The following is a 49373-nucleotide window of genomic DNA, read 5'->3' on the forward strand; positions in this document are numbered from 1 at the left end:
CTTTGAACCTGATCTGGATAATTCCAGCGTAGGAAAACGAAAAAACATGGTGACGCTCGTGCGGCCGTTTTCCTTTGCTGGAGAACGGCTTTTTTCATTTTCAACCGAGGTCAACATGACACAGTCGAGTTTAGCCCGAGAGGGAACGATTACCCCTGAAATGCGGGTAGTGGCGGAGAAGGAGAGTCTGGATCCTGAAATCATCCGTGAGGGCGTTGCGCAGGGGCGGATCGTCATTCCAAAAAACGTGGGGCGGACTTTTTCCGTCGAGGGGATTGGCGCGGGCCTGAAAACCAAGGTCAACGCCAACATCGGTACATCCGGAGTGCAGGGTGCGCTGGATATTGAGTTGGCCAAGCTAGACGTCGCGGTCAGGGCCGGAGCGCACAGCGTCATGGACCTGTCCACGGGCCGCGATCTGATGACCACCAGGCGTGCGATCCTGCATCATTCGCCGGTCATGGTCGGGGCCGTTCCCCTGTATGCGGTGGCCGCCGATCTGGTCGATGCCGGACAAGGAATAGAAGCCATGACCGCGTCCTTGCTGCTCGAATCCATCGAGGCGCAGTGCGCGGAGGGGCTTGATTACATTACCGTGCACTGCGGAGTGACCCGCCAGGCCGTGGCCAGGACGCATGGGCAGGATCGGGTGGCCGGGATCGTCAGCCGGGGCGGGGCGCTCCTGGCGGCCTGGATGGAACGCAACAACCGTGAAAATCCGTTGCTGGAGGAATTCGACAGACTCCTCGACATCGCGTTCCGCTTCGATGTCACCCTGAGCCTGGGTGACGGACTGCGCCCCGGAGCGGTCAGCGACGCCACGGACTCCGCGCAGATCCAGGAGCTGCTGGTCATCGGGGAACTGGGCAGGCGGGCCAGGGCCAGAGGTGTCCAGGTCATGATCGAGGGGCCGGGACACATGCCCCTGAATCAGATCGCGGGCAATGTCATGCTGCAAAAGCGCATCTGCGACGGCGCGCCCTTTTATGTGCTGGGCCCTTTGACCACGGACATAGCGCCCGGGTACGACCACATCACCGCCGCCATCGGAGGGGCTGTCGCGGCGGCCGCGGGTGCGGATTTTCTGTGCTATGTGACTCCCGCCGAGCATCTCTGCCTGCCTGACATGGACGATGTGCATCAGGGCGTGATCAGTACGCTCATCGCGGCGCATTCCGGTGATATCGCCAAGGGCGTTCAAGGCGCCATGGACAGGGACCGCGCTTTGTCCGTTTGCCGCAAGGAACTGGACTGGGAAGGCATGTTCGCGGCGGCCCTGGATCAGGATCTGCCCCGGCGCCGCTGGGAGGAAAACCGCGCCAGCGAAGGAAAGACCTGCACCATGTGCGGCAAGCTCTGCGCCATGGATGCCCACAATTCCCTGCGTCGGGGATGCCCTTCCTGAATGACGGACCGCAATATCCGGCCCGTCGCCGTATTTTGACGAGGCGGCAGGCACGGAGGTTCGCAATGCGCCCCGATCCCCCTTTAGGGTAACCAAGGATCGGGGCGCATTGCCTTGAGCGTTCTCCGGCGTTACCGTGAAGGGGATTTCACAAACAGCGCTCTTGCAACCGATCCCTCCTCAGCAGGCGTGCGGCGGCTGCGGAGGGTCCGACAGGAAAGAGAACATGACCGATTTCCCCGGCAATGAACACAGAACCTGGCACGCGCTTCCTGTCTCGGAAGTCCTGGTCGCCCTGGATTCAAGGGCCGAGGGCCTTGCGACCGCCCAGGCCCGCCATCGCCTGTCCGCCTGCGGGCCCAACGAGATCAGTGCCTCCGCGGGAGTCAGCCCGTGGCGGTTGCTTCTGGCCCAGTTCAGGAGCCTCATCGTCTGGATTCTCGTGGTTGCCGCCGTTGTTTCCGGGATGCTCGGGGAGGCCGTGGACGCGTTCGCCATCCTGGCCATTGTCGTGCTCAACGCGGCCATGGGCTTCTATCAGGAGTATAACGCCGAAAAGTCCATCGCGGCCCTGCGCAGGATGGCCGCGCCCCAGGCCAAGGTGCTGCGCGACGGGCGCGTGACCGCCGTCGCGGCGGCCAAAGTCGTTCCCGGGGATGTGCTCGCCCTGGAAGCCGGCGACCTGGTGGCCGCTGACGCCCGCCTTTTCGCATCAACGGCCTTCTCGTGCGTCGAGTCGGCCCTGACCGGGGAGTCCGACGCCGTGGACAAGGACGCCAGGGCGGCCTGCGCATGCGAGACACTGCTGGCGGACCGTTTGAACATGATTTTCATGGGCACGAGCGTGGCCACGGGCACGGCCAGGGCCGTGGTCACGGCCACGGGCATGGGCACGGAACTGGGCCGCATCGCGCAGCTCATCGAGACGGGGGAGGAGGACACGCCGCTGCAGAAGAAGCTCGACGCCTTCGGCCGCGTGCTGATCTGGGCGACTCTGGGCATCGTGGCGCTGCTGTTCCTGCTGGGGTACCTGCGCGGCAGCGCGCCTTTCGAGCTTTTTCTGGGCGCCGTCAGCCTGGCCGTCGCGGCCGTGCCCGAGGGCCTGCCCGCCGTGGTCACGGTGGCCCTGGCCCTGGGCGTCTCGCGCATGGCCCGCCGCCGCGCCCTGGTGCGCAGCCTGCCCGCCGTCGAGACGCTGGGTTCGACCACGGTCATCTGCACGGACAAGACCGGCACCCTGACGGCCGGGGAGATGACCGTGCGGGCCCTGTACGCCGCCGGGCAGGCTTTCGAGGTCACGGGCGAGGGCTACGCGCCGGATGGCGAGGTGCTGGCGGGCGGGGGAGCCCCGGATGACCGGCAGCGGGAAGTTTTGCTGGAACTGTCCTCGGTCCTGCTGGGCTGCAACAACGCCCGCCTGGCCGAGAAGGACGGGACGTGGAGCGCGGTGGGCGACCCCACCGAAGCCGCCATGCTGGCGGCCGGGGCCAAGGCCGGCGGCGATCCGGACGGTTTTGACGCCGCCATGCCGCGCGTGCACGAGATCCCCTTCGACTCCGACCGCAAGCTGAGCACCGTTGTCCGCCGCATGCCGGACGGAACGGCCCGCGCCCTGGTCAACGGCGCGCCCGACGTGCTCCTGGAGCGCTGCACGCGCATCCTTGCCCCCGAGGGAGTTCGCCCCATGACCGACGGGGACCGCCGCAACATCGCCGCACAAAACGCAGCCATGGCCGGCCAGGCCCTGCGTGTCCTGGGCTCCGCCCGCCGCGATCTGGATGAAGCCGACCTCTCCGGGGCTCTCGCCCGGGACTGCGCCGTCCCCGCCTCCCGCCCATCGCGGACGTCACCCCAAACGCCCAACCCCATCGAGCAGGACCTGACCTTCATCGGCCTCTGCGGCATGTACGACCCGCCGCGCCCGGAAGCCGGGGAAGCCGTGGCCAGATGCCGGGCGGCAGGCATCCGCGTGGTCATGATCACCGGCGACCATCCGCACACGGCGGCCGCCATCGCCCGTGAACTGGGCATTTCTGCCGAAGGTCAGGCTGTGTCCGGGGCAGAGCTGAATGCCATGAGCGACGGGGAACTTGCCCGGCGCGTCACGGGTATCGACGTCTACGCCCGTGTCACGGCCGAACACAAGCTGCGCGTCATTCGCGCCTGGAAGGAGGGCGGGGCCGTGGTGGCCATGACCGGGGACGGCGTCAACGACGCACCGGCCGTCAAGGGCGCGGACATCGGCATCGCCATGGGCCGCAGCGGCACCGAGGTCACGCGGCAGGCCTCGGACATGGTCATCACCGACGACAATTTCGCCACCATCGTGGACGCCGTGGAGGAGGGCCGGGGCATCTTCGACAACATCCGCAAGACCCTGCAGTACCTCCTGGCTGGCAACACCGGCGAGCTGCTGCTCATGGCGTTCTGCGTCATTATCGGCCTGCCCGTGCCGCTGCTGCCCATCCACCTGCTGTGGATCAACCTCGTCACCGACGGCCTGCCTGCCCTCTGCCTGGCCACGGACCCCATCGATCCCGAGGTCATGCAGCGCCGCCCCCGCTCCCGGACAGAGGGCATCACGGACGGCAGCTTCCTGGGCGGCATGTTCCTTACGGGAGTGCTGACCGCCTCGGCAGCCTTCGCGGCCTATCTCCTCGCTCTGCACGGGGGCAGCGTGGAAACGGCCCGCTCCTGGGCCTTCACGGTCCTTGTCGTGGCCGAACTCCTGCGCTCCTTCGGCGCCCGCAGCGCGACCAGGCCCGTCTGGCGCATGTCCCTGACGGCCAACATGCGCCTGGTGCTGGTGGTGGCCCTGACGCTGGGCGTGCAGGTGCTGAGCCAGCACAACGAGGTGCTGGGGCGTTTCCTCAAGACCGTGCACATCCCTGCTGCCGACGCGGTCCTGCTCTTCGCCCTGGGCGCGATTCCCCTGCTTGCCCTCGAAGGGCTGAAGGTCATGGGCCGGGTGTTTTCGGAAAGGGGTATGAAGTCGTGAGGGGGGCATGAGCACGGGACCGGCCGTTCGCCGGGACCAGGCGAGACCCGCATCGGGCGGGGGCCGCCAGGCTGGGCCCGGGCCGAAACGTCCGGCGTCGGGCGCGTCCGTCTAGTTCAGGTCGACGACCTGGCTTTGCCCGGAGATGCTGACGTCCTTTTGCGATACGAACCCGTCGCCCACGATCTTCACGGAATATTCGCCGCAGGGCAGGGGCGTGTTTTCAAGGTCATGGGGCGAGACGCTCTTCATGAGGACCAGCCTGCCGGACCTGCGGTTCCGAAGTGTCACACAGACGGGTCGCATGGATGAGAAGAGGACCCTTGAGACCTCGCCCGAGGTTTTCGTTTCGATGGGGAAGCATTGGGGCGGGCCACTTTCCGGCATGTCGGCGGGTGCTGGGGAAGAGGGCGTGGCCAGGCGTGCCATGGTTCTCGATTGCGCCGCCTGTCGCGCTATTTCGGCCGGGTCCGCCCCGACAACCTCGATCTGGATGATCTGCCACCACCGGGAGCGCTTCGGCGCCCTGAACCCGCCCTCGAACGTTTCGCCCTGGCCCGAGAACGTTTTTTTGCGAATTGTCACCCGGTGCGTTTTGCCTTCATCGTTCTGCACATGGATGACCGCCTGAAAGGGCGCCCTGACCGGCCCGCCGCTGACCCTCCCGCTGACCCGCACCTCCGTGCCCTTCTGCCACGCGTGGACGTTGGAAAACGCATGCCCCTTGACCCGCCAGACGCCTTCGGCGACGGCGGCGGAGCAGAGAAGAAGGAAAAAGAGGGTGAGGCAGGCCTGTTTCATCGGTTTCGGTCCCGTGGTTGGCGGTGTGCGGCGGCCGGAGCCCGGGGTGTTCCCGTTCGGCTCAAAGGGGGATAGGGTATTTCCGGGTTCGTGCATATCCGGAAAGATCGGATTTTCGCATTTTTATGGGCAAGATGATGCGCAGCGACACGTCATGCCGCCTACGCAGTGTTGCGAATCCGATCGCACCGCGCCGCAGGGTCGCGCTGCCTCCGGCCAGTCCGGACGGTGCGTTCCCTGAAACCGTCCCCTGTCGCAACCTTTTCGGAGGAACTCATGAATATGGCCGAGAGCCGCAGGGATCCCGCAGAGCAGGCCCCGCAGCGTCAGGCGTTCGAGCCGGCCTATCGTGCCCTCCACCGCACGGGCGAGCTGCGCCGGCGCGCCGGTGCCCTTTGGGCCATGATGGGGGGATGCCGCCTCTGCCCCCGGGAGTGCGGGGCCGAGCGGCTGCAGGGGGATCGCGGGTTCTGCCGCGCCCCGGGCACGCGGCTCGTCATCTCCTCCTACGGTGCCCATTTCGGGGAAGAGCGGCCCCTGGTGGGACTGAACGGGTCCGGGACGATCTTCTTTTCCCATTGCAGCCTGCGCTGCTCCTTCTGCCAGAACTGGGAGATCAGCATTTCGGGGGAGGGCATGGAGCAGAGCGTCGAGGAACTGGCCGGGCTGATGCTCTGCCTGCAGGACGCGGGTTGCCACAACATCAACCTGGTCACGCCCACGCACTACAGCGCCCATATCCTCGGCGCCCTCGACATCGCAGCCGCCCGCGGCCTGCGCCTGCCGCTGGTTTACAACACCTGCGGCTGGGAGAGGCTTGAAATCCTCGGGATGCTGGACGGGGTCGTGGACATCTACATGCCGGATTTCAAGTATTGGGATGCGGAGATGGCGTCGAAGTATTCGGCAGGGGCGGCGAGTTATCCGGAACTGACGGCCAAGGCCATCCTCGAGATGCATCGCCAGACAGGCCCGGCGCAATATGCCGGGGGCGGAATCATGCAGCGCGGGCTCATCATCCGGCATCTTGTCTTGCCGAACAATGTCGGCGGATCGGAAATTATCATGGAATGGATCGCTCAAAATCTTCCTGCGGATACATACGTAAACATCATGGCGCAGTACCATCCCGAATACAAGGCTCTGGAGTATCCGGAACTGTCCAGAACAATTACTTCAGCGGAATATGCGGCTGTTGTCGAAAAAGCGAAAAAGCTGGGCCTTGTGAATCTCGATATCCAGGACCGGTGGCTGCTTTGAGGCGGGAAATTGGTGCGGTGCGGCAATGCCGGAAAAGCGTTTCGAACCGGATGGTCGCGACCCGCACCGGATGCACTGAATTATTTCTTGACCGCAGTGCATTTGATGGGCGAACTTTCTTCTGTTTCACACCAGCACGCGAGGTATCCGCATCATGGCAAACACGAAAAAACGCCCGAAGATCGACAAGAAGAACCTCATCATCCGGCGTATGTCCACATATCTGCGCACATTGGACCACCTTCAGAACAAGGGCGTGAAGGTCATTTCGTCCGCGGACCTGGAAAAGATCGATGGCGTGACCCAGAGCTTGGTCCGCCGGGATTTCGCCGAGTTCGGGTCCTTCGGAGTCCGGGGCGTCGGCTACCATGTGCCGGAGCTGCGCGAGCAGATCGCCCGGATTCTCGGATCTGACCGGCACTGGAAGGTCGCCCTGATTGGAGCCGGAGGCTTGGGCAGCGTGCTCATGCATTCGGCGTCCTTCAAGAAACGCAACCTGGAGGTGGTCCAGATTTTCGACCACGCCGGCGCCAGCGTGGGCACGTCCATCGAAGGCATTCCTGTCCATGACATCGCCAACCTCGAACAGGAGCTGGACGCAAGCCGCATCGACCTGGCCATCATTGCCGTCCCGCCTCCGGAAGTCCAGGGCGTCATCGACCGCCTTTCGCAGCTGGGCGTCCGAGGAGCTCTCTATTTCGCTTCCCGTCCGGTGCGGGTCCCGGAAAACATGGTGGTGCTGAATATGGACATCACCGTGGAACTCGGAGTGCTGACCTACCAGCTGCTGGAGTCCTGAGCTCTTGATCCGCCACATTGTGATGACGGAGACGGAAGGATGCGGTCACGATGCTTGCGGGCATGTCGCGAGGCTTGATCACGATGGACCGCAGTATTGCAGGAAATGCGCTGTGCTTGCACGTTGTTCGAAGACACGCCGCCGGGCATCGTTCAGCCAAACATGCGGCCTGTTTTCTTCCGTTGCAACCGGCCCAGAATCAGGCCCAGGAGCAGACTCGCGCCTACGACGCCCGCGCCGGTGAGGAACCACCTGAACTGCGTGTCACCGCTCAGGTCCCTGTTCTTCATCTCCAGGACTTCTGCCCGCTGCGCCGTTTGGGCCTGCAGCGCGGTGAGTTCATCATGGGCTCTCTTCAAGTCCACATAGGCCTTCGATCCACGTTCCAGTTCTGCGTACCGCTGCTGCAACGAGGCCAGTTCCGTCTCGGCGCGGTTCAGGCGGTCCAGCAGCGCCTGGTTTTCCCCGGCCGTGGCGGAAGTCTTTTCGGTCATCTCGGCCATTCTGGCGCGCAGGGCTTCATTCTCCCTGGCGAACCGTTCCACCTGAAGGGCGGCCGGGGCCGTCCTGGTCAGATACCGGGCCAGCACCCACCCTTCCACGCCTTCGGCCCGCACGAGGGACCAGTCCTTGTCGTTTTTGACCACCTCCACCGGCGTGCTGGAGGGCAGCATCTTCAGGATCTTGTTGCTGTTGCTCGGCCCAGAGCGCAGTGTTATCTCGAAAACGTCAGTCACGTAGGCGGTCTGCGCGTGAGCCGCGCCCACGATCAAGAGTACCGCCATCATGGCCAGCATCACATATCTTTTCATGTCATCCCCTTGAAGTTCATGGCCGTACAAGACCACCTCATTCTTCCTTGCAAGAGGTGGTACCAGTCCCCATTCCTGCCAGATCAGGCATGACGAGTCAAAAGTCATGCGAGCGGTCATCCCGGCCTGGACATCGTGCATCTTGTCTTTCGTGGCGGAGACGATGCCAATGTCGTGTGGCGGGAAGATGCAGTCTTCGGTTGAACGTGCCGGCTTCGCACGAAGCTGTTTTCATTTTTTTCGAATTGCAATTTTTTGTTTGACAATGTTTGCCCCGCTGTCTAGTAAGCCCTTCTGTTTGCGCGGGCCAATAGCTCAATTGGTAGAGCATCTGACTCTTAATCAGCAGGTTCAAGGTTCGATTCCTTGTTGGCCCACCACCGAAAAATCAGGCTGCATCGTTCGCGATGCAGCCTTTTCGACTTTTTTCGCCCGCATTATTTCCTTTGCATTCCCCCTCAAAGGGGCTTATGGCTCACCTCTCTCGCGTGAGCAGACTTGAGCCTTGAAGCCTTGCGGACCCTGTCCGGCAACGGCCCGTCATCATCTCGTCTTGGAGATTTTCCATTCTTCCGGCAAGTCCGGCCTTCGATTGTTCATCACGCCAGTCGTTGATTTTCCTCCAACCACAGGACCATTTGTGGATTTTTCCTCTTTTTCTTTTGACCAGCGTTTGAACGTTGGCATCCGTGACTGCGGCTATGTTACTCCCACCCCCATTCAGATTCAGGCCATTCCGTCGGTGCTCGCCGGCAAGGATGTCCTTGGACTGGCCCAGACCGGCACCGGCAAGACCGCTGCTTTTGCCCTGCCTCTGTTGCAGCGCATGATCACTGACGGCATTTCCGTGCGCGGCCCGGTTCGGGTGCTTGTGCTGGCCCCTACCCGTGAGCTGGCGCTCCAGATTCACGAGACTTTCATTTCTCTCGGCAAACAGACCGGCATCCGCTCCGCGGCTGTTTTCGGCGGCGTTGGCGAAACTCCGCAGGTCAAGGCCGCCCGTTCGGCGAGTGTCCTGGTGGCGTGCCCCGGACGTCTGCTTGACCTTGTCAACCGTGGCCTGGTGGACTTGTCCCATGTAAACGCCCTGGTCCTCGACGAAGCGGACCGCATGTTCGACATGGGCTTTTTGCCCGACCTGCGTCGCATCATGGCCAAATTGCCGGCCAAGCGCCAGAACCTCCTCTTTTCCGCGACCATGCCGCCCGAAATCCGTAAGATCGCGGATCAGGTTCTGGTTCAGCCTGCCGTGGTGCAGGTTTCCAACACGGCTCCGTCGGAAAAGATCCAGCATGCCCTGTACCCGGTTTCCGCCGGACAGAAGATGGCTCTGCTCGAAGCTTTTCTGGGTAGGACTCCGCATGACTGCGTGCTCATCTTCACCCGCACCAAGCATCGGGCCAAGAGTCTTGCCCGCAAGCTGGAACAGAAAGGGATGCTCGCGACGTCCTTGCAGGGCAACCTGTCCCAGAATCGCAGACAGGAAGCCCTGGATGGCTTTCGCAGCGGCAAATACAGGATCATGGTCGCCACCGATATCGCGGCTCGCGGCATCGACTGCGTACGCATTTCCCATGTCGTCAATTTCGATCTGCCGGATACGGCCGAGAGCTACACGCACCGCATCGGACGCACCGGCCGCGCGGACAAGAGCGGCCAGGCCATAACCCTGGTCACCCCGGAAGACTCCGCCCAGATCAATGCCATCGAGCGCATCCTGGGCGGCCGACTGGAACGCATACGCCTTGAAGGGTTCGCCTATTCAAACGGCGGTGACGAGGCTTCCTTTGAAGAGCCCCGTCCAGCCCGTGCTCCCGGCAGAACCCCCGGTCGCAACGCCCCTGCCGGAAGATCCGGACGGCCCGCACCGCGAAATGCCTCTGATTCGCGCTCACCTGCTGGACGTTCCGGAAGTTCGCGTCGGTCATGCGCTCCGGGCCGGAGCGTGTTCGGAGTGGCTGCTGCCGCTTCCTGAAACTGGACCCTTGGCCTGAACGGCTGTTTTCCAGATAAAAAAATAACCCCCTGCGCGTATCTGCGAGCAGGGGGTTATTTGCGTCGTGGCAAGGACTCAGCGCAAGGACCGGGCTCAATGCCTGGAGGGCAGGGGCGGGGCGCCTTGTGGCACCGCAGGCACGGCGGTTCCATTCATGAGTGGATTGACCGACAGCTGACCATTTTGTCCTGATGTCGAATTCACGTCCACGGGGCTCCGCGTCGGGTCGTTGAAGAGGAGAATGCTGACCCTGCGGTTGCGGGGATCTTCAGGATTTTCGCGGATCAGTGGCTGCGTGGCGGCATATCCCGCAACCCTGACCATGCGTTTGGGGTCCACTCCGAATTCCTGGAGGATGACGCGCGCGGATGATGCGCGGTCCGTGGAAAGTTCCCAGTTGGTGTAGCGGGATTGCGGCCCCCCAAGGGGCACTGCGTCGGTATGGCCTTCGACGGCAACCTGATTGGGCAGGTCGCGTACGGTGTCCGCGATGACTTTGAGCACGTTTCGCGCATCTCCGGTCAATTGCGAGCTGGCCGAATCAAAAAACGGGTTGCCCTCTCCGTAAAGCATCTGGATGCGCACGCCGTTGTCAAAGGTGTCGATGATGAGCTCCTCCTTGTATTCCTTCAGGCGCTCCTCGATCATCTTGGCCATGGCTTCCTTGAGGATTTCCTCCTGGGATTTGCCTTCGGCGTACATGCCCGTCGTCCCTTCCATGATGAGCGGGGTGAACTGCGATTCGGAGGCTCCCTGACCGCCGGCCCCCATGCTCATGGAGGGAGGCAGCCCATCTATGACCGAAAATTCCTTGAAATAGATGGACAATTGCTCTTTCTTTTCTTCGCTTACGTTGTTCAGAAGCCACATCAGCAGGAAGAAGGCCATCATGGCCGTGACGAGGTCCGCGTAGGCGATTTTCCAGGCGCCTCCGTGATGTCCACCGTGTCCGCCTTTTTTGACCTTCTTGATGATGACAGCTTTTTTTTCGGCCACGGCTATTTCTTGCGCACTGCGCTTTCGAGTTCTTCAAAGGTGGGGCGGGCCGAGCTGGGCACGGCGCGACGGGCAGCCTCAAGGGCCAGGGCAGGAGCCCAACCAAGGGCGAAGGACATGATGGCGGTCTTGGCCACATTCAGGAGCGTGTGCTGGTCCCGGACCTGGTGTTCGACGTTGGTGGCGAACGGAGCGACGAAGCCGTAAGCCATCAGGATGCCGAAGAATGTTCCGACCAGGGCCGCGCCGATGTGCGCGCCCAGGACCTCCGGCGGCTCGTTGAGCGCGCCCATGGTGATGACGACGCCGAGCACGCAGGCCACGATGCCGAGGGCGGGCATGGAGTCGGCGAGTTTGTTGATGGAACCGGCGGCGATCATCTCCTCTTCGTGATGCGCTTCCATGTCGATGTCCATGATGGATTCGAATTCATGGGGTTCCATGCCGGCCATGGCGTAAGTCTTTACGTTGTCGCAGATGAAATCGAGCACATGGTGGTTTTTGATCACAAAGGGGTAGGGCGTGAAGATGCTGCTTTCCTTGGGCTTGTTGGCGTGGCTTTCGAGCGCGATGATGCCTTCATGTTTGGCCAGGGTCAGCAGGTCGTAGAGCGCGCGCAGCAATTGGAGATATTCGTCCTTGCCGGGAGCCTTGGCCTTGAAGGCGCTGGCGAAGCCGCCCATCGTCAGCTTGATGACCTTCATCGGCGAGGCGATGAGGAAGGTGCCGATGGCAGCGCCGAGAATGATCACGAATTCCGCGGGCTGCCACAGGACGCTGAAGTTTCCGTGGGCCATCATGTAGCCGCCCGCTACGCAGCCCATAACAACAATTAAGCCAATGATCGCAAACATCGCGCAGTAACCCGCCTCTCTCTTTTAATTGAAATTCGTCTTGAATCGTGTTGGCGGACTATCGCCGTGGCAACAAGCGTATTCATTTACCGAAAAACAGATGAAACGTCTAACCCCGAATTTCAGCCTTTTGTCCGAACGCATCCGAAAAAAGCCTTCGGGGTGAGCGTTTTTTCTGTATTCATGCTCAACGCGTCTGTCCGCGAATGGCCTTGACCCGTTCCAGGTAGGCGGCGGCTGAAGCGTCGTCGCCTGCGTCCTTCAGGGTGAAGGCCAGCGCCTCCAGAGTGTCGGCCACCGGGAGCGCCGATGTGCCAAGCAGTGTCTCGCGGATGGACAGGGCCCGCATGAGCAAGGTCCTGGCCTGCTGAGGATCCCCGAGCTTGCGGTTGACCACGCCCAGATTGTGCAGAAGCTGGGCCACATCGCCATGCTCTTGTCCGAGACCTGCTTCGTTGATGGCCAGCGCCCGTTCGTAAAGCGCTCTGGCTTCGGCAAATCGACCTTGGGCATAGTGAACAGAGGCCAGATTGCCAAGGGAAATTGCAATGTCGAGATGGTCTGTCGGCAATGTCTGCTCCTGCAGCCGCAGCGCCCGGGTGAGCAGTTCTTCGGCTTCGTCGAGCCGCCCCTGCCTTCGCATCAGGTTGCCAAGGGTCGTGAGCGGGAGGGCCAATCGCACGCTGTCCCGGCCGTATGCGGTCTCCCCGATGTTCACGGCCCTGCGCGCCAAAGGCTCGGCGTCGGCGATCATGTCCTGGGCCATGAGGACTTCCGCCAGGCTGGTCAGAGTGCTGATCAACCATGGGTGCAGAGGCCCCAGAGCCGCTTCCTTGATGATCAGCGAACGTTCAAGCAGTTCCCGCGCCTGGGGAAAGTTGTTGCGGGCCTGTTCTATCCCGGCCAGATTGTCGAGGGTGCGGGCGACCTGCGGGTGGTTTGCACCCAGTTTTTCTTCCCGTATGGCCAGCGCCCTCCGCAGCAGTTTGTCGGCCTGATCCAGGAGGCCTCTGCGCAGGTAGAGTTCGCCGAGGTTGTTCAGGGTCTCGGCAAGGTCGGCGTTATCGGTTCCAAACCCGGCCTCCCGGATTTCAAGCGCCCTGATGAACGTGTCTTCCGCTTCCGAGGGCCGGTTCATGTCCGCGTAAAGCTCTCCGAGATTGCTTAAGGTCGTGGCCACTTCGGCGTGATTGGGTCCCAGGACTTTTTCGCGCATGGCCAGGGCTCTTTCAAGCGCAGTCCTGGCTTCCTCGAATCTGCCCAAAGCCGCGTAGGTCACGCCCAGATTGTTCAGCGAAGTCGCCAGGTCGGCGTTTTCCCTGGGCATGAACCCCTGTGCCAGTGCGACCCCTTGCAATGCCGTGGTCAAGGCCTGGTCATGGGAACCCTTGGTGTGCAGCGCGATGAATTCCCTGTTCAGGATCAGCCATTTCTCCTGCCCCGCCGAGGAGGTAGCCTGGTGCCCGGCGCAGGCCGGGATCAAAAAAAACAGCAGCAGAAGCAACGGTTTCATGGAAAATCTCCAGATGGTGTTTAAAGTCCGATTTCTACCCAAGTCGCGCCGCAAGCACAATAATCCCTTGTCCCCATAAACCGGTGCGGGGGAGCTGGATTCAGGCTTGGCCCGGCATCACGGCGCTGACGATCCAGTCGATGGAGCGGCCGGTGCGCAGCCCGGTGTCGATGATCCAGTCCGGCGGGACGCGCTCGTTTTTGCGGGCGTTGGAGATGGCCGCGGCGGAGACATTGAGGAAAGAGGCCAGCTCGCGGTCGGTGCGTGTGCCCGAGGCCAGCTTGAGCCGTTCGATGACCATGGTCGCCTTGCGCAGGCCCACCTGTTCGGTGATGTCGCGCACCACCACATACATGCGCGGTTCGCCGTAGATGGCATCGTGAAAGAGCAGCCGGGCCAGGATGGTGGAGTAGTTCCCGGCCTGATTGCGGATGCGGCATTCCAGGTGCTGTTCGCGCCGTTCGCGCAGGACGAGGTGCATGGCCTGTCGCACGGCGGGCAGGTCGTCCGCGTGCAGGAGATCGAGCACCGGGCGCATGTCGAGGGTGTAGGCGTCAAAGGTTTGTGGTTGTCCATATATGGAAGGGTTCAGGGTTTGGGCGGAGCGACGCAGGATGCGGCCCTGGTCGTCGCTGACCACAACCACGTCCTCCTCCCGGACGCGCAGCTGCTCCATGAAGGCGTTTTCCTGCAGGACCTTGGCTGAGATATCCTGGGCAATTCCCAAAAGACCGATGACCTCCTGGCGGTCGTCGTCGAAGATGGGACGGCGGATGACCCTGTACCAGACCTGCGGGTCGGTCAGATGGGGAACGGCTGGATGGAGGAGTTCCTGCTTTTCCTCGAAGACCTTGAGCGCCGCCTCGATGGGAAAGCGGGCCTGCTCGGGTTCCAGAAAATCGTATTCGCTTTGCCCGATGACTTCGGTACGATCGCGCTTGTAGGCCCTCAGATAGGCCTGATTGGCGGCGACGATGCGCAGGTCCCGTCCGCTGACCCAGGCCAGGTCGGGCAGGGCGTCGACGATGCGCGTGAATTCACCTGCCAGCTTGGAGGAAAAGGTGAAGGGCCGCTGCTGAAAGAATCCGCTGTAGGCAAGAATCCGTCCGTCCGTTCCCCGGATGGATTCGGCGCTGTACCACAGTGTCAGCGGAGAGCCGTCCTTGCGGCGCAGGGTGACGGCTCCGTTTTCGACTTCGTTGCGTTCGTTGAGCTGGTTGACGATGCGCTTGCGCGAGGCGGCGGTGTAATAGAACTGTCTTGCGGGCCTGCCGACAAGTTCGTTCAGGGTATAGCCGCAGATGGCGCACAGAGCCGGACTGGCGGCCTGGATGATGCCGCTCGGCAGGACCGTGAATCCCATTTCCTGACCGGGGCCGGTGGCCCTGAAGGTGCCCCAGGCCAGCGTGATCGCGCCGTCCGTGGCCGGGATGCCGATGAATTTCCAGCTTACATGGCGAGTGCCCGCGCCGTCGGGGAGGATGACCCGCAACCTGGCCTCGCGTACGGGCGGAGTGTCCTTGGGCAGGCTTGAGAATTCCTTGCTCCGGACTTCTGCCTGCAATTGTTCGATGATGTCCTGGGGCGCATAGCTTCTGAACGGAGCGCTTTGGATATTGCGCACCGCCTCGTTGGCAAAAAGCACCTCGCCCGTCTGATCGAGGATCAGGGCCAGATCGTTCGTGCTCGCGAGTCGCGGGGAGTAGAAGTTCAGAAGGTCGCTTACGGTCATGGATTCACCGACGCTGTATGGCAAAAGGGATTATTCATAAAAAATGAATATAAAAGATATAATAGTTCATTGACGTTTTATTTCTGCCTGCTACAGTCTCCGGGCTCTGTCAACGTTGGCGGGGCAAATCACAAGCGGGAGAAGAGAAATGCGAAGATGGATTTTTGTGCTGTGCGTTGTTCTTTGGCCATTGCAGGGTTGGGCCGCAGGCTATGGCGTCTATGAATGGAGCGCCAGGGGCAACGCCTTGGGCGGGGCCATGGTGGCCCGGGATGGGGATCCTTCATCCGTGGCCTACAACCCGGCCTGCATCACCGACGTGCCGGGCGGCCAGATTCAGATCGGAGCCACGGCCATCGCCCCTTCGGCGACCATGGACGTCAAGTCCGGCACGGCGGACGACATGGATTTTGCGGATTCGGTCTGGGGACTGCCCACGATGTATTACACGCAGCAGCTCTCGGACAATTATTGGTTCGGACTGGGCATTTTTTCCCGGGTGGGCCTGGGCACCGAATACGAGGACGCCGATACTTGGGCCGGCCGCTACAACTGCTCCCGCGCCGCCATCCAGTCCGTGTCCATCAATCCCAATCTGGCCTTGAGGTTTTCCGACGCCTTTTCGCTGGCTGTGGGCGTTGAGGCCACGTATCTGAATTTCGAGTACGACATAAGCTTCGCGCCGGGTGCCGAGTATCTGCATGAAATCGCCGCCGATGGGTGGGGCTACGGCATGAATCTCGGTGCGCGTTACCGGCCTTTCGACTGGCTTGCGTTCGGTCTTGCCTGGCGCAGCGAAATCCAAATGACGGTTCACGGTGACGGAGATTTCACGCAGAAAGGTTCGACGGCGCTTCCCTTCAAGAGCACGGATGTGACCGGCACCGAGCCTGTCCCCGAATCCGTGACCATGGGCGTCATGGTAAAGCCCGTGGAGCGTTTGAGCCTGGAGTTCGATGCGGTCTGGACAAGGTGGAGTTCCTACAAGTCCCTGATCGTGAACTATGACGATAGGCAAGCCTTTGGCTACAAACTGGAAAGCGACAAGAACTGGAACAACACATGGAGATTTCAATTTGGAGCCGAATACGCCCTGACCGATAGCGTCGATCTGCGTGCCGGCTATGTCTATGACCAGTCTCCGGTCAATGACGACTACGAGGATTATGCCGTGCCCTGCACCGATCGGCAGATCGTGACCTTGGGCGCCGGCTGGAAGATAAACGACACTTGGGTCGTGGACGCGTCCTACGGTTATCTATGGATGAAAGACCGCAAATACGAGGCAAGAGAAGAGGCGAAAATCATTGAGCTGACCCGTGAAGACGCTCATGCTCACATGGCGGGCCTGAGCGTGACCTACAGGTTTTGAAGCCCGGTTGCTTTTTTCTGTGTGACAAAAAAGGCCGCCGCGTCCGAAAATGGCGCGGCGGCCCTGTTTTTTGGCGCCGTGGTGAATCAGCGAAACATCTTCAGGATCTTGTCCAACTGGTCCATGACGTCCGCCTTGATGTCATCTTCGTTGACTCCGGACAGGTCCAGAACGTTGCCTTGCAGCCAATACCCGGGAGGGGAATCGGGCAGCGCGGCGTATCCGTATTCCTGGGCCAGGTGGCGGGCAAGACGCAGCAGGGAATGCAAGGTGCGGCTGTCTGTATCCAGGCTCGGTTCGGGCACATGGTAGGATGAGATGATGTCGGGCACGAAATCCGGAAAGCCCCAGCGTTTGACCATTTCCGCGCCCAGTTCAAAGTGGTCGAAGCCGTCGAAGAGTTCTTTTTCACGCGCGAAAATGTCCGGCAGCGGCTGCGAGAGGTCTTCGGCGATGAATTTTGCGAACGCATCATAGTAGTTGATGGCGAGCACCGGAATGCCGATGACGTGCATGAGGCCCAGGGGATAGATCATGCCGACCATATCCATGGGCAGGGCCTTTACCTGCGGACAATCCTGAATGAGGCGCTGCATGGTCAGCGAGACGGCCAGATTCTGTTTCCAGATGGCGCGCAGGAGCTTGTTGATTTCGGCGTTGTCGGATCTGAAAGCCGATTCGAGGACCACATGGAAGATGATCCGACGGATTTCCTTCATGCCAAGCCGGTTGAGCGCGACTCTCAAATCCGAGATTTCCGTAATGCCGGCGAACAAGGGGGAGTTGGCGCAGGCCAGGATGGAGCCGAAGATGGCCGGATCCAGCTCGACGGTCCGGGCGAAGGCTTCCATATCGGGGCTCGGAGCGTTGATCAGTTTCATGAGTTCCATTCCGACGGCTTTCACGCCCGGAATGTTGAAGTCGATATGGGCAAGTCGTTTGACCGAGTGCATGGTTGTATCCGGTGTTGAGGGTTGTTGAATTGGTATTCAATACAATGTCGGGGGCCGCGCATCAAGCCTTGATAAAGTCAAAGGGGTTTGATTTCTTGAAAAGAGCCCCGGGGCAGCCTCAAGGCCGACCGTTCATTGCGCCGTGCGGGTCCGCGGCGTCCCGTTTTCATGCCGCTTTCACGTGACGCGGGGGGGGCGGAAGTGCGCAGGCCAAAGGATGAAGAAACCTTCTGGTTGTTGGTATTGTCCTTTTGGAGTACGTGCATTGGTATCAATTCCATTGCTGAAGAGGGATCATGACGCTAGCGCGACTTCCGATTTTCATACTGCTCTTCTTCATGGCCGCCTGTACGGAAAACGAGCCCGTCGTGAAGGTGGACATGTCAAAGGTCGAAAGCGTGGCTCCGCTCGGTTCGACCTCGGCCATCACCTATGCCTATCTGCCCCAGTATTCCCACTCCGTCTCCTTCGAACGTCATCGCCGCCTGCTCGAATACCTGCGGCACAAGACCGGGCTGTCCCTGCGACAGGTCTTTCCCAATACATTCGCCGAGCATGTCAAGATGGTGGAACGCGGCGAGATAGACATCTCCTTTACCAATCCTTTCGTTTACATATCCTTGGCCAGACTGGGCTCCGAAGCCTTCGCGCGCGTCGTGGAACCTGACGGGGGGGCCAATTTTCAGGGCCAGATCATCGTGCGCGCCGACAACCCCGCCATAAACAGCCTTGCGGACTGCCGGGGAAAAAGAATCATTGCCGTTGACCCCAATTCCGCCGGGGGTTTTCTGTATCCTTTCGGACTGTTTTTCGATCACGGCATCACGCAAAAGGATTTTCAGGAGGTCGCCTTTGCCACCGGCGCGGGGGGAAGGCAGGAAGCGGTGGTCCTGGCCGTGTACACGGGCGCCTATGATGTCGGCACCATCCGCAAGGGCACGCTTGATATCGTGCGCGACAAGATCGACCTGGACCAGATCCGCGTGCTCGCGGAAAGCCGTCCGTACCCGGGGTGGGTGTACTCCGTGCGCAAGGGTTTTGATCCGGCCATCAAGGACAAGATCGCCCGGGCCCTGCTGGACCTGAGCGCAAGCCGGCACGATGATGCTCCGGTTCTTGCCGCCGCCGGAATGATCGACATCATTTCCGCCCACGACGAGGACTATGAGCCAATCAGAACCTTGATACGACGCCTTGGCCTGAATGGGGATTTTCAATGAAGTCCCTTTTTTCCAGACTCAAATTCGAGACCAAGCTCAATCTGGGCATCATTGCCATCGTGCTCGGCATGGCGTCGGTCCTGTTGCCCGTCGTGGCCAAGATGACGTCTTCGGCCCTGGTGACGGAGAACAAGCTGCGCGGGGCCGCCTTGGTCGAGAGCCTGGCAGCCCGCGCCGTGAATCCGCTTTTGGCGCAGGATTATCTCGTGCTGAGAAACCTGGTCGGTGAAATCGGCGACGTGGTTTACGCCTTTGTCCAGAACGCGGACAACCGGGTCGTCACCCATTCCTTCGCCAAGGGCTATCCCGTCGAGCTGGTGGACGCCAACCGGGTCGGCAGCAATGAGCGGGTCAATGTCCAGCTCATCGATACGGGCCAGATCTTCGTCTACGATTTTGCGGCGCCCATAATGGTCGCGGGAGAGCGCATCGGGACGGTGCGCATCGGGTTGTCCAAGTCCCGCCTGAACGCAACCACCAAGCAGTTCGTCTCGGCCCTGGCGACCATGTTCGGCGGGGTGCTGCTCGCGGCCATGGCCCTGGGCAGCATTTTTGCCCGGACGGTGACCCGCCGTCTGGCCAAGCTTCGCGCTCATGCCGAGGATCTGGTGACGGGGAGCCTCGACAACCTGGCCGTGTTGCCGGGTGAGCATTTCTGCTGGGAGATCATGAACTGCAAGGAGACAAGCTGTCCTGCCCACCATGATCGCGTGCGCCGTTGCTGGCTGGTGCCGGACACGAAGTGCGCCTGTCATGCATGCATAATCGGGCCCAAGCCCTCAAGTTGCAGGGATTGTCCGGTTTTTCTGCAGAATGTGGGTGATGAAATTCAGGATCTGGCCGAATCCCTTGATTTCATGGCCTTTACCCTGCGCGACCACATTCGAGGCCTGCGTGATGCCGAGCAGACCCTGACCAACCAGCAGCGCCTTCTGTCCACGGTGCTGGACATGAATCCCGATCTCATCTCCCTGGTGGACACTCGCATGATCTACCAGACATCCAACCGGGCTTTTGCGCAGAGCGTGGGCAAGACCGTGGCTGAGATCAGGGGGCTCAACGATTTTCACCTGTTCTCGGAAGAAGAGGCGGAGCGCAGAAATCTCGAAGGCCGGGAGGTGCTCATCACCGGTGAGCGCGTGGACAGGCAGGAACGCGTCGACGGTCCTGACGGCCGCAAGTGGTTCCATGTCGTCCAGATCCCGGTGCATGATGAATCGGGCCGCATCGTGAGCCTGCTGCGCATGGACAGGGATGTCACGGACATCAAGGAATACGAGCAGCAACTCATCCAGGCGCAGAAGATGGAATCCATCGGCAAGCTGGCCGGAGGGGTGGCGCATGAGATCAACACCCCGCTCGGGATCATCCTCGGGTATTCCCAGCTTTTGAAGGAGGATGCGCCGCCAGACAGCCAGTTGAGCCAGGATCTGGCCGTTATCGAGAAGCAGACCAAGGTCTGCCGCAAGATTGTGGCCGACCTGCTGGGTTTCTCCCGGCAGGGGCAGACCGACAAGCGGGAGATGTGCTTCAACAACTCGGTCATGGAGTCCGTGAGTCTGGTCCGGCATTCATTCGAACTGGACCGGGTACAGATCGTGACCAGGCTTGATGACAGCTTTCCCATCATTTACGGCGACCCGGAGAAGCTCAAGCAGGTCTGGATAAACCTGCTCAACAACGCCAAGGATGCCATGCCCGAGAGCGGAGGCGTCATCGTGGTGGTCACCAAGCTCAAAACCCCGCTCGGGATCGTCACGCTCGATGTCGCCGACAGCGGCACCGGGATTGACGAAGTGTCCCTGAAAAAGATTTTCGATCCGTTCTACACCACCAAGTCGGTGGGCAAGGGGACGGGACTCGGGCTGTCCGTGTCCTTTGGCATCGTCAAGGATCACATGGGTGAGATTCGCGTGGACAGCCCGTTGCCATCGGATTTCGACCTTCCGCCCCTGCCTGAGGGGGCCGTGAAGGGTCCGGGGACGATATTTACTGTTGATATTCCCCTGGATCACGGATCCGAGTATTAGGACCAATATTGACGGCCTGTGTCGCGTGCCGGGCAAGTCTCCGGCAGGCCGGGAATCAGGCGGGCACATTTCGGACACACCCCGTGCGCACCGGCTTTGGGTGCAGGTGCACGGTCCGGGGCGTTCATGCCCCGCAGGTCAAGAATCTATCTTAAGGAGAGGTGCATGGCATCGATTATTGTTCTGGATGATGTTTCAGATGCGGGAGTCCTGGTGAAAAGGATCCTGGAGCGTCAGGGCCATCAGGTCACGGCATTCACCGAAGAGGAGGAGGCCATCCGCCACGCGGCCAAGGGCGCCACGGATCTTGCGATTCTGGACATCAAGCTGAAGAGGATGACCGGAGTCGAGGTGCTGGCGGAGATGAAGAAGTTCGCCCCCCGGATCAAGGTCATCATGCTGACGGGATATCCCACTCTGGAAACGGCACGGGAATCGCTCAAGCTGGGAGCCAGCGAGTACTGCGTCAAGCCCATCGACAAGGAAGAACTCGAATCCAAGGTCGCGGATGTATTGAGACAGGATGTCGCCGATCTGCAGGATGAGGTTCCATGACCGCTTCCCGTCTGCTACGGCACTGGTTCACCCGGCTGGTGGCTCCAAACAGGCTCATCCGTGAAAAATATGAGCACTTCAAGGAGCTGCTGGACAGCGACGCCAGGGCCCTGGATCTGATCGCGGATCTCGAAGCTCCCATATACGGCTACGATCCGGCGGACGTGGCCCGGGTCAGGGTTCTGACCGGGCAGCTTGTGGAGGCTGTCCGCGCCATGACGACCAGTCTCTACGACATGAACCCCCATGCATACGCCGATCTTCCGGGGGCGCTGGAGCGCATCGCCACGGAAATTTCGGTTCTGGTCACGCAGCCGCCGCTCGATTTCGGGCCTCCCTACGTGCTTTCCCTGGACGAAGCCGCGGATCATCCCGGCCAGGTCGGAGGAAAAGCGGCCAATCTGTCCATCGTGCGCCGCAATGGTGTTGCGACACCGCCGGGATTTGTCATCACGGCCTCGGCGTTTGCCCGCTATCTGCGGGACAATGACCTGGAAAAGGAAATCGAGAAGCGTTTCGAGGACGTTTCCCTGTCCAACAATGACGCCATTGTCCGCGTGACCGGAGAATTGCAGGAACTGATCCTTGCGGCCAAGGTTCCCGCCGACATCGCGGACGAAATTCTGCGCGCCGTGGAGGACCTGAATCTTGGGGACAGGCATCTGGCGGTGCGATCGAGTGCCCTGGCCGAGGACGGAGACATCACCTTTGCCGGTCAATACGCCAGCGAGCTCGATGTTCCGCCGTCCGAAGTGCTGCCCGCCTACAAGCGCGTCCTGGCCGGAAAATACTGTCCCCGGGCCTTGGCCTACAGGGTTCGCCACGGCCTCACAGACAACGACACCGCCATGGCCGCCCTTGTCCTGCCCATGGTGGAGGCCTCGGCCGCGGGGGTCGTCTACACCTTCGATCCCGCGTGTTCTGCGGTGGGAGGCAAGGCGGTGGGCGTCTATGTGGTCCGAGGGCTGGCGGCGGAGCTGGTGGACGGATCGGCGACCCCGGGCAAGCATTACCTGACCCGCGAGCCCGAGCCGTCCATTTTGATGGGCTGCGTCTGCGAAAGCTCGGCGGCAGTCTCCGATGAAGTCCTGTGCGAACTCGGCAAACGGGCCATGCATCTTGAAAATGTTTTCGGCCAGCCTCAGGATGTGGAGTGGGCCTACGGACCGGACGGGCTCACGATTCTGCAATCACGGCCTTTGCAGCAGGAGCAGGACAGGGAGGTTTTTTCTCCCGAGGAAATCAGCGTCGCGGTCGAGCTTGTCTCGGAACTGGACTGCGCGTCTCCGGGGGCGGCTTGCGGGCCCGTTCATCATGTTTCGTCCGGAGCGGATTTTCGGGGCATCCCCAAGGGCTCGGTCGTGGTCACGAGCACTCTGCGTCCCGCGCTTTCACAGTTCCTGGATCGCATCGCCGCCATAGTGGCCGGCAGCGGCAGCAGGGCCAGCCATCTGGCTTCGGTGGCCCGTGAGCGAGGCGTGCCCGTGGTCGTTGGGTGCGAATCCGGCGTTCTGAAGGATGGCGCGGTCGTGACGGTGGATGCGGCGGCGGGGAAAATCTTTGACCACTGTTTGCCGACCATCATGGCGCGCAATCTTGCGGCCGAGAAAACCCATGCTCAGGTTCGGGCCGAAAACCAGGCACTGGCCGCGTGTTCCGTGCGCCTCAGCCTCCTGGACCCGGAGGGCGAGAATTTCACTCCGCAGGGGTGCCGCTCTTTGCATGATCTGGTGCGTTTTTGCCACGAAAAGAGCGTGGCGGAGATGTTTTCCCTGGTCGACAGGGGGGGCAGGGGGCTTGGCAGGTCAAGGCTCCTGGAGACGACCCTGCCGCTGGTCATGTATGTGCTCGATCTGGGAGGCGGGCTGGCGCCCGAGGCCGGAGAAAAAGGTCCTGTGGGCGTGTCCGCCCTGGCCTGCATTCCCTTGCGCTCGCTCTGGGCCGGGTTGGCCGATGAACGCGTGGCCTGGGACGAGAGTCAGCTGCATGTCGACTGGGAGGCCTTTGACCGGGTCAGCGCCGGCATTTTCAGCAAGGATTCGAGAATTCTCGCCAGTTACTCGATCATTGCGTCGGAATACATGCACCTGAACATCCGCTTCGGGTATCATTTTTCCATCGTGGACTCCCTTTGCGGTGATTTGCCGGGCGCCAATTATGTCAAGTTCCGCTTCAAGGGCGGCGGCGCGGCGCTGTCGCAGCGCATGAACAGGCTGGTCTTTGTGCGTCAGGTCCTGGAACATTTCGGTTACGAAACGGTCATCAAAGGCGACATGCTCGATGCGTCGTACATGCGCATGCCCGCCGCCGAGACCGCTCATGCACTGAACGTCCTCGGACTGGTCCTGGCCGTGACGCGTCTGATGGATGTGAAGCTCGCGGATTCGGCCGAGGCGCGCAGCGAGGCGTCCCTTTTTCTCCAACGCTTTTTCCCGGAGGAGAACGCATGAGCCGCGGCGCCTATTCCGCGACCTGGGTCACGGATCAGTTGGCCGTGGGGGCGGCTCCCATGAGCTATGAGCAGCTCGATTGCCTGCGCGCCGAAGGCATCGGGGCGATCCTGAACCTGTGCGGCGAATTTTGCGATCTGCACGACATTGAGTGCGCCGCCGGATTCGAGGTGTATCACATGCCTCTTGCCGACGAGGAGGCCCCGGAGCTGGCCGAGCTTGAAAAGGCGCTGGCCTGGCTTGATGAAGCCATCTACCTGGGCAAGAAGGTGCTCATACATTGCCGTCACGGAATCGGGCGGACCGGAACGGTGCTCAACGCATATCTGCTGCGCCGAGGCCTGGGGCACCGCCTTGCCTGGGTCAGGCTGCGAACGCTCAGATCCAAACCCGCCAATTTTTCGCAGTGGTGGACAATCAGGAAATACGGAAAGCAAAGCCCGAAGCTCACCGTGCGCGAACCGTCCCTGGAAATGCACAAGGCCGTTGATTTGAGCCCGTTTTTTCGCGATTACGAAGCCCTTCAGGCCCGGGTCGACGATGAGACGCGCGATATCACCTCCAAATGCGGGCGCGATCACGACAAATGTTGCAGCACTCCGATCAAATTGTCGATGATCGAGGCCGTGTATCTCACCCAGAAGATGAATGTCGGGCTGACCAGCGAGAAACGCCTGGAGGTCATCGCCAGGGCGGTGGAGACGGCTCGCCGGGAGCGTCTTGCTGACAGCCAGGTTTCGGCAGACGACTATTGCCTGTCCGACGCCAGCGCGCGCTGCCCTCTGCTGGAGGATGGGAAATGCATTCTTTTTGCCGGGCGTCCGCTCAGGTGCCGTTTTTTCGGGTTGAATGAAGAAAGGGCAGGTGTTTTGTGGGAAACAGCCCTCGATCCGGCGCTGGGCAATCTGTCTCTTGAATTGTGGCTTGCCTTCGCGGGGGGCATCGCTCGCGGCTCCCTGCCGCTTTTTGCCCTGGCCGATGTTGTTTCGGGCAAGTATGTGCAGGCCCTGTTTCACTTGATGGTGCGTTCACAGTAACGTATGGCTCATTTTTCGATGGGCGTGAGCCGTGTGATTGTTTTCAAAAAAATCGAGCTTAACATGGTGGGATACTATGAATGATGCCATAAAGGGAATAATAGCGCAGTTTGTGGAGGCGACGACCTCCGTTCTGAAGACGACGGCGATGACCGATGCCAAGGTGGGCACTCCCTTTGTCAAACAACACGCAGGGGCTCAAGGCGATGTGACGGGTGTGATCGGATTTTCAAATCCGAAAGGCAAAAGCAGGGGGACCATGTCCCTGACATTCACCACCGCTTCGGCCCTGGGTATTGTCGGCGCGATGCTCTACGAGGAACAGTCCGAAATAAACGATGTCGTCACTGATGCCGTCGGCGAACTGACCAACATGATCTCCGGGCAGGCCCGCAAAGGCCTTGTCAGCATGGGCATGATTTTCGAGGGCGCGATTCCCTCCGTGATCACGGGAGCCGGACATACGATCAGGCATGTTTCGACAAGCGCCATTCTGGCCATCCCCTTTGAAACGCAGCATGGTGCGCTCATGGTTGAAGTCTGCTTTAGCTGAACGCCGCGATGCCGCTTTTTGGCGGTTGCGTGATCAATAATCTTTTACTATCCCCAAACCCCGCGAGGGGTTTTATTTTTTGATCCAGGAGACAAGTATGAAACGCAGAGTATATTTTATTGAAGGCGACGGGATTGGACGCGAAGTATGGGCGGCCGGTCGTCCTGTTCTCGACAGAGCTGTTGAACTGGCGTTCAAGGACGGCCGCGGATTTGAATGGGTCGAGTTGCTGGCGGGCAAGAAAGCCTTTGAAGAGACAGGCTCCTATCTTCCCCAGGAGACGCTGGACACTTTGAAGAAAGCGGATCTGGCCATGAAGGGCCCCCTTGAGACCCCGGTGGGCAAGGGTTTTCGCAGCCTGAACGTGACCATGCGCCAGACGCTTGATTTGTTCGCGTGCATCCGGCCCATCCAGTATTTCAAGGGCATCGAAAGCCCGGTCAAGCATCCTGAACGCGTCAACATGGTGATTTTTCGCGAGAACACCGAAGATGTGTACGCAGGCATCGAATGGCAGGCCGGGAGCCCCGAGGCCAAAAAGCTCATTGCGTTCCTGCGGGACGAAATGGGTGCGAACGTGGACGAGCAGAGCGGTATCGGCATCAAGCCGATGACGGCAGCGGGGTCCAAGAGACTTATCCGCAAGGCGATTCAGTTTGCCCTGGATCAGAAACGTGAAAGCGTGACCATGGCCCACAAGGGCAACATCATGAAGTTCACGGAAGGCGCTTTTCGCAACTGGGGCTATGAGCTTGCCGCGGAGGAGTTTGCAGGTGTGGTGGTTCGCGAGGGTGAAGAATGCTGCCCTCCGGGCCGGGTTGTGCTCCAGGACAGAATTGCCGACGCCATGTTTCAGGAGGTGCTCATCCGGCCCGAGAAATATGATGTCATCGCCACTCCGAACCTTAACGGCGATTATCTCTCCGACGCCCTGGCCGCCCAGGTCGGAGGCCTTGGCCTGGCCCCCGGGGTGAACATGAGCAGCGACCTGGCCTTTTTCGAGCCCACGCATGGGACCGCACCGACAATTGAAGGGAAAGATCTTGCCAATCCAGGCAGCCTGATTCTTTCCGGTGCGCTGATGCTTGAACACGTGGGTTGGCACGAAGCCGCCGGCAAAATTCGCAAGGCAGTTGAATTAGCCATCTCGGAAGGGCGGGTGACCGTTGATCTGGCCGGGCAGATGGCCAAGGCGGAGCAGGTGGGATGTGCGGAGTTCGGCCAGATTCTGCTTGCCAATCTCGAAAAGGTTTAATGACAAGACGGCCTTGTTGCTCTGTTGTGCAGTGCAAACAGGAATCGTTTTGCGATGTGCATGTTTTTTTCATGCAGCATTCACCTATATCCGAACATTTTTACTGCCCTGCTACGAAAATAATTTGTTCAAACCGGCAAGGTGTTGAGATTCTCGATAAGAACCCACGCTCGTCATGAGCGCCTGATTCTGTGAGAATCAAAGTCTCAGGTTCCAGGAACCGCCGTTTCAATACCCTTTTTGTTCAAACGGGTATTTGGGATTTGAATTTGCGCCAGTGATCATAACAGCGGAAGTGATTGCAGGGCTTCACAGTAACTTCGAATTGAGCGGATGTTTCATTTTCAATATGGCATTGCTTGGTCGACTCGGGCCCGATTCTTTAAAAAAGAATCGGGCTTTTTTCTTTCGAAATGATGGCTCACTGCTCCAGCGGGCAAGAAGTCGGCGTTATTGTTTGACATGCTCAAACGATGAGAAATCGGGTCAAATGGATGATTTTGAGAAGAGAAAGTGGTTGTCGTTATCTTTCAACGCAAAGCAGAAGGCTTAATTGCGAGTGAATTGCTCCCCTCGTTACGTATCGAGAAAAATACCAGATGGTGTTGTGGCGATGACTCCTCCGCAGGTAGACAGAATGGGTTTTGTTTGTGTCGATGGATTAAGTTTCAAAAGCCTGAGAGATGATTATTTTATTCACTGTTTTTCAACGCATTATTTCTTGCATGGGCTGAATGTTTTATGCTAATAAATGAACTATCGACGAGTAAATGCATGGTTCTGGGTGAAGAAAAAAATCGTTGAGGATATAACGCTGTGAAAAAATTAGGTTTTTTTTCTAAGAAAAATGCCGGTGTCGGTTTGGATCTTGGAAGCGAATGGCTGAAAATGGTAAAGATTCGGCCGGGAAAAGGTGATTTTATTCTGGAGAGCCTTGCCAGGAGTCCATGGCAACCTGGTGATCTCGACAACAATTCGGCAACAGCAAAAAAGATTGCAGGGCTCTGGTCACAGCTTATGCTCAAGGAGCAGGTGGTCGCCTCCTCGATGGCCGGGCACGCGGTTATAGTAAAACGTGTCACTTTCGAGTCTGATTCACCCAAGACTCTGGGCGACACGGTTCACAAAGACGCACGTCAGTACATTCCTTTCGATATCAATGATGTTTACCTCGATTTTCAGATCCTGGGTCCTGGCGCAAAAGAAAAGAGCTATGACGTCTTGCTTGTGGCCAGTAAGAAAAAGGTCGTCCAGAATCTGAGCGATGTGATCACCCAGTCCGGCCTGTCCCTCTCGGTTATCGATGTCGACTCTTTTGCGATATGCAATAGCTTTGAATACAATTATCCTGAATTGCAGGAAAAGCCTGTCTACCTCCTCGACATTGGCGGCGCACAGAGCGTTTTTTGCATTTATCACAATGCCCAGCCTGTTTTTTTGCGCGAGGTTTCCTTTGGAGGGCGGGTGGTGACGGAGTCGTTGGCCTCCATACTCAATCTGAAGAGGATGGAAGCGGAGCGGATCAAGTTGGGCGGCAAGGATGACCTTGACGAAAAGAACGCCAAGGCCATTGCCGACGCGGTGAACAAGACTTTCAAGAACTGGTGTGATGAATTGAAGCGTCTGATAGGATTCTATCATTCATCCTCGAGCAATGTCGTGCCGGCCGAGTCTCTCTATCTCTCCGGAGGCGGAGCCTTGCTTGGCGGACTGAAGGATGTTTTTCAGAAAGAGCTCGACCTTGATGTTCAATATCACAATCCGTTCCGAAAGATTTTTGTCGACAGAAATTCTTTTCAGAAAGAATATCTTGAAGAAATAGGCCCGCAAATGGTTGTTCCTTTTGGCCTTGCCTTGAGAGCAATATAATATTGGAAGCCAGCTATGATCAAAATTAATTTACTTCCTCAGCAAAAGCGAACAAAATCGACCAACATTGAGAAAAGCTTTGTTTTTTTCGTGTTGGGCGTCATTCTGGTGCTTGGATCCGTTTTTGCCGTAGACTACTATTTTTCCGCTCAGCTCGCGGATTTGAATGCGTCCGTGTCCAAAAAAACGCAGACAAAGACGCTTCTGGAAAAAGAAGTCGCCAAGGTCAACCAGACCATACAGGAACTTCAGGATATCGAAGGAAGGATCAAGATCATCAAGCAAGTTCGGCTTCGTCAGGGGTTGCCGGTCAAGTATATTGATGAGGTTGTAACCAATATGCCGCAAAACAAATTGTGGGTTGAAAAGTTCAATGTTGATGCCAATGGAAATATTGCCCTCAGTGGAGTGGCATTGGACAACCAGGCTTTCGTCAGCTTCGTTGAAAGGCTTCGTCTGTCGAAATATATTGCCAGTGTAGACACCCGAAGGACGTCGCGTCGTGAAATTGACGGGCTGGGGCTGGTATCCTTCGAATGTTCCGTCAAGGCTCAAGAGTATTTCGAGAACACAAGTACGAATGGAACAACAAATGGATAAATCTACAGTTTCCAAAAAATTTGCGGAATTGTCATCCCTGCAGTTGTTTTTGATACTGCTCGGTTTGGCAGGGTTGGTGTATGGAGCGTATTGGTACTTCATCCTCGATGACAAGCTAATTCAGATGACCAAGGCCGAGCAAACCATCGAGAAGCTCGACAAGGACATCGCTCTGTATCGCTCGCAGGTCGCCAAACTGCCGGAATTGGAGCGCAGCCTGTCCTTGCGCAAAAAGGAGCTTTATTACGCCAAGACCCTTCTACCCGAGGATGCCCGGGCGCTAGAGATGCTGCTTGCCTCCTTTGAGAAGTTGGGCCGCGATGAAAATGTGGAGTTTATCCTTTTTCAACCCGGCGCTGAACAAATTCAGGAATTTTATGCGACTCGTTCGGTTCAGCTGCAAATTAGCGGGACGTTCCACCGTCTTGTTACGTATTTCGACCGCCTATCGCGACTCGATCGTCTTGTAACCATCCAAAATATCACTTTTTCGCCAGTCTCTGATTTTTCTCCGACGGAAAAGTATCTCAATACCAGTCTTGTTCTTCAAGTCTACAGGGCTCTTACAGCGGCTGAAATCGAGGCTCGTGAAGCTCAAAAGAATCAAAATAAGAAAAAAAAGTGAATGAGACGCCATGAAAGTACACATTTTGATCCTGACGGCCTTGTTTTTTCTATGTGCGCCTGTCTTTGCCGCCGAGGGGCAGACGAATGCGTCCGGTCAGGAATTTCCGGACTGGATAACTTCACAGTATCCCCCATATGACGCAAAAGGTAAAATTGATCCGTTTGTGTCATTTGTGAAGATTCGCGAATACGAACTCATGCAGGCCGCCAAAAAATCGAAAATTGAAAAGAAAGCTGCCACGCCGCTGGAAACGGTCGATGTGCGAAGCTTGAAGCTCATCGGCATTATCAACAAGGTGGGCGGAAACTCCATGGCGATGGTTGAGCTGCCGGACGGCAAGGGATACTTGATCCGCCCCGGCATGACAATCGGGCTGTATGATGGCGTGGTCACTTCTATTGGAAATGAAGTACTTGTCGTCGAAGAAGATGTCATTGATGTTTTTGGTGAAGCAAAAAAGCGAATAATTAATTTAAGATTGCGGCAAGAGAAGGAGTAGGGTGCTATGAAGATCTTCAGAGCGATATCTGGATTTTTATTTTTTGGTTGTATCGTTGTGCTGACTTCATGCGCAACGCACTCTAAGCCCGCCAACATGGATACAGGTGCAGGAACGGATGTGCCTGTTCAAAATCTACCTGCGGTGGTTGTTTCCGAGGCGCTTGGAAAAACAATCATCGATATGCCATTGGATGCCAATACGCAGGTTTACGCAGATCATGATGCTGATAAAAATATCAAGGTACTGTTTACTCCTCCGGTAACTGACTTTGAGCTTCCTCTTAATGTGACGGAGCTTGTCAGTGATATTCAAAAAGAAATGGATGGTGACAAAGTCACGGCATTGAATGTTTTTTTAAAAGCGAACAGCAAGTTTCTTCTTTCAAAGCAATCAGAAACTCTCGGTCGTCTGATGCTCGTATCTGACGAGACGTCGACTCCTCAGCTCCCTTCGAACTACATCTCTTCACTGAATTTCAAACCCAAGAATGACTCTCTGCAAGTCGTCACATATTCGAGCCTTCCTTTTGAAGTCACACCTGGCCAAGACGGCGATTTCAAGCTCACGTTCCGCAAAGTGCAATTTCAGGATGCGTTGCTGAAAAAATATGACGTTACAAAACTTGGGTCCGCGATCGATTATGTTACCGCCCTCAACGGTAACGACGGCAACGCATATCTCGTATTTGCCGGTGCGAAAAACCCCGCTTTGTCGGTGCTGCGCAAAGGCGATGAAACCCATATCCTGATCAAGGGCAAAAGCGCGCAAGCTGGAATGGGCGATGTCGCCGGCACTGAAGCTGCTGCACCTGGAGACGCTCTTGCGGAAACCACCAGCGAGATTCAGGAACTCAACACTCTCTTTCCAGGCATGAAAGAGCGTTACACGGGTGAGCGGATATCCATCGATTTGCAGGATGCGGATGTTGAGCATGTGTTGCGTCTCATTTCTGAAATCAGCGGGTACAATCTGATCCTCGACGATGATATTTCCGGAAAGATTTCTCTTAAGCTCGTGGACATTCCTTGGGATCAGGCGCTTGACCTTGTGCTTCTGCAAAGAGGTCTGGGCATGGTCATAAAGGGCAACATCATGCGCATTGCTTCCACCACGAAACTTGAAGCTGAACGTGTCCAGCTGCAAAAAGCCCGTGAAGCCGCAATCCAGGCGCAGGTAAGCATGCAGAATCTTGCCCCGCTCAAGACTGAATACATGCAGATAAACTACAATACCGCTGCCGAGTTTGAAGGCAAGGTCAAGACGATGTTGACGGGCCGGGGTTCTGCCTCTTCGGACCCGCGCACCAACATTTTGATTGTCACCGATACTGAAGATACTTTGAAGCGAGTGGACAGTTTCATCAAGAAGCTCGACCGGGCCGAACGCCAGGTCATGATCGAAGCTCGGCTTGTTTACGCCACGGACGAATTCCAGAGAAGCCTTGGCGTCAAATGGGGCACGACTTACAGCACCGAAACTGCTGAGAATCTCCCCAGTGAGCAGTGGCGCGGCAATTTCGCTTCGACGGGTTTGAACGCGATCAATACGGTAAATGGCATCACTCTTGGTGGGACAATTGGTAAATTCCTGGGCGAAGACTTGTTTGCCCTCGACGCAGCGCTCCAGCTTGGTGAAGCAAAGAATCTGGTCAAGACGATCTCTTCTCCTCGAATCCTTACGTTGAACAACAACAGGGCCGAGATACAGCAGGGCACCAAGCTTGCCACGGCAACGGAATCTGAGAGCGGTGGCACCACGACCGAATATGAGGAAGCGGTTCTCAAAATTTCCGTTCTTCCTCAGATCACTCCTGACAACAAGCTGATTCTGGATCTTGAGATCAGCGACGACAGTCCCAAGAGTGATGGTCGTGACATCGATACCAAGCAGACCAAGACCAAGATGATGGTCAGCGATCGTGAAACCATCGTCATCGGTGGCGTGCAGAAAACCACTGAAACCAGTGGCACGAATCAGATCCCCGGATTGGGCGACGTGCCCGGTTTGGGCTGGCTTTTCAAAAATACCTATGATGCCAAGTCCAAGGCTGAACTCCTTATCTTCATCCAGCCCCGCATTATGTAGTATTTTCCCTGTCCGCACACAAAAACAAAGGCCGCTTGCTGACAAGCGGCCTTTGTTTTTGTGTGCGGAATGCCGAAATTCAGCAGAACACTGTCGCGTTATTTTTTTTCAGGGAAGAGTTCGTCGGTATCGAAGTAGTGGCCACGAACGCAGCTTGCATAGGCATTGATGTCTGCTGCAGCTATGGCTTCGTACATGGTCTGATGCTTGACGATCTGGTTTTGCAACAAGGAAGCGGCGTGATCGTAGTAAACCGCGATATAGGTCCAGTAGTAATTTCCCAGTGAATTCCAGGCCTTTTCAAGTGATTCGCTGTGTGCGGCCTGAACGATGGCCAAATGAAACGCCATGTCGTGTTTTCGCATGTTTTTTGAATCGTTTTTGTCGACGCATATTTGCATGTTATCGACGCAACTCTTCAAAAAAGCGAGATCAAGATACTTGGATTCATGTTTGACGATGCTCCATCTTACAGCCAGGGCTTCAATTTCCGTGCGCACGTCATAGTAGTCATTGAGCTGGTCTTTGGTGAGAGTCCTTATGCGTGTGCCTTTGTAAGGTTCCGTTTCCAGTACTCCCTGCGCGATCAAATCGCGAATGGCTTCTCTTACCGCTCCTTGGCTGATGGAGAGTTCCCTTGCCAATTTTGATTCAACTATCTTGTCTCCCGGGTTGAGATCCCCCTTGAGAATGGATTCCATCAAATATTCTGCGACATCGTCTCGCAAAACCCTTCTTTTAAGCAAATTCTTAGTTTCCATCAGTATATCCTTTTAAAAAACAATTATTGATTATTGGGTAACAGGTGTCATTTTTTATCGTTATTATCTTTAAACTCTATTTTGAGTAAATATTTTTGCAGCATTTCACTATCTGCATCACTATCACAGTTAATTTTTGCGACAATCATGCATTCATTTTCTAAACATTTAGATCGAATCAATTGGCTTGATACAAGTAGTGGGTGGTCATTTTTTGGCAGTTTGAATAGAATAAAAAAATTACTGTAAAAATTTTCTTCATCTGGAATTTTTTTTAGAACAAGTTGGGCTGAATTTGCTGAAAGACTCTTGATTAGGCAGTTAAAATAAGATTTTTTATTATTTTTATCGGCTAATATTACAGCGGGTATGGAGCATTTTTTTCGTGGAGAAAGTCTTTTTTCTTGTTCTGCGAGTGAATTGTTCTCGTGAATAAGTACATATTCTGTAAGTATGCTCTCTATCAAAGATGAAATTGTTCTGTTTTCAATTCTACAAATCGCTTTGAGTTGATCGAGCGTTTCATCATCGGTCCGAAAGGAAATTTTTGTATTTTTACGTGTGCCTGAATTTTTGAAAATGCTCATCATGCTTCACCATTTTCATGCGTTTTTCAAAACCGCTCAAAACCATATTTCTTTAACATGGTTTCAGTTTCATATTTCAAGCAATTTTTCAATAATCAATTTTCTGTTATAGTTTCTAGTTAAAATTGTAAATGTCCGATTTTATGAATTTTAGTGGATGACAGGCATGTTGATTTCGCAGTGATCTGTCTGCAAATGAAATTCGGATTTTTTTGAAACAGGCCGTTCCATCAGCCAGAGCACTGATCAATTTGGTACTGTCCGACCTCTTGTTGGCAAGGTTCATGAACAACTGTGCCATGTAGGACGAAGCGATATCCGTCCGTGGTCCAAGAAGCTTCCAGGCGCAGAAATCCTAATCCCGGACAAGTGATCGTCGGTGGTCAGGCAGTGGGTGGCAATGGTGCTGAAAGAAGTTGAGATGTCGTCGGATGTAGCTCTTTAAGTCTCTCTTATGCACCATTGCAGATATGGATTCATCTTCGAAATGAACATTTATAGAGCTTCATCCGACGATTTTCATCTTGCCTTGATAATAAGGTCCCGATCACTCACTTACCGAATCCGCAGGCAGGGTACCTGCATGTTCCGCAGTTTTCGCACAGGCCGCCGTGGCCCAGGGCCACGATGTCACGCCGTGTGAGGCGTTCGCCGGCCAGGAGGCGGGGGACCACCAGGTCGAAGATGCTGGCCTTGTAGTACATGACGCAGCCGGGCAGTCCGAGGACGGGGACATCGTCCAGGTAGGCCAGCATGAACATGGCGCCGGGGTAGGTGGGGGCGCCGTAGGAGATGACCTCGGCGCCGGTGGCGCGGATGGCGGCCGGGGTCTGGTCGTCGGGGTCCACGGACATGCCGCCGGTCACGGCGATGAAGTCCGCGCCCTGGCGGACCAGGGATGTGATGGCGTCGGCGGTCATGCCCACCATGTCCGAGACGAAGACCTGGTCCACGACCTCGCTGCCAAGGTCGTCGAACTTGGCGCGCAGCAGCGGGCCAAAGCCGTCCTTGATGCGCCCGTTGAAGATCTCGCTGCCCGTGGTGACCACGCCGACCTGCGCGTGCCTGAGGGGCCTGACCTCGATGAGCGGGCTGTGTTCGGCGCAGACGGCCTCGGCCTCCTGCATGAGCGCCTCGGGCACGACCAGGGGGATGACCCGCGTGCCGGCCAGGACGCGGCCCGGCTTCACGCGCTGATGGCGATGGATGGTCCCGAAGCTCACGTCCTGGATGTCGTTCAGGCGCGTGAGGCCGTCGACGTCGATGCACAGCAGTCCGTTGTGGGACGCGGTCAGGGTGACCTTGCCCTCCTGGGGCTCGCTGAAGGCGATGCCCTGGCCGGCCGCGGCGCGGGACAGGCGGATGGCGGCCGTATCCTCGTGCACGTAGCCGTCGGCCGGGTCGAAGACGTACAGGTTGGCCTTGCCGATATCGAGCAGGGCCGGGATGTCCTCCTCGCGCACCACGTGGCCGCGCCGGAAGGCCGGACCTTTTCCGCCGCCCGGCACGATTCTCGTGATGTCATGACACAGCACCGTTCCCACGGCGTGTTCGACTGCGATGGTCTTCATGTCCTTCTCCTTGTTCAGGGTCTGAAAATTTCGTCCGAGCCCGGCTGCCGCGTGGCGAGCAGGGCCAGGTAATCGTCCATGGTGTCCACGTCGCGCAGGAGCGCGGGATCGTCCACCTCGACCTCCCGCACATGCCTGGCGTGCTCCTTCAGCAGGCGCCGCGCGCCGATGTCGCCGGTCAGCGCGGACGCCTGGCGCATCAGTTCGCGGCCGATGACGGCGGGGTTGCCGGGCCGGCCCTGGTGGACCGGGACGACGGCCATGGGGCGCTCGGCCAGGAAACATTCGACGAGCGTGTCGATGAGTGCCGTGCCGACAAGGGGCTGGTCGCCGAGCAGGAACATGACGCCGTCGGCGTCGGGGCCGTTGCGCAGGCCGGTGCGCACCGACGTGCTCTGGCCTGCGGCGAAGTCCGGGTTCACGGCCACGGCGATGCCGCTCGCGTCGATCTTCGGCAGGATTTCCCCGTGGGCGTTGCCCAGGACCAGCAGCACATGTTCGAGGCTCGAGGCCCGGGCCGCGTCGATGACGTGCTGCAGCAACGGCCGACCGTGCAGGGGCAGGAGCTGCTTGACCGCACCCATGCGCCGTCCCAGCCCGGCCGCGAGGATCACGCCGCGCACGCTCACGGCCAGACCTCCGTCGCGAAGGTCAGGGAGTCGGCCGCGCCGATGCAGGCCCTCTGGGGCAGGGCGGCGGCGTCGCGCAGCAGCCCGAGGACCTCGCGGCCGTGGTCCAGGGCGCGCGGCATGTCGGCCTGGTTCAGCCACAGCAGGCGCACGGCGTCGTCCGGCGCGCCCTTGAACATGCCTTCGGGGTGCGCGCAGACCCGCGCCACGGAGGCCGGCGTGACGCGGGCTCCGGGAGCGAGACCCCCCAGCTCCGCGAAACGCGCGCTTCTGCAGACATGATTTTCGTCCAGCGGGCCGCCTATGGCCGTCAGGCCCGCCACGGCCAGCACATGGGTGCTGCGCGCCGGGATGACCGGCTCATGCGCGGCCGGGGCCTTGAGGGGCAGGCAGCGCGCGCCGTCGGCCTCGACCAGGATCCAGTCGAAGATTCCCGCGTCCGCCAGGTTGTGGATGAAGTCCGGCGCGAGCCCCATGAGCTTGCCGCCGCCCACGGTCCAGGCCAGACAGACGGGAAGGTCCGAGGACGCGGCATCTCGGCATTCCTCCAGGAGCCGCTCGTTGTTCTCGGCCAGGATGAGGCGGGCCTGGTGCGGCTTTGGGGGGAAGATGCGCGTCGTGGTCGTGCAGGCCACCCGCCGCCCGCGCCCGGCCAGTTCCGCGGCCAGACGGTACATGGCCGTGGTCTTGCCGCCTGCGCCGACGATGGCCAGCAGGCCATGCCCCGGGAGGTTCAGGGCTTCGGCCATGGTCTCCGGCACGGTCAATTGTACACCCTCATGACGCATTCCAGCACGGCGCCGCCAAGGGCGCGGCCTTTGTCCGAGATGGTGTGCAGGAAGGAAAGGTCCCCTCTGGGGTCGATGTCCCCGAGCTTGAGCCCCTGGGGCACATGGCCGTTGGGGCGGATCTGGCCGCGCAGGAGGCCGGGTATTTCCGCCGTGACCGGCGATCCAGCGACGTGTCCGAGGACCTGCCCCTTCTCCACCAGATCCCCGAGGCGGCAGTCCCAGATGAGCTTGCCCGGCACGGGCGCGCGCAGCACGCGTTCTTTCGAGAAGCCGCCGATGGTGCCGGGGATGCCCGTGTTCGGGGCCGCCTTCCCTGCGGTGATGATGCGGCCCAGGTTGTGGCCGCGGTTGGTCTCGACGACGAGATGGGCGTCCCGGCCGGCCGTGAAGCCCGGCCCCATGCCGATGACCAGGGGCGCGTCGGTCATGCGCGTGCCCAGGTTGCGCTTGGCGATGATGGCGTCGATGAGCACGTCGGGCCTGATGGCCTCAAGGCTTTTCCAGGCCGGGTCGATCAGCACGGGCACGTCGCCGGCGGCCCAGACCGCTTCGATCTGTTCCGGGCCGTCCACGCGCACCCCGCGCACGTCCTCGACCATGCAGTCCCCGTCGTGCACGGCTTCGCAGAAGCTGACCGTGCGTCGCACGGCCAGGGGGTGGGGCGTCTCCAGGATGACGATGCGCCGCATCCGCGCGTGGTGCAGCCGCCAGACCACGGCCGATGCCATTTCCCCGCCGCTCTTGATGGCGATGACCCGTTCGCTCAGATTCATGCTGCCTCCTCGTGGCTTCGGGAAGGGGGAGGGAATCCCTCCCCCGTGTTGTTACCAGCCCCAGGTCAGGTACTCGTGGATGGAGTCGGCCGCCTTGCGGCCCGCGCCCATGGCCAGGATGACCGTGGCCGCGCCGGTGACGATGTCGCCGCCGGCCCAGACGCCCTTCTTGCCCGTCTTGCCCGTGTCCGCGTTGGCCGTGACGTAGCCCCATTTGTTGAGGGGGAGGTCCGGCGTGGAGCGGGTCAGCAGCGGGTTGGCCCCGGAGCCGATGGCCACGATGGCCAGGTCGCACTCGAGGACGAACTCCGATCCCGGCACCTCCACCGGCCGTCTGCGGCCCGACGCGTCGGGTTCGCCCAGTTCCATGCGGATGCATTCGATGCCCGTCAGGCGGCCCTTGTCGTCGCCCAGGTAGCGCACCGGGTTGCACAGGAGCTGGAAATCGAGCCCCTCCTCCTCGGCGTGATGGATCTCGGCCTTGCGCGCCGGCATCTCCTCGCGGGAGCGGCGGTAGACCAGGCTGACCTTGTCCGCGCCCAGGCGCATGGCCGTGCGGGCGCTGTCCATGGCCACGTTGCCGCCGCCAAGGACTGCCACGCGCTTGCCGCGCGGGATGGGCGTGTCCACTTCGGGGAAGAGGTAGGCCTTCATCAGGTTGGCCCGCGTCAGGTATTCGTTGGCCGAGAGCACGCCCACGAGGTTTTCCCCCGGGATCCTCATGAACTTGGGCAGGCCCGCGCCCACGCCCAGATACACGGCGTCAAAGCCCTGTTCGAAGAGCTCGTCCACAGTCACGGTGCGTCCCACGACCACATCGCACTCAAGGCTCACGCCCTGGGCCTGCAGGCAGGCCACCTCGGCGCCGACGATGTCCTTGGGCAGCCGGAACTCCGGGATGCCGTAGACGAGCACGCCGCCGGGCTTGTGGAAGGCCTCGAACAGACCGACCTCATGCCCTTTGAGCACCAGATCGCTGGCCACGGTCAGGCTGGACGGCCCCGATCCGACCACGGCCACGCGCTTGCCCGTGGCCGCGTCGCGGGAGGGCAGCTCGCAGACGTGGTGCTGCCGTTCCCAGTCCGCGGCGAAGCGCTCCAGGTTGCCGATGGCCACGGCCTCGCCCTTGCGGCCCAGCAGGCAGTTGCCCTCGCACTGGATCTCCTGGGGGCAGACCCGGCCGCACACGGCCGGCAGGCTGTTGCGTTCCCAGATTTTGCCGATGGCCTTGTCGAAGTCGCCGGCGGCGATGTGCTTGATGAAGCCCGGAATGTCGACGTTCACGGGACAGCCCTGCACGCACGCCGGGTTCTTGCACTGCAGGCAGCGTGAAGCCTCGGCCACGGCCTGTTCGGCGGTGTAGCCCAAGGGGACTTCCTCGAAGTTGCGGGCCCGGACCAGAGGCGGCTGCTCGGGCATGGCCTGTCGCGGAGTCTTGGCGGCGCTCATGCGGCACCCCCTTCTTCCCACTTGCAGCGCTCGTGGCTGCAGCGCTCCTGCTCGGTGTAGGCCCGCAGGCGCAGGATGAGCTCGTCGAAGTCCACCTGGTGGCCGTCGAACTCGGGCCCGTCCACGCAGCCGAACTTGGTCTCGCCGCCCACGGTCACGCGGCAGCCGCCGCACATTCCTGTGCCGTCGATCATGATGGGGTTGAGGCTGACCATGGTCGGCACGCCGTATTCCCTCGTCATGAGGGACACGAACTTCATCATGGGCACCGGGCCGATGGCCACGACCTGGTCCACGCCGCCAGCCTCCAGTTTCTCCTTCAGCACTTCGGTCACGAAGCCCTTGCGGCCGTAGGAACCGTCGTCGGTGCAGATGTGCAGGTCGGTGGAGGCCAGGCGCATCTTGTCCTCCAGGATGAGCAGGTCCCTGTTGCGGGAGCCGATGATGGACGTGACGTCACAGCCGGCCTGCTTCATGCCGCGGGCGATGGGGTGCAGCACGGCCACGCCGGTGCCGCCGCCCACGCAGACCACGTTCTTGCCCGGTTCGATGTGCGTGGGCTGGCCCAGGGGCCCGATGACGTCCTGGTAAGCGTCGCCGACCCCAAGGCGCCGGAAGAGCTCCGTGCTCTTGCCTACGACCATGTAGATGACGGTGACCGTGCCTTTTTCCGGATCGGTCTCGGCCATGGTCAAAGGGATGCGCTCGCCGTTTTCGTTCGCTTTCAGGATCAGGAACTGCCCCGGCCTGGCCTTGGCCGCGATGCGCGGGGCCTCGATCTCGTTTAAAATGACCGTGCCTCCGGCCATCTCCTCTCTGTTGACTATGGTGAACATGGCTTTTTCCTTAGAATGCTTTCATGATCATGAGGGTGGTCACGTTGCCCTGGGAATTGACCTTGTTCTCGAATTCCCACAGGGACCGCATGGATACGCCCAGGCCCCACTCGGGTACGAAGACGCTGACTTCCGGGCCGATGGCGTAGGCTTCCTCGCGGTCGTTCGTGGTGCCGGGACCGCTGTCATCGGTGAGTTGCCAGCGGCAGTAGCCGGCCAGGCCCACGTCCCAGGTTTTGGCCAGGGTCTTGCCCAGGCCCCATTCGAAGTGGAAGTCGTTGCCGTAGGTGACGTCCGTGTCCTCCTGCTCCGAGTGGATTTCGTAGCGGGACAGGGCGGAGATCGACCAGGTCTTCGCCTCGTCGAAATAGAAGGTTGCGCCGGCCGTGAGCATGCCGGTCCAGAAGCCCTTGCCGGGGCTGGCCGGTTCGTCGGCGTCGAAGTCGCCCGTGGGCAGGTATACGCCTACGCCCAAAGCCGCGTCGTAGCGGGGGCCGTGCCAGGCCAGGATGGCCGGCTCGATGAGGATGTCGCCCAGACCGAACTCGTTGTCGTCGAAGAGCGTCATGCCGCCGGCCTTCATTGAAATGTCGGTGTAGACCAGGGGCACGCAGATGTCGGCCACGAGGTTGGCGCCCAGCAGTTCGATGCCCGAGGAGTACACGAGGCGGTTGACCAGGGCGTAGACATTGACGTCAAAGTCCACGTCGACCTCTTTGCCGTGCTTGTCCCGCAGGTCGTCGGCCGTATAGAGCACGTTGTACATGCGCCAGTAGATTCCTTCGGGCGGCAGGGTCGCGGCCTTGATGCCCTCCACGCCGCTGACGTAGTGGCCCGATCCGGCCAGGGCGGCCGATCCCATCATCACGAAGGTCGCCATCGCGGCGGTTAACAGCAGTTTTTTCATTTCGCCCCTCCAGGCTGAAACGGCGCAGAGGCCTCTGGCCCCTGCGCCGCCATGCTTATGAATTCAAGGCCTTGAACACGCGTTCCGGCGTCATCGGAATTTTCTTGAAGCGGTAGCCCGTGGCGTTGGCCACGGCGTTGGCGATGGCCGAAGCCGGGCAGACCAGGCTGCATTCGCCCGCTCCCTTTGCTCCGAACGGGCCGGTGGGGTCGTTGCCTTCGACGATGATGGAGTGGATCTCGGGCGTGTCCTCGGCCGTGGGCAGCATGTAGTTGTGCATGCTGTACTGCTGCTGTTGGCCCTTGTCGTTATAGGTGATCTCCTCGCTCAGAGCGTAGCCGATACCCTGCACCGCGCCGCCCTCTATCTGCCCTTCGACGATCATGGGGTTGATGGCCCGGCCGACGTCATGGGCGGCGGCCAGCTTGACCACGCGGACCTGTCCCGTGCGGGTGTCCACCTCGACCTCGGCGAAGCAGGCGTGCCACGGCGGGGCGTTCTCGGGCACGATGCGGCCGACGCCGATGAACTGCTTGTTGCGGACGTGGGCGTGGTAGGCCAGTTCCTCCATGGTCACGGAGTTGCCCTTACCCTCCTTGACTTCTTCGAGCTGACACAGGCCCGAGCCCGAACACTCGCCGAGGTTTTCGGCCGTGGGGGCGATGACGCCTTTTCTGATCTCCAGGCGTTCGGCCGGGATGTTGAAGTAGCCGGCGGCGTAATCCAGGACCTGCTTGCGGGCGTCGGCCGCGGCGGCCTTGATGGCTGTTCCGGCGGCGTAGCAGGTGCGGCTGGCGTGACTGCCAATGTCGAAGGGCGTGCCCAGGGTGTCGCCGTAGGTCAGGCCGATGTTGTCCATGTTCATGCCAAGGGTCTCGGCCGCGATCTGTACCAGGCTGGTGCTCGTGCCCGTGCCGATGTCCGGCACGCCCGAAGCCACCTGGGCCGAGCCGTCGGACTGGATGGTCACGTAGGCGTTGTCGTAGTCCACGCAGAAGGGCCAGGCGTTGCTGACGTGGGTGCCGACGGCCATTCCCAGGCCGCGCAGCTTGACAGAGTCTGGCTCATTGAGCTTGCCCCGTCGCGACCAGCCTATGCTTTCGGCGCCCTGACGGATGCATTCGGGCAGCTCCGACGTTCCGCAGGGATACGGCAGGCACCACGGGTCGCCGGGGCGCATGATGTTCTTCTTGCGCAGTTCCATGGGATCCATGCCGAGCTTTTCGGCCATCATGTCCACGGCCTGCTCCATGGCCAGGTTGCCCTGGGGGTTGCCGAAGCCGCGCATGGCGCCGGCGCTGGTGCAGTTGGTGTACACGCTGTGTCCGAAGTAGCGCTGGTGCGGGATGCGGTAGATGGCCAGGGTCATGGCCCCGCACACGCCGGGCAGTTCCGCGCCGAAGGTGCAGAAGGCCCCCGTGTTGAGGACGGCCTTCATGTCCAGGGCCTGGAAGGTGCCGTCCCTCTTGGCACCGAGTTTGACCGTGACGTAGCCGGAGTGGCGCGTGTCGGAGGCGATGAAGTCCTCCTTGCGGGTGTAGATCATCTTGACGGGCCGCTTGGCCAGCAGGGCCAGGCCCATGGCGATGGGTTCGGCCTTGCCGCTCAGGCCGATGCGCACTCCGAAGCCGCCGCCCACGTAAGGCGGGGCCAGGACGCGGATCTTGCCGGCCGGGATGTCGAAGATCTTGCCGAGGATGGCCCTGGACGGGTGCGGGGTCTGGGTGGTGGACCATACGGTCACGTTGCCGTCGCCATCGACCTGGGCCACGGCGGCCTGGGTCTCCATCTGGACCTGCTTGACCACGGGCAACTCGAAGGTCTCTTCGATGATCACGTCGGATTCGGCGAGGCCCTTCTCCACGTCGTTGTAGGGGATCTTCACGATCTCGGCAGGGATGTTCCTGCCCTCGGGAGTGCAGCCCTTGCCGGGATGCAGTTCGGGAGCCTCGGGTTTCATGGCCTCCAGCGGATCGAAGACCGCGGGCAGGATTTCGTATTCGACCTTGATGAGGGTCAGGGCCTTTTCAGCGATGGCTTCGCTGGTGGCGGCCACGGCGGCCACTTCGTCACCTACGTGGCGTACGACCTCGTCGAAGAGCAACTGGTCCAGTACCCGCTCCAGCTGCGGGATGGTCAGGAACATGGGCACGGCGGCGTTGAAGAGGTTTTTGGGGCCGTTCTTGTGGGTCATGACGGCCTTGACCCCGGGCAGCTTCTCGGCCTCGGAGGTGTCGATGCTGACGATGCGGGCGTGGGGATGCGGGCTGCGCAGCACTTTGGCGAAGAGCATTCCCGGCAGGAAGATGTCCGTGGTGAAGAGGCCGCGACCCGTGGTCTTGTCCACGCCGTCGCGCCTGTTGACGCTTTTACCTACGTATTCGAACTGGCTCATAAGTCTCCTCCCTTGACGGCAGAGGCCCGCAGGTTGCGCGCGGCGTCTTCCACCGCTTCCTCGATTTTGACGTAGCCCGTGCAGCGGCAGATGTTTCCGCCGACCGCTTCCCTGATCTGTTCCTTGGAGGGGGACTTGTTCTTGTCCAGCAGGGCCTTGGCCGACATGATCATGCCCGGGGTGCAGAAGCCGCACTGGACCGCGCCCTTGTCGATGAAGCTCTGCTGCAGCGGGTGCAGGCCGCCATCGCCCTCGACGCCCTCGATGGTCTGGATGTCCGCGCCCTGGGCGCGCATGGCCGGGATGAGGCAGGCGTTCATGGCCTTGCCGTTGAAGATGATGGTGCACGCGCCGCATTCGCCCTTGCCGCAGCCGCGCTTGGTCCCTGTGAGGTGCATTTTTTCGCGGAGCACATCGAGGAGCATCTCCGCGGGGGAGACGGCGATCTCGATGACCTCGCCGTTGAGTCGAAATGAAATGATCTGGTTCGGCATGTTCTTCCTCCGTTATGCTTTGCGGGCGTCTTCGACTGCCGCTTGAAGGACCCGTTCGATGAAAACGGGCAGGACTCCCATCCGGTATTCCTTGGAACCGCGGATGGCGCTGCTGCGGAACATGGCCTGGTTGCGGGCCAGCTGCCCGGCTTCGGTCATGGTCGCGCTCGTGACGGGGGCGCCTTTGAGGAATTCCTCGGCGTCGAGGGCGTGCTGGGGTCCCGCGCCCACGGGGGCGATGAGGACCCGGGCCCACTTGAATGCGTCGCCGTCGAGTTCGACCATGGCCGAGACGGCGAGCATGGGCAGGGCCAGGGCCTTGCGCTGTTCCATGCGCAGGTAGGCCGAACCCTGGCCTTTCTGCTTCACGGGAAATCTGACGTGGGTCACGACCTGGCAGCAGCTGTCGATGCAGGACAGGCAGACGCCGGCGTACATGTCTTCGAGCGGCATGGTCTGCATGCCTTCCTGGGTGGTGATCTCGGCCGTGGTTTCGAGGCAGGCCAGGGCCACGGCGGCGTCGGCGGCGGGGTTGCCGGTGACGATGTTGCCGATGATGGTGCCCATGTTGCGGATCTGCAGGGACCCGACCTTGCGGCAGGCCTGGGCCAGGGCCGGCGCGTGTTTCAGGACCAGCTCGGACTTGGCCGCCTGGGCGTGGGTGACGCTCGCACCGATGCGGATGAACCCGTTCTCTTCGGTGATGTTCTTGAGTTCCGCGATCTGGGTGAGGTCCACCAGCACGTCGCAGGTGTTCTTGCCGTCCTGCAGTTCCAGCATGAGGTCGGTGCCGCCGGCGATGATCCGGGCCTTCCCCCTGTTGGTGCTGAGGACCGTGACCGCTTCGGACACGGTCGCCGGGAAAACGTAGTTTTGAACCATAACTGTCCTCCGTTGTATTTTCGAACGCGGCCGGGATGCCGGTGCCGAAATTCGAGATTGGTATTGGAAGGATCATGCCAGATTGTATGACAGTGCAGTTATCTGAAATTTAAGGATTTAGTTGGATGGGATGAAAAAAGGCCATAACTTTAGTTATGGCCTTGGAGGCGAAGCTTCAGAGGAAAAGCCGATTCATGGAATGGTTACGGATAGATAACCCCGGTTATTCCCCTGCGGCGGTTCATGCCATGGGTTATACGGGTGTCCATGATTTCAAAGACGCTTCAGAGCCCGTCTTTTTTCAGCCGCTTGCTCAGTGCCGGCTGGGAGATGCCGAGCCAGCGCGCGGCCACGGTCTGCACTCCGCCCGCCCGGCTCATGGCCTCGCGCACCAGGGCATGCACGGTCTCGTCGATGGTCGGCAGGGTGGCGGGGAAGCACAGCTCCTCGTGCATGCCGAGGTGCCCGGGGTTGTCGTTGTCGGGGCCGCAGGAGAAATCCCCGCCGTTCCAGCGGCCCATGGCGTCGAAGACGAAGGCGCGCAGCTCGCGGACGTTGCCGGGGAAGGGGTAGGCGCTGAGGCGGCTGATCAGGCAGCGGCTGGGTCTTGGCGCGTCCTTGCCGAAGCTGGCGGCGGCCTGGCCGATGAAAAGGTCCAGCAGGACCGGGATGTCGTCGGTGCGTTCGCGCAGGGGCGGGATGCGGACCATGTGCGTGCACAGGCGGTAGTAGAGGTCCTTGCGGAAGCGGCCCTCGCGGGTCATGGCCTCCAGGTCGCGGTTGGTGGCCACCACGATGCGCGCCTCGGACGGGCGGGGAAGGTCCGCGCCGAGCGGCATGTACTCGCGCTCCTGAAGGAGGCGCAGCAGCTTCACCTGGGACGTTTCGTTCAGGTCGCCGATCTCGTCCAGAAAGAGAACGCCGTCGGCGGCCTGCTCCACGAGGCCCTTGCGGGCCAGGACCGCGCCGGTGAAGGCGCCCTTGCGGTGGCCGAAGAGGGTGTCGCTGAAGACCATGTCGTCGAGGCCCGCCACGTTGACGGCCACGAAGGGCTTGCCCGGGCAGGACAGCTTGTGCACGGCGCGCGCGGCCAGCTCCTTGCCGACGCCCGTCTCGCCGTTGATGAGGATGGGCTCGGGCGAGGCGGCGACGGCCTCCAGGTACTTGAAGATCTGGCGCATCTTGATGCTGGCCGTGGTGAAATGGGCGAAGGCCTGGGGGTTGGCCAGGCGGTCCTGGACGAGGCTCTCGCGCAGGGACGTGTTCTCGCGGCGCAGGCGGCTCATCTCCAGGGCCGTGCGCACGGAGGCCATCAGCCGCTCTTCCTCGACGGGCTTGGCCAGGTAGTCCAGGGCGCCGAGTTTCATGCATTCCACGGCCGACTCGATGGACTCCACGCCCGTGGCCACGATGACGGGCAGTTCGGGTCGCGTCTCGCGCACATGGGACAGGATTTCCTGGCCGGTGACGCCGGGCATGCTCAGGTCGAGGATCATGGCCCCCAGGGGCTGGCCGTCGATGATGCGCATGGCCTCGGCGGGCTTCCGGCAGCAGATGATGTTGTCGATGCCGCAGGAGCGCAGGCACAGGTCGAAGCTGGTCAGGATGTCGGCCTCGTCGTCGACGATGAGGACGGGGTAGGGCTGGATCATGCGGCGTCTCCTTCTTGGCGGGCGGGGAACGTCAGTCTGACGCGCGTTCCTTCGCCCCGGCGGGAATGGATGGTCAATTCTCCGCCGTGCTCCTGCATGATTCGGGAGGAAATGGAAAGGCCCAGACCGGTACCCCCGCAGGCGCGTTTGGTGGTGTAGAAGGGGTCGGTCACGTAGGGCAGGTCCTCGTCGCTGATGCCCAGGCCCTGGTCCTCCACCTCGAGCCAGGTCAGGCCCGGCGCGGGGTCGAAGCCGGTCCGCACGCGGATGGCCTTGGCCTTGTCGTCCACGGCTTCGCAGGCGTTCTGGAGGATGTTGATGATGACCTGTTCGATCTTCTGGAAGTTGCCCCTGAAGTGCGGCATGCCGAAGCCGTAACCGATCTCCAGGCGGTTCGTGGCCTTCTGCAATTGGTTGTCGAGGAGCAGCACGGCGGCCCGCAGCACGCCGTTGATGTCGATGACCTCGTTCATGACGGTGGAGCCCTGGCGGGCGTAGTTCTTGAGGTCCTGCACGATGTGCTTGATGCGCCTGGACGAGGTCATGATCCCGGAGAAGAGCTGCGGCACGCGCTCGCGGGCGTAGGAGTAGCGGAGGCTGCCGAGCATGAAGTCGCCGTGCTCGTCCATGTACTGGTCGAGGATGACCCGCGCGTCGTACCACATGCGGGAGAGCAGCGGCACATTGAGGATGATGGAGTTGTTGGGGTTGTTGATCTCGTGGGCCACGCCCGAGACCAGGATGCCCAGCGACACCATCTTGCCTGCCTGTACGAGCTGTTCGTATTCGATCTTGGCGCGTTTTTCGGCGTTCTTGCGCTCGGTGATGTCGCGGAAGGCGATGAGGGTGGTGCCGGAGCGCAGGGCGGCGCGCTTGACGTTGGCGATGAGGGTGCGTTGCTGTCCGCCTTTGTCGGTGACCTCGACCTCCAGGTTCCTGATTTCCCTGACCTCCGCCAGTTCGTGGTTGGAGTAGAACCGGTTGCCGACGAGGTCGAAGATGGTGTCGAACCCGAGGATCTCGTCAGAGTCGTATCCGAAGATACCCGTGACGTTGCAGCTGACGAAGACGATCCTGCCATCGTCGGTAGTAAGAAAGATCGCGTCCCAGATGCTCTCCAGGGTGATGCGGTGGAACTCCTCGGACTCCTGCAGCCTGTCGACCCATCGCTTGTAGCTGGTCAGGTCCTTGTAGTTCTTGACGATGCCGAGCACCTCCCCGCCCTCGCCCCGCAGGGCCGCGGCCTTGACCAGACAGGACTTTCGCTCGCCCGAGATGGACACGAACTCCTTCTCGAAGTCGGTCTTGGAGGAGCCGACGACGATCTCCTGGATGATGCAGTGGTCCGTGCACTTGTGGCGGCAGGGGAAGATGTCGAAGCACTTCTTGCCCAGAATCCCCTCGACGGGCTGTTCCACCAGTTCCGCGAAGGCGAGGTTGGCGCGGACGATGTTGCGGTCCGAGTCGAGCACGAGGATGCCGTCGCCCGAGGTGTCGAAGATGTGTTCGAGCTCCATGTAGGCGTGTTCGAGGTTGCGCTCGGTGCGCTTGCGGCGGGCTATCTCCTCGTTCAGGGATTCGTTGTACTCCTGCAGCGTTCGGGTCCTGTCCTCGATGATCTTCTCCATCATGTGCAGCAGGGCCTGCTTTTCGTTCTCCTTGATCTTGAGATCCGTGATGTCCTTGAAGGTGGCCAGCACGTAATCCTTTCCGTCCACTTCGATGCGGTTCAGGATGACCTGCGTGTCGATCATGATGCCGTCGCGGCGGATGTCCTTCCATTCGAACTTCTGGACATTGCCGCGCAGGGCTTCGCTGACCTTCTTCTGCGCTATTTCGTAGGAGTTTTCGCCGTCGGGCTGGAAGAGGGGGGCGAAATCGCTCGGGAAGAATCCGATGATGTCATCCTTCTCGCACTTCCAGATCTGGCAGGCCTCCTGGTTGCACTCGGACAGCGTCTCGTCGATGAGCAAAACGCCGTCGGACAGGCCCTGGAAGATAGCCTCGTACTTCTCCAGCTTCTTCTGCATGGCCGCGATTTCCAGGTCCTTAGCGGCCAGCAGTCGTATCAGATCTTCAGGCTGATCCGCAGGTTGCGGATCGCCAATCAACTGATTGTCCATGATACCCTCGCCAGGGAACGTCAGGTTCTGAATGCCGTTGCCGAGCCAATTGCGGGCGGCGGTTCGTTGTGTGTTTTACAGGGTGGTCATACCGGAGGAGTGGAGAAGAATAAAGGCGATTCGGGTGTCGTTTGGATGGGAGGGTGGTCAAAGCAATGTGGTTGGCGTGTTCGATGGGCCATTGGCTCGATTGCCGAGCCTGTTGGGGGCCGAACTTATCCTTTTGAAGCTTGCCCCGGAATCAGACCTTTGGGTGGATTGGAACAGAGTGAGACGTGGAGAGATAATCTGAAAAAAACGAGATAACTATAGGCTATAAGGGATATTTTTGTCTGCAGGCATAAAAAAACCCGGCTGAAACCGGGTTTTGGTGTTTTGGTAGCGAGGGAGGGAATTGATTTTCAAAAATAAGCTTTTAAAATCAGGTATATTTGTATTTGGACAAGTAGTTTGGCCCCCTTTGTGGCCCCTTTGGCTGTGACTGGGCACCCTAATAGCGCCACCGATGGGCACCTTAATGACGCCAGCAAACATGAGAGATTTTCGCTCGGACGACCTCGTCTGGTTATGTGTTTATGAGTCGCCTCTGCAAGGGGAAAGATCCTTGCGAGGGGTCCTGTAGCTCTTGCCGTCCAGTACGACTTGGTAGGCGCCGTGCATGATCCGGTCGAGGGTGGCTGCGCCGAGCAGCTTGTTGTGGAAGGCGTCGTTCCACTCCGAGAAGTCCAGATTGCTGGTGATGATCGTCGGTTTTCGCTCGTAGCGCTCTGCGATGACGTCGTGGAAGTCCTCGTCCTGCCCGGAGCGCATGGGCTTGAGGCCGAAGTCATCGATGATGAGCAGATCCGCCTTGGTCAGAGCCGCCAGTTTGCGCTCGTAGGTGCCCACGGCCCGTGCCGAGGCGAGTTGCCCCAGGAGCTTGGCGTGGGAGGAGAACACGGTGTCTTAGCCGCGACGTACGGCGATATGGCCCAAGGCCTGGGCGAGGTGGCTCTTGCCGGTGCCACAAGGGCCGACGATGAGTACCGGGGCCTTCTCCTCCAGGTAGCGGCAAGTGGCTAGATCCATGATCTGAGACTGGTTCACTCCGAGGTTGAAGGTGAAGTCGTAGCTTTCGAGGGTTTTCTGCGTGTTAATGCCGGCTCTGCGCTGACGCATGACGAGCTTGCGTTGTTCGCGACGGGCGATCTCGTCCTCAATGAGCAGGGCCAGGAAGTCGGTGTAGGCGAGCTTCTGCTCCACGGCCTG

General features: G+C 59.9%; 39 protein-coding genes, 1 tRNA gene, 1 pseudogene and 1 riboswitch (1 of these 42 only partly in view). Of the genes and pseudogenes, 19 read left to right on the forward strand and 22 right to left on the reverse strand.

Going from position 1 to position 49373, the window contains the following annotated elements; translation table 11 throughout:
- A riboswitch (TPP riboswitch) is annotated at positions 1–52 on the forward strand (it extends 42 nt beyond the left edge of the window).
- Positions 53–115: 63 nt separating this feature from the next.
- Together thiC and H4684_RS01085 are read left to right on the forward strand one after the other, a co-directional pair.
- Positions 116–1405, forward strand: coding sequence for a phosphomethylpyrimidine synthase ThiC (thiC, locus tag H4684_RS01080; protein WP_192622546.1), 1290 nt, complete (start codon positions 116–118; stop codon positions 1403–1405).
- A gap of 226 nt (positions 1406–1631) precedes the next feature.
- Positions 1632–4403: a cation-translocating P-type ATPase gene (locus H4684_RS01085; protein ID WP_192622547.1), complete on the forward strand. Its 2772-nt coding sequence runs from the start codon at positions 1632–1634 to the stop codon at positions 4401–4403.
- Between the two features lie 111 nt (positions 4404–4514).
- On the opposite strand, the gene H4684_RS01090 is transcribed toward H4684_RS01085, so the two are convergent.
- Positions 4515–5204: a hypothetical protein gene (locus H4684_RS01090; protein WP_192622548.1), complete on the reverse strand. Its 690-nt coding sequence runs from the start codon at positions 5202–5204 to the stop codon at positions 4515–4517.
- A gap of 276 nt (positions 5205–5480) precedes the next feature.
- Here H4684_RS01090 and H4684_RS01095 point away from each other — a divergent pair, with 276 nt between their 5' ends.
- Positions 5481–6464, forward strand: coding sequence for a radical SAM protein (locus tag H4684_RS01095; RefSeq protein ID WP_225940161.1), 984 nt, complete (start codon positions 5481–5483; stop codon positions 6462–6464).
- Positions 6465–6618: 154 nt separating this feature from the next.
- Positions 6619–7263, forward strand: coding sequence for a redox-sensing transcriptional repressor Rex (locus H4684_RS01100; RefSeq protein WP_192622549.1), 645 nt, complete (start codon positions 6619–6621; stop codon positions 7261–7263).
- A gap of 152 nt (positions 7264–7415) precedes the next feature.
- Here H4684_RS01100 and H4684_RS01105 read toward each other — a convergent pair whose 3' ends face one another.
- A complete protein-coding gene (locus H4684_RS01105; RefSeq protein ID WP_192622550.1) occupies positions 7416–8075 on the reverse strand; it encodes a TIGR04211 family SH3 domain-containing protein in 660 nt (219 codons plus the stop codon).
- 304 nt (positions 8076–8379) lie between these two features.
- Here H4684_RS01105 and H4684_RS01110 point away from each other — a divergent pair.
- Positions 8380–8455: transfer RNA gene (locus H4684_RS01110), tRNA-Lys, on the forward strand.
- 260 nt (positions 8456–8715) lie between these two features.
- Positions 8716–10050, forward strand: a complete 1335-nt coding sequence (locus tag H4684_RS01115) for a DEAD/DEAH box helicase (RefSeq protein WP_192622551.1) — start codon at positions 8716–8718, stop codon at positions 10048–10050.
- Between the two features lie 114 nt (positions 10051–10164).
- On the opposite strand, the gene H4684_RS21080 is transcribed toward H4684_RS01115, so the two are convergent.
- The 4 genes from H4684_RS21080 to H4684_RS01135 all read right to left on the reverse strand — a co-directional run bounded on the left by H4684_RS21080 (position 10165) and on the right by H4684_RS01135 (position 15166).
- On the reverse strand, positions 10165–11067 hold the full coding sequence (locus H4684_RS21080) for a flagellar motor protein MotB (protein ID WP_192622552.1): 903 nt from the start codon (positions 11065–11067) through the stop codon (positions 10165–10167).
- Between the two features lie 2 nt (positions 11068–11069).
- Positions 11070–11921, reverse strand: a complete 852-nt coding sequence (gene motA / locus H4684_RS01125; RefSeq protein ID WP_092188067.1) for a flagellar motor stator protein MotA — start codon at positions 11919–11921, stop codon at positions 11070–11072.
- A 187-nt stretch (positions 11922–12108) separates the two neighbouring features.
- Entirely contained in the window at positions 12109–13434 is a 1326-nt protein-coding gene (locus H4684_RS01130; RefSeq protein WP_092188065.1) for a tetratricopeptide repeat protein, read from the reverse strand.
- A 100-nt stretch (positions 13435–13534) separates the two neighbouring features.
- Positions 13535–15166, reverse strand: a complete 1632-nt coding sequence (locus H4684_RS01135; RefSeq protein ID WP_192622553.1) for a PAS domain-containing protein — start codon at positions 15164–15166, stop codon at positions 13535–13537.
- 148 nt (positions 15167–15314) lie between these two features.
- Between H4684_RS01135 and H4684_RS01140 the strand changes: the two genes are divergently transcribed.
- On the forward strand, positions 15315–16538 hold the full coding sequence (locus tag H4684_RS01140) for an OmpP1/FadL family transporter (protein WP_192622554.1): 1224 nt from the start codon (positions 15315–15317) through the stop codon (positions 16536–16538).
- Between the two features lie 86 nt (positions 16539–16624).
- On the opposite strand, the gene H4684_RS01145 is transcribed toward H4684_RS01140, so the two are convergent.
- On the reverse strand, positions 16625–17491 hold the full coding sequence (locus H4684_RS01145; protein WP_192622555.1) for an HDOD domain-containing protein: 867 nt from the start codon (positions 17489–17491) through the stop codon (positions 16625–16627).
- A gap of 296 nt (positions 17492–17787) precedes the next feature.
- On the opposite strand from H4684_RS01145, the gene H4684_RS01150 reads away from it, so the two are divergent.
- From H4684_RS01150 to H4684_RS01205, 12 genes are all read left to right on the forward strand, one after another.
- Complete coding sequence (locus H4684_RS01150; protein WP_092188057.1) at positions 17788–18711, forward strand: phosphate/phosphite/phosphonate ABC transporter substrate-binding protein; 924 nt, start codon at positions 17788–17790, stop codon at positions 18709–18711.
- Positions 18708–20741, forward strand: coding sequence for an ATP-binding protein (locus H4684_RS01155; protein ID WP_092188055.1), 2034 nt, complete (start codon positions 18708–18710; stop codon positions 20739–20741). The genes H4684_RS01150 and H4684_RS01155 overlap by 4 nt, the downstream gene beginning before the upstream one ends.
- Before the next feature lie 165 nt (positions 20742–20906).
- The gene (locus tag H4684_RS01160; RefSeq protein WP_092188053.1) at positions 20907–21296 is read left to right on the forward strand and encodes a response regulator; all 390 of its coding nucleotides are present in this window, start codon (positions 20907–20909) and stop codon (positions 21294–21296) included.
- The gene (locus H4684_RS01165) at positions 21293–23746 is read left to right on the forward strand and encodes a PEP/pyruvate-binding domain-containing protein (RefSeq protein ID WP_192622556.1); all 2454 of its coding nucleotides are present in this window, start codon (positions 21293–21295) and stop codon (positions 23744–23746) included. The genes H4684_RS01160 and H4684_RS01165 overlap by 4 nt, the downstream gene beginning before the upstream one ends.
- The gene (locus H4684_RS01170) at positions 23743–24783 is read left to right on the forward strand and encodes a protein-tyrosine phosphatase family protein (protein ID WP_092188049.1); all 1041 of its coding nucleotides are present in this window, start codon (positions 23743–23745) and stop codon (positions 24781–24783) included. Before H4684_RS01165 ends, H4684_RS01170 begins: the two co-directional genes overlap by 4 nt.
- A 76-nt stretch (positions 24784–24859) precedes the next feature.
- Entirely contained in the window at positions 24860–25336 is a 477-nt protein-coding gene (locus tag H4684_RS01175) for a chemotaxis protein CheX (RefSeq protein WP_192622557.1), read from the forward strand.
- A 97-nt stretch (positions 25337–25433) separates the two neighbouring features.
- Positions 25434–26591, forward strand: coding sequence for an NADP-dependent isocitrate dehydrogenase (icd, locus tag H4684_RS01180; RefSeq protein WP_092188045.1), 1158 nt, complete (start codon positions 25434–25436; stop codon positions 26589–26591).
- Between the two features lie 816 nt (positions 26592–27407).
- Complete coding sequence (pilM, locus tag H4684_RS01185; RefSeq protein WP_092188043.1) at positions 27408–28460, forward strand: type IV pilus assembly protein PilM; 1053 nt, start codon at positions 27408–27410, stop codon at positions 28458–28460.
- Between the two features lie 15 nt (positions 28461–28475).
- Positions 28476–29060, forward strand: coding sequence for a PilN domain-containing protein (locus H4684_RS01190; RefSeq protein ID WP_092188041.1), 585 nt, complete (start codon positions 28476–28478; stop codon positions 29058–29060).
- On the forward strand, positions 29053–29685 hold the full coding sequence (locus H4684_RS01195) for a type IV pilus inner membrane component PilO (protein WP_161948991.1): 633 nt from the start codon (positions 29053–29055) through the stop codon (positions 29683–29685). The genes H4684_RS01190 and H4684_RS01195 overlap by 8 nt, the downstream gene beginning before the upstream one ends.
- A gap of 10 nt (positions 29686–29695) precedes the next feature.
- Positions 29696–30187, forward strand: coding sequence for a pilus assembly protein PilP (locus H4684_RS01200; RefSeq protein ID WP_092188037.1), 492 nt, complete (start codon positions 29696–29698; stop codon positions 30185–30187).
- A 6-nt stretch (positions 30188–30193) separates the two neighbouring features.
- The gene (locus H4684_RS01205; RefSeq protein WP_092188035.1) at positions 30194–32275 is read left to right on the forward strand and encodes a type IV pilus secretin PilQ; all 2082 of its coding nucleotides are present in this window, start codon (positions 30194–30196) and stop codon (positions 32273–32275) included.
- Positions 32276–32373: 98 nt separating this feature from the next.
- Here H4684_RS01205 and H4684_RS01210 read toward each other — a convergent pair whose 3' ends face one another.
- From H4684_RS01210 to istB, 15 genes and pseudogenes are all read right to left on the reverse strand, one after another.
- Positions 32374–33036, reverse strand: a complete 663-nt coding sequence (locus tag H4684_RS01210; RefSeq protein WP_092188033.1) for a GntR family transcriptional regulator — start codon at positions 33034–33036, stop codon at positions 32374–32376.
- Between the two features lie 47 nt (positions 33037–33083).
- Positions 33084–33623 (reverse strand): PilZ domain-containing protein, encoded by a 540-nt coding sequence (locus H4684_RS01215; protein WP_161948990.1) that lies wholly within the window; start codon positions 33621–33623, stop codon positions 33084–33086.
- A gap of 551 nt (positions 33624–34174) precedes the next feature.
- Positions 34175–35194 (reverse strand): molybdopterin-binding protein, encoded by a 1020-nt coding sequence (locus H4684_RS01220; RefSeq protein WP_192622558.1) that lies wholly within the window; start codon positions 35192–35194, stop codon positions 34175–34177.
- Between the two features lie 14 nt (positions 35195–35208).
- On the reverse strand, positions 35209–35823 hold the full coding sequence (locus H4684_RS01225; RefSeq protein WP_318779601.1) for a nucleotidyltransferase family protein: 615 nt from the start codon (positions 35821–35823) through the stop codon (positions 35209–35211).
- Positions 35820–36572, reverse strand: a complete 753-nt coding sequence (gene yqeC / locus H4684_RS20525) for a selenium cofactor biosynthesis protein YqeC (protein ID WP_225940163.1) — start codon at positions 36570–36572, stop codon at positions 35820–35822. The genes H4684_RS01225 and yqeC overlap by 4 nt, the downstream gene beginning before the upstream one ends.
- A 14-nt stretch (positions 36573–36586) precedes the next feature.
- Positions 36587–37387, reverse strand: coding sequence for a selenium-dependent molybdenum cofactor biosynthesis protein YqeB (yqeB, locus tag H4684_RS01230; RefSeq protein ID WP_192622560.1), 801 nt, complete (start codon positions 37385–37387; stop codon positions 36587–36589).
- Between the two features lie 51 nt (positions 37388–37438).
- Complete coding sequence (gltA, locus tag H4684_RS01235) at positions 37439–38836, reverse strand: NADPH-dependent glutamate synthase (protein WP_192622561.1); 1398 nt, start codon at positions 38834–38836, stop codon at positions 37439–37441.
- Positions 38833–39672, reverse strand: a complete 840-nt coding sequence (locus tag H4684_RS01240; RefSeq protein WP_192622562.1) for a sulfide/dihydroorotate dehydrogenase-like FAD/NAD-binding protein — start codon at positions 39670–39672, stop codon at positions 38833–38835. The genes gltA and H4684_RS01240 overlap by 4 nt, the downstream gene beginning before the upstream one ends.
- Positions 39673–39682: 10 nt before the next feature.
- Entirely contained in the window at positions 39683–40579 is an 897-nt protein-coding gene (locus H4684_RS01245) for a SphA family protein (RefSeq protein WP_192622563.1), read from the reverse strand.
- Positions 40580–40634: 55 nt separating this feature from the next.
- Positions 40635–42974: a xanthine dehydrogenase family protein molybdopterin-binding subunit gene (locus H4684_RS01250; protein ID WP_092188019.1), complete on the reverse strand. Its 2340-nt coding sequence runs from the start codon at positions 42972–42974 to the stop codon at positions 40635–40637.
- Positions 42971–43468: a (2Fe-2S)-binding protein gene (locus tag H4684_RS01255; RefSeq protein WP_092188017.1), complete on the reverse strand. Its 498-nt coding sequence runs from the start codon at positions 43466–43468 to the stop codon at positions 42971–42973. Before H4684_RS01255 ends, H4684_RS01250 begins: the two co-directional genes overlap by 4 nt.
- Positions 43469–43480: 12 nt before the next feature.
- Positions 43481–44350: an FAD binding domain-containing protein gene (locus H4684_RS01260; RefSeq protein ID WP_092188015.1), complete on the reverse strand. Its 870-nt coding sequence runs from the start codon at positions 44348–44350 to the stop codon at positions 43481–43483.
- 284 nt (positions 44351–44634) lie between these two features.
- Entirely contained in the window at positions 44635–46002 is a 1368-nt protein-coding gene (locus H4684_RS01265; protein ID WP_192622564.1) for a sigma-54-dependent transcriptional regulator, read from the reverse strand.
- Positions 45999–48125, reverse strand: a complete 2127-nt coding sequence (locus H4684_RS01270; RefSeq protein ID WP_192622565.1) for a PAS domain S-box protein — start codon at positions 48123–48125, stop codon at positions 45999–46001. The genes H4684_RS01265 and H4684_RS01270 overlap by 4 nt, the downstream gene beginning before the upstream one ends.
- A 573-nt stretch (positions 48126–48698) precedes the next feature.
- Positions 48699–49367, reverse strand: a pseudogene (gene istB / locus H4684_RS01275) (IS21-like element helper ATPase IstB).
- Positions 49368–49373: the final 6 nt, after the last annotated feature.

Source organism: Desulfomicrobium macestii (genome assembly GCF_014873765.1).
Classification (GTDB): domain Bacteria; phylum Desulfobacterota; class Desulfovibrionia; order Desulfovibrionales; family Desulfomicrobiaceae; genus Desulfomicrobium; species Desulfomicrobium macestii.

What these genes read in the sequence shown, in the direction of transcription:
- H4684_RS01100 (WP_192622549.1), top strand. Translation starts at nt 6,619, where the DNA reads ATGGCAAACACGAAAAAACGCCCGAAGATCGACAAGAAGAACCTCATC.
- H4684_RS01255 (WP_092188017.1), bottom strand. Translation starts at nt 43,468, where the DNA reads ATGCCGAACCAGATCATTTCATTTCGACTCAACGGCGAGGTCATCGAG.
- H4684_RS01160 (WP_092188053.1), top strand. Translation starts at nt 20,907, where the DNA reads ATGGCATCGATTATTGTTCTGGATGATGTTTCAGATGCGGGAGTCCTG.
- H4684_RS01105 (WP_192622550.1), bottom strand. Translation starts at nt 8,075, where the DNA reads ATGAAAAGATATGTGATGCTGGCCATGATGGCGGTACTCTTGATCGTG.
- H4684_RS01200 (WP_092188037.1), top strand. Translation starts at nt 29,696, where the DNA reads ATGAAAGTACACATTTTGATCCTGACGGCCTTGTTTTTTCTATGTGCG.
- H4684_RS01260 (WP_092188015.1), bottom strand. Translation starts at nt 44,350, where the DNA reads ATGGTTCAAAACTACGTTTTCCCGGCGACCGTGTCCGAAGCGGTCACG.
- H4684_RS01270 (WP_192622565.1), bottom strand. Translation starts at nt 48,125, where the DNA reads ATGGACAATCAGTTGATTGGCGATCCGCAACCTGCGGATCAGCCTGAA.
- H4684_RS01095 (WP_225940161.1), top strand. Translation starts at nt 5,481, where the DNA reads ATGAATATGGCCGAGAGCCGCAGGGATCCCGCAGAGCAGGCCCCGCAG.
- H4684_RS01245 (WP_192622563.1), bottom strand. Translation starts at nt 40,579, where the DNA reads ATGAAAAAACTGCTGTTAACCGCCGCGATGGCGACCTTCGTGATGATG.
- H4684_RS01145 (WP_192622555.1), bottom strand. Translation starts at nt 17,491, where the DNA reads ATGCACTCGGTCAAACGACTTGCCCATATCGACTTCAACATTCCGGGC.
- H4684_RS01150 (WP_092188057.1), top strand. Translation starts at nt 17,788, where the DNA reads ATGACGCTAGCGCGACTTCCGATTTTCATACTGCTCTTCTTCATGGCC.
- thiC (WP_192622546.1), top strand. Translation starts at nt 116, where the DNA reads ATGACACAGTCGAGTTTAGCCCGAGAGGGAACGATTACCCCTGAAATG.
- H4684_RS01135 (WP_192622553.1), bottom strand. Translation starts at nt 15,166, where the DNA reads ATGACCGTAAGCGACCTTCTGAACTTCTACTCCCCGCGACTCGCGAGC.
- H4684_RS01130 (WP_092188065.1), bottom strand. Translation starts at nt 13,434, where the DNA reads ATGAAACCGTTGCTTCTGCTGCTGTTTTTTTTGATCCCGGCCTGCGCC.
- H4684_RS01165 (WP_192622556.1), top strand. Translation starts at nt 21,293, where the DNA reads ATGACCGCTTCCCGTCTGCTACGGCACTGGTTCACCCGGCTGGTGGCT.
- yqeC (WP_225940163.1), bottom strand. Translation starts at nt 36,572, where the DNA reads ATGGCCGAAGCCCTGAACCTCCCGGGGCATGGCCTGCTGGCCATCGTC.
- yqeB (WP_192622560.1), bottom strand. Translation starts at nt 37,387, where the DNA reads ATGAATCTGAGCGAACGGGTCATCGCCATCAAGAGCGGCGGGGAAATG.
- H4684_RS01085 (WP_192622547.1), top strand. Translation starts at nt 1,632, where the DNA reads ATGACCGATTTCCCCGGCAATGAACACAGAACCTGGCACGCGCTTCCT.
- H4684_RS01190 (WP_092188041.1), top strand. Translation starts at nt 28,476, where the DNA reads ATGATCAAAATTAATTTACTTCCTCAGCAAAAGCGAACAAAATCGACC.
- H4684_RS01175 (WP_192622557.1), top strand. Translation starts at nt 24,860, where the DNA reads ATGAATGATGCCATAAAGGGAATAATAGCGCAGTTTGTGGAGGCGACG.
- H4684_RS01250 (WP_092188019.1), bottom strand. Translation starts at nt 42,974, where the DNA reads ATGAGCCAGTTCGAATACGTAGGTAAAAGCGTCAACAGGCGCGACGGC.
- gltA (WP_192622561.1), bottom strand. Translation starts at nt 38,836, where the DNA reads ATGAGCGCCGCCAAGACTCCGCGACAGGCCATGCCCGAGCAGCCGCCT.
- H4684_RS01195 (WP_161948991.1), top strand. Translation starts at nt 29,053, where the DNA reads ATGGATAAATCTACAGTTTCCAAAAAATTTGCGGAATTGTCATCCCTG.
- icd (WP_092188045.1), top strand. Translation starts at nt 25,434, where the DNA reads ATGAAACGCAGAGTATATTTTATTGAAGGCGACGGGATTGGACGCGAA.
- H4684_RS01090 (WP_192622548.1), bottom strand. Translation starts at nt 5,204, where the DNA reads ATGAAACAGGCCTGCCTCACCCTCTTTTTCCTTCTTCTCTGCTCCGCC.
- H4684_RS01265 (WP_192622564.1), bottom strand. Translation starts at nt 46,002, where the DNA reads ATGATCCAGCCCTACCCCGTCCTCATCGTCGACGACGAGGCCGACATC.
- motA (WP_092188067.1), bottom strand. Translation starts at nt 11,921, where the DNA reads ATGTTTGCGATCATTGGCTTAATTGTTGTTATGGGCTGCGTAGCGGGC.
- H4684_RS01205 (WP_092188035.1), top strand. Translation starts at nt 30,194, where the DNA reads ATGAAGATCTTCAGAGCGATATCTGGATTTTTATTTTTTGGTTGTATC.
- H4684_RS01155 (WP_092188055.1), top strand. Translation starts at nt 18,708, where the DNA reads ATGAAGTCCCTTTTTTCCAGACTCAAATTCGAGACCAAGCTCAATCTG.
- H4684_RS01215 (WP_161948990.1), bottom strand. Translation starts at nt 33,623, where the DNA reads ATGAGCATTTTCAAAAATTCAGGCACACGTAAAAATACAAAAATTTCC.
- H4684_RS01140 (WP_192622554.1), top strand. Translation starts at nt 15,315, where the DNA reads ATGCGAAGATGGATTTTTGTGCTGTGCGTTGTTCTTTGGCCATTGCAG.
- H4684_RS01170 (WP_092188049.1), top strand. Translation starts at nt 23,743, where the DNA reads ATGAGCCGCGGCGCCTATTCCGCGACCTGGGTCACGGATCAGTTGGCC.
- H4684_RS01210 (WP_092188033.1), bottom strand. Translation starts at nt 33,036, where the DNA reads ATGGAAACTAAGAATTTGCTTAAAAGAAGGGTTTTGCGAGACGATGTC.
- H4684_RS01220 (WP_192622558.1), bottom strand. Translation starts at nt 35,194, where the DNA reads ATGAAGACCATCGCAGTCGAACACGCCGTGGGAACGGTGCTGTGTCAT.
- H4684_RS01240 (WP_192622562.1), bottom strand. Translation starts at nt 39,672, where the DNA reads ATGTTCACCATAGTCAACAGAGAGGAGATGGCCGGAGGCACGGTCATT.